50 protein-coding genes (2 of these 50 only partly in view) are annotated in these 57074 nt (G+C 60.8%); 14 read left to right on the top strand and 36 right to left on the bottom strand.

What is annotated here, in order from left to right; genetic code table 11:
• The 9 genes from ACJ8IM_RS18650 to ACJ8IM_RS18690 form a co-directional block, all read right to left on the bottom strand.
• Positions 1–786 carry the 5' portion of a sugar ABC transporter ATP-binding protein gene (locus tag ACJ8IM_RS18650; RefSeq protein ID WP_033654478.1) on the bottom strand. The gene continues 714 nt to the left of window position 1, outside the view, so 786 of the gene's 1500 nt are visible here — the first part of the coding sequence; the start codon lies at positions 784–786; the stop codon falls past the left edge of the window.
• Between the two features lie 104 nt (positions 787–890).
• Positions 891–1877: an autoinducer 2 ABC transporter substrate-binding protein gene (locus ACJ8IM_RS18655; RefSeq protein WP_033649381.1), complete on the bottom strand. Its 987-nt coding sequence runs from the start codon at positions 1875–1877 to the stop codon at positions 891–893.
• Between the two features lie 329 nt (positions 1878–2206).
• Complete coding sequence (gene gdhA / locus ACJ8IM_RS18660) at positions 2207–3550, bottom strand: NADP-specific glutamate dehydrogenase (RefSeq protein ID WP_033649380.1); 1344 nt, start codon at positions 3548–3550, stop codon at positions 2207–2209.
• A 200-nt stretch (positions 3551–3750) separates the two neighbouring features.
• Entirely contained in the window at positions 3751–4188 is a 438-nt protein-coding gene (gene uspA, locus ACJ8IM_RS18665) for a universal stress protein UspA (RefSeq protein ID WP_004930988.1), read from the bottom strand.
• Positions 4189–4454: 266 nt separating this feature from the next.
• Positions 4455–5363 (bottom strand): LysR family transcriptional regulator, encoded by a 909-nt coding sequence (locus ACJ8IM_RS18670; protein ID WP_033654477.1) that lies wholly within the window; start codon positions 5361–5363, stop codon positions 4455–4457.
• 51 nt (positions 5364–5414) lie between these two features.
• Positions 5415–5996: a DUF924 family protein gene (locus ACJ8IM_RS18675; protein ID WP_051917637.1), complete on the bottom strand. Its 582-nt coding sequence runs from the start codon at positions 5994–5996 to the stop codon at positions 5415–5417.
• A 5-nt stretch (positions 5997–6001) separates the two neighbouring features.
• Entirely contained in the window at positions 6002–7756 is a 1755-nt protein-coding gene (locus ACJ8IM_RS18680; RefSeq protein WP_033654476.1) for a monovalent cation:proton antiporter-2 (CPA2) family protein, read from the bottom strand.
• Complete coding sequence (locus ACJ8IM_RS18685; RefSeq protein WP_033636375.1) at positions 7749–8018, bottom strand: hypothetical protein; 270 nt, start codon at positions 8016–8018, stop codon at positions 7749–7751. The genes ACJ8IM_RS18680 and ACJ8IM_RS18685 overlap by 8 nt, the downstream gene beginning before the upstream one ends.
• 65 nt (positions 8019–8083) lie before the next feature.
• Entirely contained in the window at positions 8084–8857 is a 774-nt protein-coding gene (locus tag ACJ8IM_RS18690; RefSeq protein WP_033654475.1) for an SDR family oxidoreductase, read from the bottom strand.
• Positions 8858–9289: 432 nt separating this feature from the next.
• Between ACJ8IM_RS18690 and uspB the strand changes: the two genes are divergently transcribed.
• The gene (gene uspB / locus ACJ8IM_RS18695; protein WP_016930435.1) at positions 9290–9625 is read left to right on the top strand and encodes a universal stress protein UspB; all 336 of its coding nucleotides are present in this window, start codon (positions 9290–9292) and stop codon (positions 9623–9625) included.
• Positions 9626–9698: 73 nt separating this feature from the next.
• On the opposite strand, the gene pitA is transcribed toward uspB, so the two are convergent.
• Positions 9699–11201, bottom strand: coding sequence for an inorganic phosphate transporter PitA (pitA, locus tag ACJ8IM_RS18700; RefSeq protein WP_033636373.1), 1503 nt, complete (start codon positions 11199–11201; stop codon positions 9699–9701).
• A 300-nt stretch (positions 11202–11501) separates the two neighbouring features.
• Here pitA and ACJ8IM_RS18705 point away from each other — a divergent pair, with 300 nt between their 5' ends.
• Positions 11502–12701 (top strand): NAD(P)/FAD-dependent oxidoreductase, encoded by a 1200-nt coding sequence (locus ACJ8IM_RS18705; RefSeq protein ID WP_033654474.1) that lies wholly within the window; start codon positions 11502–11504, stop codon positions 12699–12701.
• A gap of 77 nt (positions 12702–12778) precedes the next feature.
• Here ACJ8IM_RS18705 and ACJ8IM_RS18710 read toward each other — a convergent pair whose 3' ends face one another.
• The 4 genes from ACJ8IM_RS18710 to ACJ8IM_RS18725 form a co-directional block, all read right to left on the bottom strand.
• Positions 12779–13192, bottom strand: coding sequence for a VOC family protein (locus tag ACJ8IM_RS18710; protein WP_033654473.1), 414 nt, complete (start codon positions 13190–13192; stop codon positions 12779–12781).
• Between the two features lie 94 nt (positions 13193–13286).
• On the bottom strand, positions 13287–15467 hold the full coding sequence (locus tag ACJ8IM_RS18715) for a virulence factor SrfC family protein (protein WP_033654472.1): 2181 nt from the start codon (positions 15465–15467) through the stop codon (positions 13287–13289).
• On the bottom strand, positions 15464–18409 hold the full coding sequence (locus tag ACJ8IM_RS18720) for a virulence factor SrfB (protein ID WP_033654509.1): 2946 nt from the start codon (positions 18407–18409) through the stop codon (positions 15464–15466). Before ACJ8IM_RS18720 ends, ACJ8IM_RS18715 begins: the two co-directional genes overlap by 4 nt.
• Positions 18409–19647, bottom strand: a complete 1239-nt coding sequence (locus ACJ8IM_RS18725) for an SrfA family protein (protein ID WP_033654471.1) — start codon at positions 19645–19647, stop codon at positions 18409–18411. The genes ACJ8IM_RS18720 and ACJ8IM_RS18725 overlap by 1 nt, the downstream gene beginning before the upstream one ends.
• 283 nt (positions 19648–19930) lie before the next feature.
• On the opposite strand from ACJ8IM_RS18725, the gene ACJ8IM_RS18730 reads away from it, so the two are divergent.
• Complete coding sequence (locus ACJ8IM_RS18730; RefSeq protein ID WP_033654470.1) at positions 19931–20848, top strand: DMT family transporter; 918 nt, start codon at positions 19931–19933, stop codon at positions 20846–20848.
• Here the strand turns inward: ACJ8IM_RS18730 and pdxR are convergent.
• From pdxR to ACJ8IM_RS18775, 9 genes are all read right to left on the bottom strand, one after another.
• Complete coding sequence (pdxR, locus tag ACJ8IM_RS18735) at positions 20845–22338, bottom strand: MocR-like pyridoxine biosynthesis transcription factor PdxR (protein ID WP_033654469.1); 1494 nt, start codon at positions 22336–22338, stop codon at positions 20845–20847. The genes ACJ8IM_RS18730 and pdxR overlap by 4 nt on opposite strands.
• A 79-nt stretch (positions 22339–22417) precedes the next feature.
• Complete coding sequence (locus ACJ8IM_RS18740; protein ID WP_033649366.1) at positions 22418–23041, bottom strand: helix-turn-helix transcriptional regulator; 624 nt, start codon at positions 23039–23041, stop codon at positions 22418–22420.
• A gap of 109 nt (positions 23042–23150) precedes the next feature.
• Positions 23151–23690: a fimbrial protein gene (locus ACJ8IM_RS18745; protein WP_086556970.1), complete on the bottom strand. Its 540-nt coding sequence runs from the start codon at positions 23688–23690 to the stop codon at positions 23151–23153.
• Positions 23690–24634 (bottom strand): fimbrial protein, encoded by a 945-nt coding sequence (locus tag ACJ8IM_RS18750; protein WP_033636360.1) that lies wholly within the window; start codon positions 24632–24634, stop codon positions 23690–23692. The genes ACJ8IM_RS18745 and ACJ8IM_RS18750 overlap by 1 nt, the downstream gene beginning before the upstream one ends.
• A complete protein-coding gene (locus tag ACJ8IM_RS18755) occupies positions 24612–25223 on the bottom strand; it encodes a fimbrial protein (RefSeq protein ID WP_033654468.1) in 612 nt (203 codons plus the stop codon). The genes ACJ8IM_RS18750 and ACJ8IM_RS18755 overlap by 23 nt, the downstream gene beginning before the upstream one ends.
• Before the next feature lie 11 nt (positions 25224–25234).
• Entirely contained in the window at positions 25235–25978 is a 744-nt protein-coding gene (locus ACJ8IM_RS18760; protein WP_033654467.1) for a fimbrial biogenesis chaperone, read from the bottom strand.
• A 30-nt stretch (positions 25979–26008) separates the two neighbouring features.
• On the bottom strand, positions 26009–28510 hold the full coding sequence (locus tag ACJ8IM_RS18765) for a fimbria/pilus outer membrane usher protein (protein ID WP_051917636.1): 2502 nt from the start codon (positions 28508–28510) through the stop codon (positions 26009–26011).
• 79 nt (positions 28511–28589) lie between these two features.
• Positions 28590–29141 carry a fimbrial protein gene (locus tag ACJ8IM_RS18770; RefSeq protein ID WP_033649363.1) on the bottom strand — a complete coding sequence of 184 codons (552 nt, stop codon included), beginning with the start codon at positions 29139–29141 and terminating at the stop codon, positions 28590–28592.
• Positions 29142–29229: 88 nt separating this feature from the next.
• Entirely contained in the window at positions 29230–29766 is a 537-nt protein-coding gene (locus tag ACJ8IM_RS18775; protein WP_033636355.1) for a fimbrial protein, read from the bottom strand.
• Between the two features lie 1105 nt (positions 29767–30871).
• Here ACJ8IM_RS18775 and ACJ8IM_RS18780 point away from each other — a divergent pair.
• The 3 genes from ACJ8IM_RS18780 to fetB all read left to right on the top strand — a co-directional run bounded on the left by ACJ8IM_RS18780 (position 30872) and on the right by fetB (position 32787).
• Entirely contained in the window at positions 30872–31159 is a 288-nt protein-coding gene (locus ACJ8IM_RS18780; RefSeq protein WP_033649362.1) for a FaeA/PapI family transcriptional regulator, read from the top strand.
• Positions 31160–31349: 190 nt separating this feature from the next.
• Positions 31350–32027 carry an iron efflux ABC transporter ATP-binding subunit FetA gene (gene fetA / locus ACJ8IM_RS18785; protein WP_033636353.1) on the top strand — a complete coding sequence of 226 codons (678 nt, stop codon included), beginning with the start codon at positions 31350–31352 and terminating at the stop codon, positions 32025–32027.
• Complete coding sequence (gene fetB, locus ACJ8IM_RS18790) at positions 32014–32787, top strand: iron efflux ABC transporter permease subunit FetB (protein WP_033636352.1); 774 nt, start codon at positions 32014–32016, stop codon at positions 32785–32787. The genes fetA and fetB overlap by 14 nt, the downstream gene beginning before the upstream one ends.
• A gap of 36 nt (positions 32788–32823) precedes the next feature.
• On the opposite strand, the gene ACJ8IM_RS18795 is transcribed toward fetB, so the two are convergent.
• Positions 32824–33660, bottom strand: coding sequence for a TIM barrel protein (locus tag ACJ8IM_RS18795; protein WP_033649361.1), 837 nt, complete (start codon positions 33658–33660; stop codon positions 32824–32826).
• Between the two features lie 32 nt (positions 33661–33692).
• On the bottom strand, positions 33693–35135 hold the full coding sequence (locus ACJ8IM_RS18800; RefSeq protein ID WP_033636350.1) for a sugar porter family MFS transporter: 1443 nt from the start codon (positions 35133–35135) through the stop codon (positions 33693–33695).
• A 556-nt stretch (positions 35136–35691) separates the two neighbouring features.
• Here ACJ8IM_RS18800 and ACJ8IM_RS18805 point away from each other — a divergent pair.
• Positions 35692–37197, top strand: a complete 1506-nt coding sequence (locus tag ACJ8IM_RS18805) for a CoA-acylating methylmalonate-semialdehyde dehydrogenase (RefSeq protein WP_015379335.1) — start codon at positions 35692–35694, stop codon at positions 37195–37197.
• A gap of 77 nt (positions 37198–37274) precedes the next feature.
• Positions 37275–38096 carry a 5-deoxy-glucuronate isomerase gene (gene iolB, locus ACJ8IM_RS18810; protein WP_033636349.1) on the top strand — a complete coding sequence of 274 codons (822 nt, stop codon included), beginning with the start codon at positions 37275–37277 and terminating at the stop codon, positions 38094–38096.
• Positions 38097–38134: 38 nt separating this feature from the next.
• Here iolB and ACJ8IM_RS18815 read toward each other — a convergent pair whose 3' ends face one another.
• Both ACJ8IM_RS18815 and ACJ8IM_RS18820 read right to left on the bottom strand, forming a co-directional pair.
• Complete coding sequence (locus ACJ8IM_RS18815; protein ID WP_004930856.1) at positions 38135–38971, bottom strand: MurR/RpiR family transcriptional regulator; 837 nt, start codon at positions 38969–38971, stop codon at positions 38135–38137.
• 203 nt (positions 38972–39174) lie between these two features.
• The gene (locus tag ACJ8IM_RS18820) at positions 39175–41106 is read right to left on the bottom strand and encodes a bifunctional 5-dehydro-2-deoxygluconokinase/5-dehydro-2-deoxyphosphogluconate aldolase (RefSeq protein WP_033654462.1); all 1932 of its coding nucleotides are present in this window, start codon (positions 41104–41106) and stop codon (positions 39175–39177) included.
• Between the two features lie 545 nt (positions 41107–41651).
• Between ACJ8IM_RS18820 and iolD the strand changes: the two genes are divergently transcribed.
• The 4 genes from iolD to iolE are packed head-to-tail and all read left to right on the top strand — an operon-like array spanning position 41652 to position 46522.
• Complete coding sequence (iolD, locus tag ACJ8IM_RS18825; RefSeq protein ID WP_033649355.1) at positions 41652–43592, top strand: 3D-(3,5/4)-trihydroxycyclohexane-1,2-dione acylhydrolase (decyclizing); 1941 nt, start codon at positions 41652–41654, stop codon at positions 43590–43592.
• A gap of 35 nt (positions 43593–43627) precedes the next feature.
• Positions 43628–44641 (top strand): Gfo/Idh/MocA family protein, encoded by a 1014-nt coding sequence (locus ACJ8IM_RS18830; RefSeq protein WP_033649354.1) that lies wholly within the window; start codon positions 43628–43630, stop codon positions 44639–44641.
• 40 nt (positions 44642–44681) lie between these two features.
• On the top strand, positions 44682–45566 hold the full coding sequence (locus ACJ8IM_RS18835; protein WP_004930845.1) for a sugar phosphate isomerase/epimerase family protein: 885 nt from the start codon (positions 44682–44684) through the stop codon (positions 45564–45566).
• Between the two features lie 59 nt (positions 45567–45625).
• Positions 45626–46522 (top strand): myo-inosose-2 dehydratase, encoded by an 897-nt coding sequence (iolE, locus tag ACJ8IM_RS18840; RefSeq protein ID WP_033654461.1) that lies wholly within the window; start codon positions 45626–45628, stop codon positions 46520–46522.
• Positions 46523–46580: 58 nt separating this feature from the next.
• Here iolE and ACJ8IM_RS18845 read toward each other — a convergent pair whose 3' ends face one another.
• Together ACJ8IM_RS18845 and ACJ8IM_RS18850 are read right to left on the bottom strand one after the other, a co-directional pair.
• The gene (locus tag ACJ8IM_RS18845) at positions 46581–47762 is read right to left on the bottom strand and encodes a P1 family peptidase (RefSeq protein WP_033654460.1); all 1182 of its coding nucleotides are present in this window, start codon (positions 47760–47762) and stop codon (positions 46581–46583) included.
• Positions 47755–48270, bottom strand: coding sequence for a GNAT family N-acetyltransferase (locus ACJ8IM_RS18850; protein ID WP_033654459.1), 516 nt, complete (start codon positions 48268–48270; stop codon positions 47755–47757). Before ACJ8IM_RS18850 ends, ACJ8IM_RS18845 begins: the two co-directional genes overlap by 8 nt.
• A 389-nt stretch (positions 48271–48659) precedes the next feature.
• On the opposite strand from ACJ8IM_RS18850, the gene ACJ8IM_RS18855 reads away from it, so the two are divergent.
• Both ACJ8IM_RS18855 and ACJ8IM_RS18860 read left to right on the top strand, forming a co-directional pair.
• Positions 48660–49355: a pirin family protein gene (locus ACJ8IM_RS18855; RefSeq protein ID WP_033654458.1), complete on the top strand. Its 696-nt coding sequence runs from the start codon at positions 48660–48662 to the stop codon at positions 49353–49355.
• 693 nt (positions 49356–50048) lie between these two features.
• A complete protein-coding gene (locus tag ACJ8IM_RS18860) occupies positions 50049–50933 on the top strand; it encodes a hypothetical protein (RefSeq protein WP_033654457.1) in 885 nt (294 codons plus the stop codon).
• 75 nt (positions 50934–51008) lie between these two features.
• Here ACJ8IM_RS18860 and ACJ8IM_RS18865 read toward each other — a convergent pair whose 3' ends face one another.
• The 7 genes from ACJ8IM_RS18865 to ACJ8IM_RS18895 all read right to left on the bottom strand — a co-directional run.
• Entirely contained in the window at positions 51009–51863 is an 855-nt protein-coding gene (locus ACJ8IM_RS18865) for an acid phosphatase (protein WP_079656906.1), read from the bottom strand.
• 54 nt (positions 51864–51917) lie between these two features.
• The gene (locus tag ACJ8IM_RS18870) at positions 51918–53228 is read right to left on the bottom strand and encodes a YhfT family protein (RefSeq protein WP_033654456.1); all 1311 of its coding nucleotides are present in this window, start codon (positions 53226–53228) and stop codon (positions 51918–51920) included.
• A 10-nt stretch (positions 53229–53238) separates the two neighbouring features.
• Positions 53239–53592, bottom strand: coding sequence for a DUF2620 domain-containing protein (locus ACJ8IM_RS18875; RefSeq protein WP_033654455.1), 354 nt, complete (start codon positions 53590–53592; stop codon positions 53239–53241).
• A 13-nt stretch (positions 53593–53605) separates the two neighbouring features.
• Entirely contained in the window at positions 53606–54499 is an 894-nt protein-coding gene (locus ACJ8IM_RS18880; protein WP_033654454.1) for a phosphotriesterase-related protein, read from the bottom strand.
• A complete protein-coding gene (locus ACJ8IM_RS18885) occupies positions 54492–55721 on the bottom strand; it encodes a phosphopentomutase (protein ID WP_033654453.1) in 1230 nt (409 codons plus the stop codon). Before ACJ8IM_RS18885 ends, ACJ8IM_RS18880 begins: the two co-directional genes overlap by 8 nt.
• Positions 55722–55769: 48 nt before the next feature.
• Entirely contained in the window at positions 55770–56933 is a 1164-nt protein-coding gene (locus ACJ8IM_RS18890; RefSeq protein WP_033654452.1) for a YhfX family PLP-dependent enzyme, read from the bottom strand.
• Between the two features lie 92 nt (positions 56934–57025).
• Positions 57026–57074, bottom strand: partial view of a hypothetical protein gene (locus ACJ8IM_RS18895; RefSeq protein ID WP_033654451.1) — the final stretch only. It continues 308 nt past the right edge of the window; 49 of the gene's 357 nt are visible here — the last part of the coding sequence; its start codon lies off the right edge, out of view; the stop codon is at positions 57026–57028.

The raw sequence follows: 57074 nt of genomic DNA on the forward strand, positions 1-57074 counted from the left end.
CAGCGGCGCCTGTTCGGCCGGCGGCAGCGGCGGCAGCGGGCTGTAGTGGAAGCGTTGGCCGGTCATCAGGAACGCCAGTTCATGGCTGTCCAGTTCGCTGGCCGGCCAGGTGCCCACCAGCTTGCCGTCGCGCATCACGCTGATGCGATCGGCGACTTCCATCACTTCATCCAATCTGTGGCTGACGAATACCACGCAGATGCCGGCCGCCTTCAGCTCGTTGACCACCCGCAGCAGGCCGTCGACCTCCTGGCGGGTCAGCGAGGCGGTCGGTTCGTCCATGATAACCAACCGCGCCTCGGCGGCGATGGCGCGGCAAATCGCCACCAGTTGCCGATCGGCGATCGACAGTTTTTCCACCTTTTTATCGGGATCGATGCGTACGCCGACCCGCGCCATGGCGTCGAGCGCCGTCTGGCGCATCACCCGCTTGCGCACCCAGAAATGGCCGCCGGGCAGGTAACGGTGGATGGCGATGTTCTCCGCCACCGTCAGGTTAGGGAACAGCGACAGGTCCTGGTAGATCACCTGTATGCCGTAATAACCGGACAGCTGCGGCGTCAGGGCGTGGAAGAGTTTGCCTTCCAGCGAAATGTTGGCGCCTTTTTCCGGCTGATAGACGCCGGAGATGATTTTAATGATGGTGCTTTTGCCGCAGCCGTTTTGCCCGGCCAGGCAGTGCACTTCGCCAATATTGAGCGTCAGGTTGATCTGGTCTAATGCCAGCACGCCTGGGAATCGCTTGCTGATATTCTCCAGGGTGATAAATGCGGGGGAGGCTGTCATAACGTTAACCTGTGCTTGCGTAGCGGCCGAAGCCCTGGGCGCAGCAAGCTGCGCCCCTACGAGGGTTTAACTACTTTCCCGGTGTGGCGAAATTACGCGAAAAATCAGAATCCAAGCGATTGGGCGTTGTCTTTGGTGACTTCCAAAATCTTATTAAACCGAATCACTTTGTGTTCCATGTCGACGTCGGCCTTGCCGAGGCCCTCGATCGCCAGATCCTTGTTCACTTCCTTGCCCTGCAGCAGCTGGTCGGCCACCGTCACCAGCGCATAGCCGGCGTCTTTCGGATCCCACAGCAGCGCTTTTTTGATGTCGCCGCGCATCAGGTAAGGGGCGGCCTGCGCCGGCATGGCGATGCCCACCACCGCGATTTTGTCCTTGGCGCGTTTCTTGGCCACCGCCTGGCCGGCGCCGATCGGGCCGAGCGAGCCGAAGCCGATGATGCCCTTCATCTGCGGATAGGTTTTCATCAGATCCAGCGTGGTGGCGTAGGATTTGTCGATGCTTTCCGCCACCGGCAGGCGCGAGGTGACTTCAAACATGTCCGGGTATTTTTCTTTCTGGTATTTGATGGCGGAATCGGCCCAGGCGTTGTGCAACGGCACGGTCAGCGAGCCGACGTAGATCGCGTAGCCGCCTTTGCCGCCCATGTCTTTCGCCAGCTCATCGACGTTGGCCTGCGCGTATTTCTCGCTGTCGATGGTCTCGATGTCCCACTGGCCGATCTGCTGGTCCGGGGATTCATGGGTCAGCACCACGATGCCTTTGTCGCGCGCTTTTTTCAGCACCGGCTCCAGCACCTTGGCGTCGTTCGGCACCACGATGATGGCGTTGACGTTCTTGGCGATCAGATCCTCAATCACCTTGACCTGCGCGGCCGGATCCGGGGTAGAAGGGCCGGTCTGGTAGGCGTTGACGTCGAGTTTTTTCGCCGCTTCGTTGACGCCCACTTCCATGCGGTTGAACCACGGAATGCCGGTTACTTTGGCGACCACGGCAATCTCATATTTATCAGCGGCGAACACAGGTGTTGTCGATAACATGCACGCAGAAACCACACATGCATTTAATAATGCGAGGTTAAATTTCATTAGCTGTACCTTTTTTTATCTGTAGGGGTGGCGGTTTTTCCACCGCTGCAGATTACAAAGGAATGGAAGAGGGGGCGTAGCTGAAGTTAACGAAATGTGATCTGCGCACAGTTAAGTAAAATAATGGCGTATTTAGTGTTAAATAAATGTTTAGTTATTTGGTGGTGGTAAATTTACTACCGATTAAGAAGCAATAAATAACCATGCATTAACTTTTATTTAACCAATTGGTATCATTTGGATGGCGAGAAAGCATAAAAAAATGCCGGCGCAGAGGCCGGCATTGAAGCATTTAATCGATGTGTGAACAAGATCACCTTTAAGGCGGATTACAGCACGCCCTGCGCCAGCATGGCGTCCGCGACCTTGACGAAACCGGCGATATTTGCGCCGTGCACGTAGTGGGTTTGCTTGCCTTCGCCGCCGTATTCCACGCAGGCGTGGTGAATATCGGCCATGATATGTTGTAAACGTACATCCACTTTCTCTGCCCGCCAGCCGATGCGCGCGGCGTTTTGCGCCATCTCCAGCCCCGAGGTGGCCACGCCGCCGGCGTTGGCCGCCTTGCCCGGCGCGAACAGCACGCCGGCGTCGAGGAAGGCGTCGGTGGCCTGGATGGTGGTCGGCATGTTGGCGCCTTCCGCTACCGCCTTCACCCCGTTGCGGATCAGCGTCTGCGCCGCCTCGAGATCCAGTTCGTTCTGCGTGGCGCACGGCAGGGCGATATCCACCGGCACGTTCCACGGCTGCTGGCCGGCCAGATAGGTCAGGCCGCGTTCGCGGGCATAGTCCGCCACCCGGCCGTAGCGTTGGTTTTTGATCTCCGCCAGGTGCGCCAGCTTCTCGGTGGTGAAGCCGTCCTCGTCCACCAGGGTGCCGCCGGAATCCGACACGGTGATCACGCGCGCGTCCAGCTCCAGCGCTTTCTCGATGGTGTACTGCGCCACGTTGCCGGAGCCGGACACCGCCACCCGCATGCCTTCAAAGCCCAGGCCGTGGCGCTGCAGCATGGCGTCGGTGAAGTACACGAGGCCGTAGCCGGTCGCCTCGGGGCGGATCAGGCTGCCGCCGAAGGAGAGACCCTTGCCGGTAAACACGCAGGCGGTGTTGTTGGACAGTTTCTTCATCATGCCGGCCATAAAGCCGACTTCACGGCCGCCGACGCCGATGTCGCCGGCCGGCACGTCGGTGTCCGGCCCCAGGTGGCGATACAGCTCGGTCATCAGCGCCTGGCAGAAGCGCATGATCTCGCCCTGGCTTTTGCCCTTGGGATCGAAATCGGAGCCGCCTTTGCCGCCGCCCATCGGCAGGGTGGTCAACGCGTTCTTGAAGGTCTGCTCAAAACCGAGGAACTTCAGGATCGACAGGTTTACCGACGGATGGAAGCGCATGCCACCTTTGTAGGGGCCGATGGCCGAGTTGAACTGCACGCGGAAGGCGCGGTTGACCTGCACCTGGCCGCGATCGTCCACCCAGCTGACGCGGAACTGAATGACGCGCTCGGGCTCCACCAGGCGCTCCAGCAGAGCCTGTTCGCGGTAGCGCGGGTTGCGTTCGATAAACGGCCACAGCGAGGTGAAGACTTCGCGCACCGCCTGCAGATATTCCGGCTGGTGGGGGTTATGGCGCTGTAACGAGGACAGGAAAGACTCTACCGATACGGCATATTCCATGGATAACTCCTTTTAGCATTAAGTTTTCCCCCGCTATTTCTTATAGATATGGGTATAGGCGATGCCCGGGGGAGGATGTTGTGTCTTTAGCGACTATATCATCGGAGGGCGGTTGATTATCAAGCGATTAATCGGCGTGGCGGCATGAAAAACGCCCGCAGGGCGCGGGCGTTGGGCAGTTAAGTTAGCAAGTGCTTACTTTATTCGTCTTCTTCATCGCGCAGCGGCACGATCAGCATATCGATGTGCACGGTATTGATCAGCTGGCGAGCGGAAGACATCAGCTTGCTCCAGAAATCCTGGTGGTGGCCGCACAGTACCAGATCCATGTCATATTTCTTGATGGCATCGACCAATACCTGCGCCAGATCGCCGCTGCCGCTCAGGGTCTCGGTGATCGGGTAGCCGGCGTTTTGCGACAGCTCGGTCAGCGCCTGATGGGTTTCCTCAGAGATGCGTTTTTGCATGTCGCCGAGATTGACGTCGATCAGGCCGGTATAGAGGTCGGAATAGTTGACATCGACGTGGATCAGAGAAACTTTAGCGTTGTACGGCCGCGCCATCGAGACGGCTTTTTCTACCAGGATCTTGCTTTCCGGGGATAGGTCCACCGCGATCAGTATGTGTTTGTAAGCCATAAGAATACTCCTTCCATAAACATGCCGATTAAAAGGGTTAGCAGGCGTTCCGTTTACCCGCCTTGCGCTTTTGGTTCCATAGTATCATTCGGATAACGCAATGATATGTTGGGGCGATCACACTGCGCCGCATCGAAAATCTCTCCGCCCGATACCTTTCGTTGTACACCCGCGCGGCGTAAAAGCCTATTGATTATGCGGATGCTGCCGGTCTGACCGCTTGAATTATAAGCGTTATTAAACAAAGTATAGCGCTAAATGCGCAATCAGCGCTCCAGATGCGGCTGCAGAAGGCTTTCAAACCACTCGTGAAACACCGCCAGGCGGCGTGAGCGCTGGCGACGATGGGGATAGATCAGGGCGATCGGCATGGAGGCGGCGCGGTAAGCGGGCAGGACTTCCACCAGTTCGCCGGCGTCGAGCAGGTGTTGCACGTCGTAGCGCGGGATTTGCATCAGCCCCAGCCCGGCGCGGCAGCAGGCGATATAGCTCTCGGCGTTGTTGACCACCACCCGGCTGGGCAGTTCGAGCCGCTGGGTATGGCCGTCGTCGGTCAGGTATTCCCAGGGGGATTCGCGGCCGGTTTTGGGCGAGGCGTAACCGATGCTCCTGTGCCCCTCGGCAAGATCGGCGGGCTGAAGCGGATGGCCGAATTCGCTCAGGTAGGCGGGGCTGGCGCAGTTGATCAGCGCGATATGGCCGAGTGGGCGCATCACCAGGCTGCTGTCGTGCAGATCGCCGACGCGCACCGCGCAGTCGACCCCTTCCTGCACCAGATCGATGGCGCGATCGGCGGAGCCGAGCACCAGCTGCAGGTGGGGGTGGCGCCGCAGCAGGCTGGGCAGCGCCGGCGCGATCAGCCGGCGGGCAATGCGGCTCGGCACGTCGACGCTGAGCCGGCCGGAGGCCTGGCGCTGGCTGGCCTGAAACGACTGATCGATATCCTCCACCTCGGCCAGCAGCGGGCGCAGCCGCTCGAGCAGCTGTTCGCCGTCGGCGGTCAGCCGCACCTGCCGCGTGGTGCGGTGCAGCAGGCGCACGCCCAGCTGCGTTTCCAGCTGTTGCACGGCGGCGGACACCGAGGCGCGCGGCACCTCCAGCACATGGGCTGCGCGGATAAAGCTGCCCATCTCCGCTACCTGCACGAATACGCGGTATTGATTGAATCTGTCCATCGATGCGCCCGTTATTGTCCTTATTATTGCCGCTTAAAGCATTCTGCGGCGTTATCCGGCAAACCCTCCTTGCTCCAGGAAGGCTTGCTCCTGCGTGGTAGTATCGCGCAACAGCAGCTGATTGCGATGTGGGAAACGACCGAAACGGCGGATGATATCGCGGTGTCCCTCGGCGTGCGCGCGTTCAGCCGGCCCCAGTTGAGCGTTTAGCGCCACGGAAAGATCCTGATCGGCGAGATTTTCCGAGTGGGCGAACGGCAGGCAAAAAAACAGGCGCAGCGAAGGCTCGACGGCCTGCATGTAGTTCGCCGCAATGGCGATGCGGGCGAAGCGGCGCGCCAGCGGATCGGTGGCGTACATGTGGGCGGTGTTGCGAAAAGCGTTGCGCGGAAACTGGTCGAGCAGGATCATCAGCGCCAGCGCGCTTTCCGGCGTCTTAAGCCAGTCGTCGCGTTCACGCCGGGCCGCCGCCAGATGCAGGCCCAAAAAGCGCGCGCGAAAGCGTTGGTCGAAGCGCGGATCCTGCCGGAACCATTGCTCTGCGCCGGCGTCTTGCCAAAACCGCACCACCTCATCGGCCGTTTGATTATCGGCCGCGAGCGCATCGCTGCGCCGGCGGAAAAGGGTCGGCATGCCCGTCATTCCTTCTTCGCCTTGGTCGGCGCATTGCCCAAAATCATCGATGTACCGGCGTAAATGCCGCCGGACACCTCCATCGCCAACCGTTCGGCATCCTTGCGCCGCAGCTCGGCCATCAAATCCGCCGCGGTTTCCGGATCGGAGCCCAACGCCAACATAGCTTCATGCCCGAAAGACATGGCGGACTCTAAGGTGACGCGAATTTGGTAATCCACATTGGCCTTGATCAGCGCGATGGCATGTTCGCGGTCATGAGCGCGAGCCAGCACGCGGGCCTGCGGGAAGTGGGTTTTGGCGTGTTCGACAATCTGCGTGGCGGCTTGCGGATCGTCAATGCAGACCAAGATGGCGCGGGCGTGGCCGGCGCCCGCCGCATGCAGCACATCCATGCGCGCACCGTCGCCATAGTAAACTTTGAAGCCGAAGTCTTGCGCGTCGCGGGCAACCTGGGGTTCGCGGTCGATAATGGTGATATCGGCGCCCATCGCCAAAACGTGCTGGCTGACGATCTGACCAAAACGGCCGAACCCGACGATCAGCACGCTGTTGGTCAAGCCGGCGGGCTGTTCCGTGCCGTCCAACGAGGCGTCGGACGAGGCGCGCAGGCGTTGGTGGATCAACACCGCCAGCGGTGTCAAAGCCATCGACAGCACCACGACGGCGGTCATGTTGGCGTTGGCTTCCGCAGGCAGCGCCTGATTGGCCAGCGCAGCGGCGAACAGCACAAACGCAAATTCTCCCCCTTGCGCCATGAGTACGGCGCGGTCGAGAGCATCACCGTGCGAGCTTTTCGTCAACCGGGCCACGCAGTAAATACACAGGCCTTTGATGAACATCATCGCCAGCACGCCACTGACGATCAGCGGCCAGTTGCGCGCCACCACGGCCAGATCGAGAGACATGCCGACGCCGAGGAAGAACAGCCCCAAAAGCAGACCGCGAAAGGGCTCGATGTCGGCTTCGAGCTGATGGCGGAACGTCGATTCCGACAGCAGCACGCCGGCCAAAAAGGCGCCCATGGCCATGGAAAGGCCACCCAGCTGCATCAGCAAAGCGGCGCCGAGCACTACCAGCAGCGCGGCTGCGGTCATCACTTCGCGCGCTTTGGCGTGCGCCAGAATGCGAAACAGCGGGTTCAGCAGCCAGATGCCGGCCGCCACCAGCGCGGCCAGCGCACCGGCGGCGATGGCGATGCCGCCCCAGGCGGAACCGGATACCGGCGTCGATGAACCGGCCGGCGCGATGAACGCCACCAGCGCCAGCAGCGGGACAATCATCAGATCTTCAAACAGCAATACGGCGACGATTTTCTGACCGCGCGGGCTGGCGATGTCGCCGCGTTCGCCCAACAGCTGCATGACGATCGCGGTAGACGTCAGCACGAATCCCATGCCGCAGATGAAGGAGATGGCCAATGAAAAGCCGAAGGCCATGCCGATGGCGGTGAGCAGCAGCCCGCAGCTCAATACCTGCAGGCTGCCCAGGCCGAAAATATCGCGCCGCATGTTCCACAGATGAGAAGGCCGCATCTCCAGGCCGATGATGAAGAGAAACATCACCACCCCAAGCTCGGCGGTGTGCAGGATGGTCTGCGCATCGTTGAACAAACCAAAGCCGAACGGCCCAATCGCCAAACCGGCGGCCAGATAACCCAGCACCGAGCCCAGCCCCAAGCGCTTGAACAGCGGCACGGCCACCACGGCGGCGCCCAGTAGCGTCACCACGTTGAGCAGGTCGCCGGCGCTTTCAGACATGGGCGAGGCGCCAGAATACGAACGCGGCGATGGCGGCGGGGATCGCGAACACCAGCAGCAGGATCGGCAACTCCGCCCGCAGGCTGTAGCCCGCGTGGGCGACGCCCACCCACATATTGACCGCCGCGATCAGCAACCAGGCCGGGACGAAAATTTTTGCCGCCAGCGCCATGCCCGCCGCACTGGCGCCCCAGAGCCAGCCGAACAGCACAAACAATCCCAGGAGAACCACGCCTCCGCCAATGACCATTAGCATGTGCATTGCAATATCCTCTACGCTGCGCCTCCTGGCGGGGGCGGACGCCAGACGCGCGCCCCCATGCGGCGTTACTTGGTAGTATAGCCGCCGTTGATCAGGATAGTTTGGCCGGTAACCCACCAGCCGTCGCTGACCAGATGGCGGATGAACGGCACCACGTCTTCGATATCGGTGAGGCCGGTTTTGCTGAACGGCGACAGCGCCGCCGCGCTTTGGTGATACGCCACCGCATCGGCGCCTTCGGCCGGATAGAAGAACGGGGTGTCCATCGGGCCGGGGCCGACCGCCGTCACGGAGATGCCGCGCTCACCGAACTCCTTGGCGGCGGCACGGGTGAAGTGCTCCACCGGCGCCTTGGTGCCGGCGTAAGCGGCATAGAACGGCGTGAAGGCGCCGAGCAGCGAGGTGACCAGCGTGCAGATTTTACCGTTGTCGTTGAGGTGTTTGCCCGCCTCTTTCAGGAAGAAGAATGCGGTTTTGGCGTTGACCGCGGTCATCTCGTCGTACTCGGCCTCGCTGATGTCGACCATCGGCTTTTTCAGCACTTTGCCGACGGTATTGATGGCGATATCCGGCTTGCCGACGGCGGCGACCGCATCGGCGAACAGCTTCTCGACCGCGCCCGCGGTGGTCAAATCGGCCTGCAGCGCGACGCCTTGCGCCCCGGCGGCCTGGATGGCGGCGACGGTCTTATCGGCTTCGGCTTTGGAGGCGGCGCTGTTGTAGTGGATCACTACCGCTTTGGCGCCTTGTTCAGCCAAATCGCGCGCGATAAGCCCGCCGAGATTTTTGGCGCCGCCGGCGATCAGGACGATTTTTCCCTTGATTGAATGGTTTGCCATAACAGTTTCCTTGGATGAGCGTAACGGAAACCTGAGTCTAGCCAGCGTGGGGGGAAAGATCAGCGGCGTGGGGCGGGATAGACTATCCAGGAAAAACGACTAATTGCAGACGAACGGTTATCACTTATAACGCCCCGGCGGGGGCGTTTCGGCGCGTGGCGGTAAATTTTATCCACTGATCAGGCCAGTTTGCGTTTCATTAACCTACAATGATGAATATGGGCCTCACCATTTCCCCTCTGAGTGGAATCACGCCGTGCAAATCTCTCTGTGCGGTGCGGTAACGTCTCTGGAGGCGGTGGGTTATGGGCATGGCCCGTGCAGGCAAAAAAGGGGATGAGAGCGGTAAGCTCCAGCAGAGTATCGGGTAATGAGGTAGGGCGGTTGGACCCGGCGGATGGCCGCGGATAACAACGCCTTGAGGGGGTAATCATGATCAGTACCGTCGCGCTGTTTTGGGCCTTATGTGTGGTGTGTGTGGTTAACATGGTGCGGTATTACTCTTCTCTGCGCGCATTGCTGGTGGTATTGCGCGGCTGTGACCCGTTGCTGTACCAATACGTCGACGGCGGCGGTTTCTTCACCGCCCACGGGCAACCCAGCAAGCAGCTGAGGCTGGTGCGCTATATCTTTGCGCAACGCTATGTCGAGCACCACGATCCGGAGTTTATTCGCCGCTGCGAGCGGGTGCGCGGGCAGTTCATGCTGACCTCGGCCCTGTGCGGCCTGGTGGTCATCAGCCTGATAGCGCTGATGATCTGGTATTAATGCCTTCCTGTTTCCCTTGATGCAGGCAAAAAAAAGGCGGCCCTGCGGCCGCCTTCCTCATGATGCTTATCGCTTAGATCAGCTTCAACGCAACCCAATACAGCGCACCGGAAAGCAGAATCGAGATTGGCAGGGTCAGTACCCAGGCCAACAGGATGTTCTTCACGGTTTTGCTCTGCACGCCGCCGCCGTCCACGATCATCGTCCCGGCAACCGCCGAAGAGAGGACGTGGGTGGTGGAGACCGGCATGCCGGTATAACTCGCCACGCCGATAGACAGCGCCGCGGTCATCTGGGCCGATACGCCCTGGGCGTAGGTCATGCCTTTCTTGCCGATCTTCTCGCCGATGGTGGTGGCCACGCGTTTCCAGCCCACCATGGTGCCGAGCGACAGCGCCAGCGCGACGGCGACGATGATCCACATCGGCGCGTACTCGACGGTCTGCAGCAGATCCTGACGCAGGTTCTTCAGGAAGCGCTGGTCGGCGGATGAGGTTTCCGGCAGCTTGGCGACTTTATCCGCCGTGTCGGTCACGCACATCAGCAGGCGGCGCAGGTGGCTGCGCTGCTCAACCGTCAGCTGATCGTAGCTTTGCAGGTTGGTCAGCATGCCCTGAGCCAGCTCGATCGCCGGCATGGCGCGCGAACTGTCGCAGTGGAACTCGGCCGGCTTGTTCGGCGCAGCTTCGTCATCCGGGCTTGGCACCAGCGGCGTCAACGACACCGCATGCGACAGCGCGTCGCCGTGCTGCTGGTAATATTGCTGCAGGTGGGTCACGGCGTCACGCGTACGGGTGATGTCATAACCGGTTGCATTCATATTGACCACGAAGCCGGCCGGCGCAACGCCGATCAGCACCAGCATGATCAGGCCGATGCCTTTCTGGCCGTCGTTGGCGCCGTGCGAGAAGCTGACGCCAATCGCCGACAGGATCAGCGCGATACGGGTCCAGAACGGCGGCTTGCGTTTGCCGTCGACCTTTTCACGTTCCGCAGGGGTCATGTGGATACGCTGGCGTTTCTTGGTGCCACTCCAATAGCGGCGCAAGGCGAACACCATCACTCCCGCCACCATCATGCCGACCAGCGGCGAGAACAGCAGAGAAAGGAAAATACCAATCATTTTCGGGACGTTAAGCGCATCCACCACCGAAGTGTGGGTCATCAGGGCGTTGGTTAAACCGACACCGATGATTGCGCCTATCAGCGTATGGGAACTGGAGGCCGGCAGACCGAAATACCAGGTGCCGAGGTTCCAGATGATTGCCGCCAACAGCATGGAGAAGACCATGGCTAATCCGTGTGCTGAACTGACGTTCAACAACAGATCGGTAGGCAGCAAGTGGACGATGGCGTAAGCAACACTCAAACCGCCGAGCATTACGCCAAGAAAGTTGAACAAACCTGCCATCACGACCGCAAGTTGCGAGCGCATGGCGCGGGTATAAATAACTGTAGCGACCGCATTGGCCGTATCATGAAAACCGTTGATGGCTTCATAAAACAACACGAACAACAATGCGAGAATTAACATCAGGCCGGTATGGAAATCCAGGCCAGCGAACAAATGCAGCATAAGCGTTACGCCAGTTTGTGGACATGAACGCCGCGCATTATCAGTGACAACCGGGGCCGGGGAAAAGGAAAATATGACGTTTTTTTGATTTGGACATGACGAAACGATGACGCGCCTATAACAAAAATATGGAATATCAATGCGTTATTCTCCTCTGACCTCTGTAATATTTTCTTACTATGGCGTTGGCGGCGCCGGGGCTTTACAATCTGCCGCCGTGAATTTGGCGGTGACCGGCGGCGAAACGGCGTAATATGGCGCCCTTTTGTCGCGATTGTGGTTTTGATAAGAGAGGCTCAGGTGGAACAGTTTGATGTCGTAGTGATTGGGGCGGGCGCCGCCGGCATGTTTTGCGCCGCGCAGGCGGGGCAACTCGGTTGCCGCGTGTTGCTGCTCGACAACGGCAAAAAACCGGGCCGCAAGATCCTGATGTCCGGCGGCGGGCGCTGCAACTTTACCAACATGTACGCCGAACCGGCGGCCTACCTGTCGAACAACCCGCACTTTTGCAAGTCGGCGCTGGCGCGCTACACCCAGTGGGACTTCATCGATCTGATCAACCGCTACGGCATCGCCTACCATGAAAAAACGCTGGGGCAGCTGTTCTGCGACGACTCGGCGCAGCAGGTGGTGGATCTGCTGGTCAAAGAGTGCGAGCTGGGCCAGGTGACGGTGCGCCTGCGCAGCGAAGTGCTGGGCGTGGAGAAAACCGAACATGGTTACGCGCTGGCGCTGAATGGTGAAAAAGTGAGTGCTCGCTCACTTGTGGTGGCCAGCGGCGGTTTGTCCATGCCGGGGCTGGGCGCTTCGCCGTTCGGTTACAAGCTGGCGGAGCAGTTCGGTCTCAGGGTGCTGCCGACGCGTGCCGGGCTGGTGCCTTTTACCCTGCATAAGCCGCTGCTGGAGCATGTGCAGACGCTGTCCGGCGTCTCGGTGCCGGCGGTGATCACCGCCGAGAACGGCGTCAGCTTCCGTGAAAGCATCCTGTTTACCCATCGCGGCCTGTCCGGCCCGGCGGTGCTGCAGCTGTCCAGCTACTGGCAACCGGGTGAGTATGTGAGCATTAACTTACTTCCTGAGCTGGATTTGGCGGCCTTCCTGGATGATCAACGCCGCCAGCACCCGAACCAAAGCCTGAAAAACACCCTGGCGCTGCAATTGCCGAAGCGGTTGGTGGAGTGCTTGCAAACCCTGGGACAACTGCCGGAGGCCACGCTGAAGCAGCTGAATGCGCCGCAGCAGGCGGCGCTGGTGGAGCTGTTGCAGAACTGGCGCGTGCAGCCGAACGGCACCGAAGGTTACCGCACGGCGGAAGTGACGCTCGGCGGCGTCGATACCAACGAACTTTCCTCCAAGACGATGGAAGCCCACAAGGCGCCGGGGCTCTATTTTATCGGCGAAGTGGTGGACGTGACCGGGTGGTTGGGCGGCTACAACTTCCAGTGGGCGTGGAGCTCGGCCTGGGCCTGCGCCCAGGCGTTGGCGGCGCAGGAGCGTTAACGTTCAGCAGCGTGAAGGGGCTAGGCCGATTTAGAAGGCTATTTTATGATTATCCGACATCCGGAACATACCGTGATTTAATCGGCCGCCGGCCCCTTAAGCTCTATGCGATTGCCGTCCGGATCGCTGAAGTAAACCGATGGCCCGTCGCCTTCCGCGCCGTAGCGCGATTCAGCAGGGTCGACGGCGATCCCCTGCGATCGCAGATAGGCCAGCAGTTCGTCTTCGTTGAAAGGATCGATGCGCAGGCAGAGGTGATCGACATTTTGCCGGTGAGGATCGGGCGCGTCGCCGCCTTTTTTTCCAAGCTGGCCGTTCACGTCGACCAGATCAATCATGGCCGTTCCGGCGCGCAGGTGCACCAGCCCCATATCGGGCCGCCGTTTGGCGATGTCGCAACCCAGCGTCTGGGTATAGAACCGCAGGCTTTTTTCCGCATCGCGCACGCGCAGAACCACATGATCGATAGTCTTCAGGCTGAAAGGGGGCATGATTTTCTCCCAGAATCGCTGCGTTACTCATCAGCATAATCGGCAACGCCCGATTTATCCTGTTTTCGCCCCCTATTGCTGCCAGAGCCGCCGCTTATCGCAGAGTCGCCACGATCTCTTCCAACGCCGCGCGCTGCGCCTCGCCGAGCGCGCTTTCCGTCGCCGCATTCTCCGCCAGCAGGGTTTGCAGGCCGATCAGCCAGTCATAGATATAAAACGCGGTGTTTTTGGTCGGCGTCGGCGCCAGCCGGGTTAACCGCTGCTGGCTGCTCCAGTCCACCGCCGGCTGCGGCGGCGGGGTAAAGATCGGCTGGCCGGGGTTGACGCGGCTCTCGGGGCGCGTTGCCGCATCGCGCCGCTGGAAGCCGAGCCAGGCGACGAAGTCGCCCAGTATCGCCAGCGCCTGGCTGATTTGCCGATCTTCACTCTGTTCCGGCAGGCCCCCGGCGCACAGCGCGCGTTCCAGCTCATCATCGAGCCGCAGGCGGCAGGCGGCGCCGATCAGCGCATCGACCAGCAGTTCCAGGTGCGGCTTTTCGACGCCGAGCAGCTCCAGCAACCGGCGGCTGTCCGGCAGGCTGCGCAGATGGTTGCTCCAATCCGCGAATACCCGCGCGGCAAAGGGCGACGCGGAGGGCTCGCCGGGTGCCGGGGTTTCCGGTGCGCCGAACAGATCGATGTCGAGCCCGAACGGCGCTGGCGTCGTCGTCGGGGCCGGCGCGGCGTGCTGCTGTTGCTGATAAAGCTGGCGCAACGTATCGCGCTGCGGCAACAGCCGTTCCAGCAGTTCGCCGTGGCAGCCGGCCTGCGCCTGCAGCGCGCGCAGCAGCTGTTGGCCGCGTTGCTGCGCCGCGTGCGGAGCGGCGGCGGTGAGCCAGTTGCCGAGCAGGCTTTCCGTCAGCTCACGCTGCAACTCTTCGCGCTGTTCGAGCAGGCGCGCTTGCTTCTGGGCCGGGCGCGCCTGGGTGGCCAGGTAACTTACCATGCGGCGGCAATCCTGTTCATCCAGCGCCAGCAGCGTGGCCCAGCTGTCGCCGGGCTCGCCGACCTGGCGCTGTACGGCGTCGTCGGGGCGCGCTTTGCCTTCCCCGCGTTGATCGAACGGCGTGATCGCCCAGATCAGGCCGGGTTTGCGGCGCTGGCGTAGCGCCGGGGTTTCTCCCTGAGTCTGATTGACCCAGTTGGCGAGCGCCTGGCCGACGCGGGCGGCGTCCTGCGGCGTGGCGGCGGCATCGGCCACCAGCAGCAGGTTGGCGTGCAGGCCGTCTGCGCAGCGGGTCAGCAAATGGGCGCGTTTCGCCTGTTGCAGCCGCTGCGTCGGTTCCGCCTGCGGGCAGGCGCGGCTGCCGGGCAGGTCGATCAGCGCCACGTCGGCGGGCAGGCCCGCCTGCGCCGTCTGCGGCAGAACGGTGGTGACTTCGGCGGTCAGCCAGGTCAGATCGCTCAACGCGATCTTCCGTTCACCGCCGTGTTCGGCCATCACGACGATCGCGGCGTTTTCTGCTGCGGCGCTCGCGGTCAGCAGCGGTAAGGCGCGGTGCGGAGCATGAACCTGTCGGCTGCTACCGAGGGCATGCAGCGTGTGCGCCAGCTGGCGATAATGCGCCGTCAGCGTCGTTTCCTCTCCCCACAGCGGCGCAAACAGGCGCGCGCGATCGTCGATGCTCAACTGCGGCGCCAGCGCCACGGCCTGCGGCCAGAAATGCCTGTCCAGCGTCTGTTGCCCCTTGTCGCCGTAGCGGCGTTGGCTATCCCACAGCGCCAGCACATCGCTGTCGCTGAGGCCGTCGAGGGCGACGGCTTGGCGGTGACGCGCCAACGCTTGCAGATGGCCGGCGATCGCGCGGGCGTCCCAGTCCAGCCGGAAGCCGCCCATCGCGGCGGCATCGAGCGTGATGGCCAGCCACTGCGCTTCATCGAGCAGCGCGAGGGCGAGAGGATACTCGGTGGACGGCGTCGGCGCGGTGGCGCAGTAACGCACCGCCAGCGCGGCGTCGCCGTGCAGCCTTTCTGCGCCGGGGGCCAGCGCCGCCAGCAGGTGGGCCTTGGCGGCGGCGTTGTGGCCGTACAGGCCGATAGCGACCTGCGCAGGTTGTGCCTTCGCCAATTGCAGTGCGCGGTTATGGCAACGGCGCAGGCGCAGCGTCAGGCGATCGGCTTCCCGTTCCAAACGGGTGGACTGCCGGCGCGCGGTGTCCACCCAGGCGATCGCCTGCAGAATGCCGGCACTGAGTGCGTGGTTCGGGGCCGATTGGGCGGTAGTGATAGCTTTCATCGTGGGTAAATGCTCCCGCTGTCTATCCAGTAGTGGGTCGCGCCGGAGGCGCTGGCAGCCAGGGTATTGAGTTTCAGTTGCAGATGGTGCGCCGGGACGGGGCTGCCGTCGGCCAGCAACGCCTGCGCGATCCTGACGCTTTCCGCGCCCTGTTCGGCGCTGGCGGTAATGGCCAGCCGCAGGGTGATCACCGCGTCGCCGGCCAGTTTGCGCGCCAGCTGGGCGTCATTGATGGTCAGCGTATAGAGCGGCGAGGCCGGCCAGCGTTCGTTGTCCAGTTGGCGGAAGCCCAGGCGCAGCGGGCCGCGCAGCTGGAAGCTGCCGGCGGGGTCGAGCGCGAAGTCGGCGCGATCCAGATCGATGTCGCGGTAATAGACGTTATCGTCCGCCAGCATGTTGTTGCCGTCCAGCATGCCCAGGTGGCGAATGGTGGAGTAAGGCTGGAAATCGCCGACGTTGAAGTAAAAACTCTCCAGCCGCAGGTCGATCGCCAGCAGGCACAGCATGGCGCCCACCGCGGCGGTGGATTTCGGGTTGTCGATGCGGCCGCGTTTGTTGAACGGGTACCAGCTGCGGGTGTGGTAGCCCTCGAGCGGCAGAATGCGGCTGGCGGGCAGCGGCTGCAGATGGCGCAGCAGCGCCTGCACGCCGGGGAAACGCGCCGGGCGGCCGGTCAACAGCAGCACGTCGCAGGTATACAGCGCCACCACCTCGGCCAGCAGGCGCAGGCAGCGGCCGATGCCGATGCGATCGGACAAGAAGGCGGCGTGCAGATCGGCCAGGCGGATCACCAGCGGGGTGTGCAGAATCTCGAAGGCGTCGCTGTCGGCTTCGCGCTGCACCTCGCCGTTGATAAACGCCAGCACCTGCGGCGTCGGCGGCTGCGGCAGCAAATCGCCCAGGCTGGCGGCGATTTCCGCCCGGCTGTCCAGCGGGTCGTATTCTTCATAGGCGCCGAGCAGCGCGCGCCCGGCGGGCATGAAAATCTGCAGCGCGGCCTGCTGGCGCAGGGTGGAAAGCCCGTCCATACGCCCTTCGTTGCCGAACAGCCTGTCCATCAACGCCGGGGCGGCGCTTACGCCGGCGGCTTCGAACGCCTGCTGCACGGCGGGCAGGATAAACTGCTGGATGGCGTCCAGCAGGATATCGTCGCCGGCGACTTTAAAGCCCTCGCGGAACAGCAGGCGCGGGTTGATTTTGATGTTGTTGCCCACGCCGTCGTCGAGCGAATAGTGCGTGATCGCCAGATCGGTGGTGCCGCCGCCGATGTCGATGGAGGCGATGCGCAGCGTTTTGCCCGCCTGCTCATCCGGCGCCAGCGGCCGGTCGGGCCGGGCCATGGCGGCGAAAAAGGCGTCGGTGCGGCCGGCGAAGTTCACCTGGGTTTCATTGTACAGATAGACCATCTGGCCGCAGGTGGCCTCGTCCCACTCCATCTGCACCTGCGGCGCCGGGAAGCGGGCGTGCGCGCCGTCGAACGGCGCATCCTGCGGGTGCCAGTCGAGGGCCTTCCACACCAGCCCGATCGCCTCCTGCATGCGGCGGCGGAAGATCTCGCGCTCCGGTTTCGGCATCGCCGAAGGCAGCGTCAGAATGATGGCGCGCAAACGGCGCGGCGCGGCGGCGTTCGGCATGCGGCTGCGCTGGGCGATGCTGTTGATCTGCATCAGCGCCTGCGCCAGCAGCTCGCTCAGCATCAGCGTCATCACCGCGCTGCGGCTGTAATGGGCGGCGAACACCGGCAGCCGTTGCGCCGTCGGCAGGGCGGACAGCGGCACGCCTTCGTCGTTGATCAGGGTGGTCAACGGCGCGGCGGCGGCCATCGGCTCGTGCTGCTCGTTGAAGCGCCAGCCGGGCGCATAGCGCTCCTCGTCCCACAGGTAGCGGCGCGGGCTGGAAATGCCGGTAGTGCCTTCATGGCCCGTTCGCCGCTGCGCCAGTTGCGCGGCTTCGCGTCCGACGCGGGTGATGGACGGCCACTGGAAGGCGTCGTCGCGCCCGCTCTGGAACGACAGATGCGGCTTGCCGAAGCCGGCCCGAGAAAACTCCACCCGGCTCTCGAACAGTTCGTTGTAGACGCGGTGCGGTTCGGACAGCGAACGCAGCTGCAGCTCGTAGGTTTGCTTCAGGCCGTTGCTCTCCTCCGGATGATCCTCGACCAGCACGCCGCAGGTGTGCGAGTTGCCGACGTCCAGCACCAGATCGACGTCGATCGCCGGTTGCTGCAGCGTCGCCGCCACCATCTTTATCTGCGGCACCGCCAGCTGATGGCCAAGCATGTGCAACAGATTGAGGTAGTGCGCCTGATACTCGAAGGTTTTCAGCCCGGCGTTGATCTCCACTTCGGCGCGCTGCTCCCGCTCGGCGGCGCGCTGGCTGAACGCCTCGCGCAGCCAGCCGTCCACCCAGGTCAGATCGAGGAACTCGCCCAGCTCGTGGTTGCGGTGCGCCAGCGCGAAACGGAGATCGGTGCCGAGATCGCTTTCGCCCGGCGCCAGCGCCTCCTGGCCGGGCGCCGCGGCGCGGGTGTCGAAGGCCAGCACCACGCGCAGCAGGTTGCCGTCCTGATCCGGTTCATCCAACTGCACCACCTGCAGGCGCGCCCAGTTGTCCGGGCCCGACAAGAACAGGCCCGCCGGGGTGTGGCGCAAGCAGGGCAGCGGCAACCAGAGCTTATCCAGCAGGTGCAGCGACTGCTGCAGCGGATAGCTGAACTCCGGCCGCACCACTTCGGCGGCCTGGTCGCCCACGGCCGGCAGCTGATATTTGCCGCTCTCGGCCTCCCATTGCAGGCGCAGCAGCGGGCCGCTGGCGGTCTTGCGCACGAATTTGCCGGGAAACTCGGCGTCCAGCAGCGGCGTCAGGGCAAAGTCCAGAAACTGAATGCCGCTGTCCTGAATCAGCGTAATGCCGTGTTTGTAGTCCGTAAGGGGTGCCAGCATCATTTACTCTCGCGCTTGAACGTCATGGGATAGGTGGTGTCCGCATCGTAGCGGCCGGTGCACTCCGCCGCGCCGGTGTCGCCCTGGCGGCAGACGATCTCCGGGATCTGGTAGCGGCTGCCGTCGCTGCAGCGCGCCTTGGTGCGGCTGTTGATCACCAGATTGCCGGACTGCATCAGCCCGGCTTCGACCGCCACCCGGCAGCTGACGCCGTCGCCGTAGGCGATAACGGCGATGCCTTTGCCGCCGTTCAGACGATATTGCAGGCTGGGGCGCTTGCCGGTAATCGGGTCTTTCAGCGCCACCGTGGCGCGCCATTTGCCATTAAGGAAACGGGTGGAGCCGGCCTTCACCGCCTCGGGCGGCAGCACCAGCGCATGTTTGTCCAGCGGCTGCGGGATGACCGGCGCCGGTGGCGGCGGCATCAGCGTCGCGTGCGCCAGCGGCAAGCGCAGTTTGGGCAACGGCGCGGCGGTTTTTTCCGGCGGCGCCGGATGCTGGACCTCCGCCGGCATCGCCGGTTGCGGCGGCGGCGAGCGGTGCAGCCAGGCGGCCAGCGCCGCACTGCCCAGCAACAGTACGGGTAACAGCCAGAGAGCGTAGCGCCGGCGCGGGCGAACGGCGGCAGAGGATTCGATAGGCGCTGCCGGGGCGGGCGCCGGTTCAGGCTCGGCGGCCGGGGCCGGTTTTACCGGTTCGACAACGGCCGTCTTGCGCGGTGCGGCGGCGATCGGCGCCGGTTTTTCCACTTCCGATTCGATCGGGCGCAGGCAGGCCAGCGGATCGTCCGGGCTCTGCGCCTGCGGCTTGATAAAGCCCCAGAAGGTCAGCACCGGCCGATCGTCCACCAGGTAAACGTGGTTGGGGTCGGGCATGTGCATCGCTTTGGCCAGCAGCGCGCCGAACAGGCGATGGCTGGGGTGATCGGTCGCCTGGGCCTGTTCCGTCAGGCTGCGGAAGGTCGTCAGGCAGTGTTCCAGGTGGCGCACCGCCTGCGCGCGCTGGGCGTCGCTCGCCGCCAGCCAGGAGGTGACCTTGCCGGGGAAGGGCGCATACCAGTCGATGCGGGTGCCGCTTTCGTTCGGCTGGGGGATCGCCAGACAGTCGGCGGCCTGCTGCTGCCGGCGAAGACGCAGGGTTTCCCGCAGCTGCTGCGCGCAGGCGTAGACCGGTTGCCCGTTTTCGCCTAAAGCCAGCACATCATCCAAACTGCCACTGCGTAAGAAGGGTTTCACCACGGCACCGCACCTTGTCCTGTTCTGCAAAAACGCATAAAAGTCCATGATACCCCGCAGGCAGAGCCGCCAAACGGCCAAGGACAGCCCGAAAAACGCCCTTCTTTGGCGTTAGCGGAACCGGCACAGTGAAAATCTCGCTATCCGGACCTGTCCGTGAACCGCTTTATCTGAAAAATAGAACCTGGCCCCGGCAAGTGACGCCGGGGAACGATGTTCTCTTTCACTATGATATCGCCTCGCGGGTTGCCGATTTCGGTATGCCTCAGGCGTGCGGAGCGTTCACATGACGGACAGTCAGTCTGAAAAAACTCTCGTTGTTCCCCCTGCGCATCCCGCCGCCGGGCATTCGCCCCAGGGCTGGATGAACGGCTTCCTCGGCATGATTATTTTCAGCGGCTCGCTGCCCGCCACGCGGGTGGCGGTGCTGGAGCTCGATCCGCTGTTTCTGACGGCGGTCAGGGCGGCGATCGCCGCCTTGCTGGCGCTGTGTGCGCTGCTGATCACCCGCCAGGCGCGGCCGACGCGGGCCGATTTGCCGCCGCTGCTGTTTGTGGCGCTCGGCGTGGTCATCGGTTTTCCGCTGCTGACGGCGCTGGCGCTGCAGCACACCACCTCGGCGCATTCGCTGGTGTATATCGGCCTGCTGCCGTTGGCGACCGCCGGTTTTGGCGTTTTGCGCGGCGGAGAGCGGCCCAAGCCCGCTTTTTGGGCTTTTTCAGGCGTCGGCGCCGTGCTGGTGGGCGCTTTCGCGCTAAGCCAGGGGAGCGGCGGAGCCTGGCAAGGGGATGCGCTGATGATCGGTGCGGTGCTGCTGTGCGGCCTGGGTTATGCCGAAGGGGCGGTGCTGTCGCGCCGGATCGGCGGCTGGCAGGTGATCTCCTGGGCGCTGGTGGCGGCGTTGCCGTTGACGCTGGCGGCCACTTGGCTGGCGGCGCCGGCCGGTTGGCCTGCCGTCAGCGGCGCCGCCTGGCTGTCGCTGGTTTACGTCTCGGTGTTCAGCATGTGGATTGGGTTTATTTTCTGGTATCGCGGCCTGGCGCAGGGCGGCATCGCCGCCGTCGGGCAGTTACAGCTGCTGCAGCCGTTCTTTGGCCTGGCGCTGGCGGGCTGGCTGCTGCAGGAAACCGTCCAGCCGATGATGATCGCCGTGATGGCCGGCGTGGTGGTTTGCGTGTTCGGCGCCAAGCGCTTTTCCCGCTAGGCGCCGTTGCCGGCGCAGGCTCGGATCACCTCGCCGAGCCGTTCCACCGCCTGTTGCACCTGGCGGTCGGCGTAACCGCCCAATCCCAGCACCAGACCCGGCTCACCGTGGCCGGGCGCATACATCGGCGACACCGCCCGCAGCGCCAATCCGGCTTCGTTGGCGCATTGGGCGACCCGCACGTCATCGAGATCTTTCCTCAGCCACAGCACCATGTGCATGCCCTGATCGCAGGGCTGCACTATCGCCAGCTCAGCGGGGATGTGCGTGTTGATCGCCTCGATCAGCACCCGGCGTTTCTCGGCGTAGACGCCGCGCATTTTGCGGATATGCCGGTCGAGATACCCTTCGGCGATAAAGGCGGCCAGCACGTGTTGATCCGCGCTGGGCGGATGGCGATCCATCAGGATCCTGGCGCCGAAAAAGGCGTCGACCAGCGGTGGCGGCACGATGGCGTAACCCAGCCGCAGCGAAGGGAACAGCACCTTGCTGAAGGTGCCGAGATAGAGCGTTCGCTCGGGCGCCAGCCCCTGCAGCGAAGGGAACGGGTGGCCGGCGTAGCGCATCTCGCTGTCGTAGTCGTCTTCCACGATCCAGGCCTGCCGCTCTTTGGCCCAGCCCAACAGGGCGCTTCTTTTCGCCATGCTCATCGGCATGCCCAGCGGATATTGATGGGACGGCGTGACAAAGGCGGCGCGGGCGTCGGCGGCCAGGCGGATACCGGCGGCGACGTCGATGCCGTCGGTGGCGACGGGCACCCTAATCATGCGCCGATCGCGAAACAGGCTGTCGAAAATAGCGGTGATGCCGGCGTAGGCGGGGTCTTCCACCCAGGCGCTGTCGCCGGCGTCCAGCAGGATCTGTGCGGCCAAATAGAGCCCTTGTTGCGTGCCGGAGGTGATGAGGATTTGCTGCGGCGTGCAGTTTACCGAGCGGGAACGGCGCACATAGTCGCAGATGGCTTCGCGCAGCGGCAACGCGCCCAGCGGATCGCCATAGCCCGACGGGGCGCCGGGGCCGCGCGCCCGGATGCGGTTGCCGAGCCGCCGCCAGATATCGTCGGGCGCGGTATCGCCGATCGGCACCGAGACGGTGAACGGCACCGGCGGCAACGCCCGCGCCTGGGCGGCAAAGCGCGCCAGATGCTGCGCCTGTGCGGAAAGTGGCACGGCTGTGGACGGAGCGGCCTGCACCGTGGCGTGCGGCGTGCGGCGCGGAGCCTGATAGTGGGCGACCCGGGTGCCGGAGCCGGGCTGCGGTTCGAGAAAACCTTCCGCTGTTAGCTGAGCGAACGCCTCCAATACCGTGCCGCGCGCCAGATTCAGCGCCGCCGACAGCCGGCGCGTCGAGGGCAGCAGGTCGCCCGCTTTCAGATCGCCCCGGTGGATGGCCTGGCGCAGGGCCTGCGCCAGCTGGTGGCTAAGTTGACCCGCCTGACGATCGAGCTCGCCGAGGGCGGGGACGTCAACGGCTTTGGCTGTTCTGGGCATGCATTCCGGCTCGCTTTGCAGTGCGAAAATGAGTATTCAGAGTAAACCACTCTGGCGTCACTCGCGAGCCTGTTGTCGCTCAGTTCAGCTCCCGCTGATTCAGCAGCACCCGATTCAACTCGCTGTTTTTGCGCACGTTCAGCTTGCGCATCGCCGAACGTTTGTGGGCGCTGATGGTTTTCTGGCTGCGCTGCAGCAGGCCGGCGATGCTACAGGCGGACATGCCGCTGCTCATCAGGCCCAGCACCTTTTTCTCACAGTGGCTCAGCGCGGCGAGGCGGCAGGCCTGGCATTTCCATATGTCGGCGGCGTGCAGCGCCATCCACGGCTGCTGAATGAATTTTTCCAGCGCCATCTGCAGCTTGAGGCGAATGGCGTAAACCGAGTCGCGCCGGTGGATGCTGAACAGCGGAGACAGGTTTTTCACCTGTTGCTGGGCCGTGTCGTCGAGGATCAGCAAGGTCAGCTGCCGCTGGCGCGGGATGCCGTAGGGGCTCCGGTAGCAGCAGGCGCAGCCCCAGCGCTCTTCCGGCGTGCGGAACACGATTTCGATGTTATCCAACGCCTGCAGCGCCAGCGGCGAGAACTGCGGGTACAGGCGTTGGCATTCGTTCAGGGAGTGCAGATAGTCCTGCAGCAGCAGACGCAGCCCCTGCTGGTAGAAGTTATCGCTGTCGAACAGCGTGAAGCGAATATCTGGCATGGGTGGCTCCTTAAAAGGCCGCGGCGCCGCGCCGGAGCGAACGGTGACGGCCAATCGCCGGCGTTCGCGCGCCGGTCGTTTTCCTGATTTCCCTGGGGCGGTGCGGGGCTTATTGGTACGCCAGCACAAAATTGGCGACGGAACTGAATTCGCCTTCGGTAAGGCTTTTATCTTTCATCGCGCTCGGCCGGGCCTGGACATAGGCGCTGAACCTCAGGGCGTTGGGGCCGTCTTGCAATGTCACCGCATCGGTCGGCGTGCCCAGATCAATCGCTTTGCCAGCACCGTCGAACAGCGCGATGGCGGCGCCGTTGGCGCCATTGTTGATCGCCAGCTTGCCCGGCAGTTCGGCATCTTCGGTGCCGGTAAAGGTGGCGGTGACCGATTTGAAAACGGCGGTTTTACAGTCGGTTAAGCGAATGGAAAATGACACGGGGTTGGTATGGCCGTAGCGGTACAAGGTTTTGATCAACACCGTATCCATCTCGACGGTCTGGTGAAGAGACTGCGGGTCGATATTGCAGGGTCTGCTTACCACGGAGCCGAAAAAGTCTATTTCCTTATTTTCCGCCGCGACTGCGGAGGAAAATAGAAAACCGATGCCGCACAGAGCGGTGATTGTCCGATAGCTCTTCATCATCACCACCATTAAATATAATTAATCAGCAAGATTACGGTCTTGCGGAAATTGCCTTCCTGTCCTTCCCCGCTGGCCTGCAATGAGGCGCTGTAGGATTTTTGCACCTGATCGCGGCCACTCATGTCGGCAAAGCTGTCGAACTGATTGTATTTAATCCATTTGGGGTTGGAATTATCGTGGATGCGCAAGGTTGAACCATTGTCCATATTCAAGCCGGTAGCGTCGGTCAGCGTGCCGTTTTTCACCATGAAATTGGCCTCCAGCGCGAAGCTGTCGCTGCAGCCGTTTTTGCGGATCAAGATGCTGAAATCCTTGCTCGCTACGGTGCCCGCATTGGGTTTCCAGGTCGGGATCTCACCGAAGTCAACGCCTTCCGGGGTTGAAAGCTCCACCGAAGCGGCGCACTGGATCACTTTGATTTTATCCAGCCCGGTTAGGGTGAAACGGTAATTTTTTCCCGGGTGGACGTTGATGCCGCCTACGCCATCGAGCTGAAAAACGGCGATCTGACTGGCGCCCCCTTCGGTGATTTCTCCGGTTTTTTGCAAATAAACCTGATAGTTGACATGACCGAGCTCCCGTTGCTTGGGGGTACGAAACATATCGGTTTGTACTCGGGAGTTGATCAAGCCGAGATCCCGGCCGTTATAAATCACCCCCATGGCGATGCCGGCGGCGAACTGCCGGTTGTCCGGATTGGGATAGAAGTAAACCCATTCCCCCTTGGGTTTGCTGGCGTGCGCCCAGCACATAACGTCGCGGCTCATCGGTTTAGAGGTCCAAAGCCGGCTGCCGACCGGTAAGGTGGCCGGTATGGTCAACCGGCCGATATCCTCGCTCTCTTCGGTTATGCCGTTCTCGGTATTCAGATGGCATTCCAGCGCCTGAGCGCCGAACGGCGTCGCCAGGCAACCCAGCAACGCCAGGCGTTTATAAATAGACCAGCTGGACATGCACCACTCCTTTGAATTGGTTTGCTTCGATGAACGGACGGGTTGATTCCAATTGAGCGCTGAACCACAACGTATTGCCGCCCGGCTGCAAGACATAGGGGGCGCCGGGTTGGTTGAGGGACAATGCACGGCCCCGTTGATCTTTTAGCCGCAGGCCAACGCCTTGTACGCCGCCGTGCAGCTTCAGCAACTGCGGATTGTCGGGATCGCTTTCACCGAGGAACACCAGCGTGGCGGCCTGCTCCCCCCGCAGGTAGAGCAGGCCGGCATCGCCATTGCGCATGCCGGCCGGATTGTCCGCCAGCGCCCGCGCGCCCAGCAGGCAATGGGTAAAGGCGAGACGAAAACGTACCGGCGCGCTTTGATCGCCGACACGCCGGAAGGCGAGCGTGCCGATCTCACCGAGATCGACCGACTGATCGCGGCTGTCCGGCGCCAGGCTGCAGGGAGAGCTCAGCAGAGCGCCCTGAAAACCGACGGTGCCGCTGGTGCCCTGAACCTCTCCCGGCGGAGAGGCCATCGCGGCGCCGTTGCCGAGCAGCAAGGCGCCGATCAGCAGAGGCCGCAGGCGGCCGGTGAAGTCAGCCATGGCGTATCTCCTTATTTTTTTCCGGGTGCGGCGGTGCAGAGGCTAGCGCTGCAGGTGAAGCGCAGCTCGGGGTGGCCGCCGAAATCATTGATATAGGTGACGACGAAGGCGTCGAACCCATGGTCGCGCAAACGCACTTTTTCGCTGGATTTGGGGGACAGCATCACCGGCTGAAAATCGCCGATCGCGCCACCGCCTTGTTTCTGCGTCTGACGGGCGATGCCGGTCAGCGTGATGTGGAACGGCGTCGGATTTTCGATGGTGAAACCGTCGGCGGTTTTGTGGAACACCAGCTGTTCCTGCCATATCTCACCCTGCGGCGCGACGATGGCCTTCGGGCGGAAGAACAGTTTGATCTGCGTTTGCAGCGCCAGCTGCATCACGTTGGCTTTGCTGCTTTTGGGCGGAATTTCACGCAAATTGAAATAAAACACCGATTCGCGATCTTGCGGCAATAGCTCGGCTTCCGGCGTTTTGGTAATGCGCACGACGCTGCGTTCTCCGGCTTCCACCCGTTGCAACGGCGGCAATACCACCAGCGGCGAAACGATCTTTTGATGTTGCGCATTCTCGATCCAGGCCTGAGCAAGGAAAGGCAACTCTTTGTTCTCATTGGTTATGTTAAGGCTGATCGATTTGGCGTCGCTCACATAGATGGCGCGCGTGCGATCCAACGCGATCGCCGCGTCGGCCGTCGAAGCCAGCGTCATCAACGCCAGGCTGCCCGCGGTTACTGCTATCGAATGTTTGTTCATGTTATGCGTCTACTCTCAATGTGTTGCGGATTACGGTTTGGCGCACGGCAACAGCAGCCGGTCCAGCGGTTTGGCGGCGCCTGGGATGGCGATGCGGCACTGACGGCGGCCTTCCCAGGCGACGTCCAACCGCTCTTCCGGTTGGACGCCGGTCAGATACACCGAGCCGCCGTCGTTCACCACCGCGATCTCCCGTCCGGTTGCACTCAGCACCGTGGCGCCGAACGGCGGTTCGCTGCCGTCCGCCAGTTTGATGGTGGCTAACAGCTTGCTGCCTTTCACCACCTCGAAGTGGCGATAACCGATGGCGCCTTCCGTCAGCGTGCCTTGCACCACCGCGCGCGTGGCTTCAACGTCGTCCGCCAACTTGTTGACGTCGATGCGCGTATCGGTGTTGTAGTAGCTGGTGATGTCCGAGATCACCGCCAATCCGAAGCGGTTGCTGTAAGCGCGGCCGTTGTTGATCGGCACGCCGGCGACGCCGTTGGTATCCAGCATCATGCGGCTGCCGCCGTTGCCGGCGTTCTGGTGCGCGGCGACGCCGTGCCGGGTAGCGGTCAGGCCGCCGCGGAAAGTTCCGCCTATCGAGGAGTAACTGCCCTGCTGATAAGACGCGTTGGCGTTGAGCGTGCCGAACGACGCGTTATGGGTGTAGTAACCGCTCGCCGTCGGTTTGCCGGACTGGGTGACGCCGCTGCCGACCTGCCAGGTATTATTGATGTCGCTGTTGTCGGTGTAGGTCGCCGTTTGGGTCACGTCGCGGTTATTGACCTGCAGCGCGTAGCCCAGACGGTTGTGCTCGCCGATAGGCACGGTGAAATTGAGCATCGCGCTATCGTCGGTGCGGCCCCGATAGTGAGTGCGATAGGCCGCCAACGAGGCGGTGATGTTGCTGATCCCGCCGAAGTCGAACAGCTTGCTGGTCGACATGCCGTAGCGGTTTTGCGCGCCTGCGTCCCAGTAAGTCTGGTGTGAGTAGGTCAGATAAGCGGTGATCGCCTGAGCGCTGTCCTCCGCCATAAAGGTTTTGCTGGCGGTGACGGTATACAACTCTTTTTGTCGGCCGCTGTAGCGATCGTCAATGTCGCCGTAGCGCGCCTGCAGGTACTGCGACATGGTCATAAATTTGCGCTGCGAAAAGCGGTAGCCGGCAAAGGTGATTTGGCCGTTGAGCTCGTCGAAACGTTTGGCGTAGTTGACCTTGAATGACATGCCTTTGGCGCTGGGTTCATCGGGCAGGCGCGCGATCGACTGCGTGGCGTCCACCGACAGGGCGCCGAACAGGTTCAGGTCGCGCCCCAGGCCGAGAGCCCAGGCGTTGTAATCGCCGCCGAGCAGCGCGCCGCCGTACAGCGACCAGGCGTTGCTCAAGCCCCAGGAGAAATCGCTGGCGGAGAACACCGGCCCTTGCGTGCGGTGATCGTAGGCAGACGGCTTGCCCAGCGCCACGTTATAGCGCACGTAGCCGGGGCGGGTCAGATAAGGAATGCTGGCGGTATCTACCTGAAAAGTGGAAACACTGCCGTCTTGTTCTTCCACTTTCACATCCAGTTTGCCGCGTACCGAGCTGCTGAGATCCTGAATGGCGAACGGCCCGGCGGGCACCGTGGTTTGATACAGCGTGCGGCCTTCCTGAGAGACGGTGATCCGCGCGTTGCTTTTGGCGATGCCGCGTACTTCAGGCGCGTAACCCTGCAGGTTGGGCGGCAGCATGCGCTCGTCGCTGGCGAGGTTGAGGCCGGTAAAACGGTAGGCGTCGAACACCGGCGAATTCAGGTAGGTTTCACCCAGCGTCAGCCTGGCGGCCTGCATCGGCAGCGCGCGGTATGCGTAGATCTGATTCCAGTCGAAATTGCTGTCGCGCCGGCCGTATTGTTGGTTGAAATCGGTCTGATAATCGGCGCGCAGGCGCCAGGCGCCCAGGTTGGCGCCCAACGTACCGTAGCTGCTGAGGCTTTCGGCGGTGCCGTTGTCGTGGTGCTGTTTACCGATTTGGCCGCTGAGATTGTAATCCAGCAGCATGCCGGGGATGCCATCGTCCCACTGCTCGGGCGGCGTCCAGTCGGGATCGGAGTATTTCATCCAGGCCTGCGGAATGGTGATCGCCAGCACGCCGCCGCTGATGCGATCGGAAACCGTTGCGCCTTTGATGCCGCGAATGTCGGCACACTGGTTGTCGCGCCACAGGGTGACTTTTTTGGCCGCTTCTTCTTTCAGCGCCATTTTTTCCACCAGGTCAGGCGGCAGGCACACCTGGCTGCCGCTCTTGTTATCCGGCGACGGGAAATACTGAATGCTGCGCTGGGGCAGCGTTTTCTGGTTGATTTTGATATCCAGCAGATAGGTGCCCGGCATGACGTAATCGGCGTCAGAAAAGCGGGATAAGTCCACTTTGCTGCGTTCGCCAATATCCAACACGTCGGTATTGAATTCCGTGGCGGAAAAGACCGGTTTTGCCCAGAGAACAGAGAGAATGACGATGATGGGCGTTTTTTTTATTGTCAGTAAAGACGTCATAGAATGATCACTCATGGCAAATCCGCGCCTAATAGCAGGTCATTCCGTAAGACCTGAATACGTAATGCTGTACAGCGTTCCTAACGAAAACCGGCTACAGATAAGACAGGGTGAATTTGGCCAATGAGCTGAAACCGCCCGCCCGTGCCCTGTCGGGGTGAATGCGCAGCTGGGCGCCAAAGCGCAGCGTGTTATCGCCGGCAACGATCAGATAATCCGCCGTCGTGCTGCCGAGCGGGATCGGGGTGCCGGCGTCGGTCAGCAACTCGATAGCCATGCCGCGCGCCTCGCCATGGACGGCGAGCCATTGCGGATCTTGGCTATCCGCGATGCCGCTGAAGGTGAGGTTGGCCGCGCGATAAATAAAATCGGGCTTTATCTGGCTGGCCAGTTCGCAGTTCACCAACCTGATGGCGAAGTGGCGGCGGCTGCCGATGAGGCTCGGCTGGGCATCTCGCCCGGCGTCGCTCATTGAAACCAGCCCGAAATCAACGGTTTGATCCAAACTGTCGCCGGCGATGTTGCACGGCGTTTCGACGATTTCGCCGCCCAGGCTGACTTTGCCGTGGCCCTGAGTTTTCGCCGTGGCGCTAGCGCTGCCGATGCTGAGCGCGATCAGCAATGCGCCTCGCCAATGGATGGTCATGCTGGCTTCTCCCTGTCGAGATCGGTTCCTTTGCCGGAGCCGGCGTCGTTAAGCATGGGGATGCCCGCGCCGGCATCCCCAACGAGGCTTACTGATAAGCCAGGGTAAAGTTCGCCACGCTGGTGAACTGGCCCGGCACGACGGCGCCGGAAGCGCTGTTACCTTGCAGGTATGCGGCGAATTTCAGGGCGTTGTTGCCTTCGTTCAGGCCCTGGCCGTCCGTTGCGGTGCCCAGCTCAACTTCCTTGGCGTGCAGCTGGTCGTAAATCACGATGCCCGCGCCGCTGGCGGAACCGCTCAGCGCCAGCAATTTGCTGTTGACGGCATCCGGCGTGCCGGTGAAGGTCACCTTGACGTTTTTCATGGTGTTGAGCGCGCAGTCTTTCAGCTCAATGCTGAAGGGTTCGGCGCTGGATTTGCCTTCTTTGGCCAGGATGCGGCTGCTGATCTGGCCCATCGGGACGGTTTGATCGACGGAGTCCGGCGTGATGCTGCAAGGCGCATCGATAATTTCACCGCTAAAGGTCACGGTGCCGCTGCCCTGGTTCGGGGTCGGCGCCGCATGTGCAACGGAGGCGGTAGAAAAAGCAATGGCGGTCGCCAGCATTAATTTATTCAGTTTCATTTCTCAGGTTCCTGTAGAGAGTATTTAAATAAAAAGAAAAGCACACCTAAATCCCCGCAGAGCAGCAACGCCCTGTTAGCCGCACTGCGATGGGAGCCAGATCCTTTTGCTTTGGGCAATACGCACACTTTTCGTTATTTGCTTTTAATAACGAAATGGTTATGTGATGTTTGGTCGGTTTTATTTGATTTTAAAACCCGAATATCGGTATGGCGTTTTGCTGGGAATATTCTTGCAAACAATAGCATTGCTTGGAAATAGATTTTGTTGAAATAACTCAAATTCAGAATATAAAACCAAAAGGAAAAAGTTAAATATAAGATCAAAAACCAATAGATCGTATGTAAATATTATCCAGAATAAATGACTGCACAAATAAGGTTATGCGAGATATTAGATCGACTGTAATAGCGGTTGCCCTACAATGCGCAATATCGCTTTGCTAATATTACGCTTTGACGAACATTGAAGAATTTTCTTTATGAAACAAAATGAAAAACATAAGCATTTGTTTTGTATGATTTTGTGTGGTTAGTTGTCCCTATGGCGTTCCACCGCCTATTCCTGGGTTGTCGAAGGGGTGTTAACAAAAAAATAACAACAAGGCAGAGGGAAGATTATTCTTATCAGATGCTATTTTTTGGACGCGCTTATGTTATTTAACCCATTGTGATTAACCAGAAAAGGGCAGGTGATGCCGTAGGCATTACATAATAATGACCTAAGTGATAATCAAAGGATGAACGATGGAATGATTACTGCGATTAATGCATTTAACAGATGTAAGGCGCATGCGTTGACAATGTTGGTAATTATGTATTCGCGGTTCGTTATGGGATTGTTTAAACATCTTCATATCATGATAACCATGAAAAAAATTGCACAGAAAAATCCTAGTGAAAAATCCGAGGAACAATGCATGACATTTTATCGGCAAAGGTTGGATTTATTAATAAATATTCATTCGCGCGGTGATAGGCAGCGCCAGGTCTATTTTATCGGAACAACGTCGTTTGCGCGGACGCCGCCGTGATTTATGCCCCTGCGCATCACTGACGTGCAGTCATGAACGGGGGCTCAGCAGTAACCACTCAGGAGGAATGCTATGGCCAAGGTGCCGAAAACGTTTGAAAGTAGAAAATCGCTGATGCTGGATGTGTTGCGGGGATTGTGCCGGGATCTTGTGGAAGGGGCCGGGGGCCTGCATCCCCCGCCGGAGCAGTGGCCGAAGACGCGCGAGCTGGCGGATAAATGCGGCGAAAACATTTATACCACCCGCACCCTGCTGCTGGCGCTGGAAAAGGAGGGCAAGGTCCGCTGCACCCACCGCAGCATCAACAATTCTCTACGCTGGTACAGCTGCGACGAACAGGCAGCGATAAAAAAAGAGTGATTCGACCCTGGCGGTCGCTTTTGACTATTCCTACAGCTAATCATTAGTAAAATTTATTATTTGACGGGGCGTTTTGCTCCGTCAATCCTCCTCTCCGCTCGCTGCCATCCGCACAGGCATTGCTAATATGTTTTTTGCAGCCATATACTTATCGCTCAGACGGGAACAGGTGTAGGGAGCCGGCATCGTAATGAAGGAAAAGAAAGACATACTGAGATTGGATGATATTCATTATCAAATAGACAACCAGGTGATCCTGGACTCCGTCTCTTTCACGCTGGGTGAAGGCGAGTTCAAACTGATCACCGGGCCTTCCGGCTGCGGGAAAAGCACCCTGCTGAAAATCATCTCTTCCTTAATGGATCCGACCAGCGGAAACCTCTATTTCGACGGACGAGCGATCGCCGAGATGTCGCCGGAGGCGTATCGCAAACAGGTTTCTTACTGCTTCCAGACGCCGGCGCTGTTCGGCAATACGGTTTACGACAATCTGGCGCTGCCCTACCAGATCCGTCAACAGTCGCCGGATGAACGAAAAATGCAGGCCGATCTGGCGCGTTTCGGGCTGCCGGAGGCGATGCTGACCAAAAGCATCAATGAGCTGTCCGGCGGGGAGAAGCAGCGCGTGTCCCTGATCCGCAACCTGCAGTTTATGCCCCGGGTGCTGTTGCTCGATGAGATCACCAGCGCGCTGGACGAGGAAAATAAGCGCAACGTCAATGAGATAGTGCATCAGCTGGTGGCGGAGCACCGGCTGGCGGTGCTGTGGGTGACGCACGATACCGAAGAGATAGCGCATGCGGACGAGGTGATCACCCTGCGCGCGCACGGCGCCGAGCAACAGGAGCAACAGCATGAATCAGCATAACATCACCAACGAATCCTTAGGCTTGTCGATGATCCTGGTGGTGGTCGCCATTCTGATCAGCCACCGGGAAAAGCTGGCGCTGGAAAAGGACATTATCTGGAGCATCTGCCGCGCGGTGGTGCAGCTGATCATCGTCGGCTACGTGCTGAAGTACATTTTCGATCTGGATAACGCGGTGCTCACCGTGTTGATGGTGCTGTTCATCTGCTTTAACGCGGCCTACAACGCCAAGAAACGCAGCAAGTACGTCGAACACGCGTTCGTGACGTCGTTTATCGCCATCACCACCGGCGCGGTGCTGACGCTGGCGGTGCTGGTCTTGACTGGCTCCATCGAATTTACGCCGATGCAGGTAATCCCCATCTCCGGGATGATCGCCGGTAACGCCATGGTGGCGGTGGGATTGTGCTACACCAACCTCGGCCAACGTTTCAAAAGCGAACAGCAGAAGATTCAGGAGATGCTCAGCCTGGGGGCGACGCCCAAGTTCGCTTCGGCGGCGCTGATCCGCGACAGCATCCGCGCTTCGCTGATCCCGACCGTGGATTCGGCGAAAACCGTTGGGCTGGTCAGCCTGCCGGGCATGATGTCCGGGCTGATCTTCGCCGGCATCGATCCGGTGAAAGCGATCAAATACCAGATTATGGTGACCTTCATGCTGCTTTCCACCGCCAGCCTGTCGACCATCATCGCCTGCTATCTGGCCTACCGTAAGTTTTACAACGCGCGCCACCAGCTGGTGGTCGGCAACCTGAAGTAACGCCATGAAAAACGGCCTCCGCGGAGGCCGTTTTTTTTACCCTTGCAGCAGGGCGATGCTCTGGCGGATTTCCCGTTCGATATCCGCCTCGCTCCAGCTGTCCAGCTGCGAAGAGAAGGGCTCGAAGGCATAGACGCCGGTGTAGCCCAGGCGTTCCAGGTTTTGCACCTGGCGGCGGCTCTCCAGCCGATCGCCCTCGCTCAGCATGATGCGCTCTTCGTCGCTCAGCGCGCCTTTATCCCGCCCATCCTCCACGCCGGACAGATGCACCAGGCCGATCTGCGCCACCTGGATCTGCGCGTCGAAGTCGGCCTGCGCCACACCGCTTAAATAGTGGTGGAAAGTATCGAGCACGATGCGGTACGGCGCGCCCGAATCGCGGATGAGCGCCTGGGTCAGCAGCGACGATCGCAGCGAGCTGATGCCGAAGCCCAGCGGCTCGACGTACCCCTGCACGCCATAGCGGGCAAACAGCGGCGCCAGCAGCCGCAGCGCGGCGAGGGTGTCGTCGCGTTTTTGCTGCTCGCTGCGCGTGTCATCGGCGCTGCAGTGCGGGCACAGCACCAGCGCCCGGCTGTGGATGGCCTGCGCCTGCGCCAGCAACGCTTCGGCGCGCTGCTGCAGCGCCGCCGGGTTGTCCATCAGATTGAACATGCCGAGGGCGTTGATCGTGACGATCTCGATGCCGTATTGCGCAGCGAGCGCATTGAGCTGCGCGTCGCTCAGATCGTCGGTCACCTTGCCGCTGGGCATATCGTTGCGCAGCTCAACCTTACTGAGCCCGCAGCGTTTCACCAGGCGGAAAAAACTGTCCAGATCGAGATTCGGCGCGATCTTGCGGTTAATGCAGAAGCGGTCCAGTGCAATGGTCATGAGGCATTACTCCAGCGGTCAGGGTTGAGAGATCAGGATTTGCCGTTTTCCAGCGGCAGCGGCTTGCCGTCGGGCAGGGGGTGGCGGTGGCGTTTGGCCAGCACCACCTGCTCCATTTTTTCCAGCGAGACGCCTTTGGTTTCCGGAATATAGCGGCCGATGAACCAGTAGCTGAACAGGCAGCAGGCGGCGAAGATCCACATCGGGAAGGCGCCGTGGAAATGCGAGAACAGGTAAGGGTGGTCGTTGATCATCGGGAACGACTGCGACACCGCGAAGTTAGCGACCCACATGCAGCCGACGGCGATGCTCATCCCCTGCGCGCGCATGCGGTTCGGGAAGATTTCCGATACCAGCACCCAGGCGCCGACGCCCCAGGACAGCGCATAAAACACCATGAAGAACAGCATGCCGAACAGCGCGAAATAGCCGGTGGCCTGGGTGTAGAGCGCGTACGAGGTGAGCAGCAGGCCGGCGATGGCGCCCAGCGTGCCGTAACGCATCAGCGGAATGCGGCCCATGCGATCCATCAGCATGGCGCCGATGACCGAACCGACCAGCTGCAGCACGCCGATCCAGATGGTCTGAAACAGTGCTTCCTGCGCGTTTTCGGTGACGGTTTTCAGCACCACCGGCGCGTAATACATCATTACGTTGACGCCGGTCACCTGCTGCAGCATGGCGATCATGCAGCCGACGAACAGGATGAAACGCACCCGCACATCGCCGTAGTTCAGCTTCCGATGCCGCTGTTGTTGATCCTGCTGCAGCGAGTCTTTGATTTCTTTCAGCAGATTCTGCGCATGGGCGGCGTTGGAAACCTTGGTCAACATCGCCAGCGCCTGATCGTCGCGGCCCATCATCACGTTCCAGCGCGGCGACTCAGGAATGACGAACACCAGGATGCAGAACAGAATGCAGGGGATGACGCCCGAGGCGAACATCCAGCGCCAGCCCATTTCCACCAGCCAGGCTTCGCTGGCGAGGCTGGCGATTTTGAAGTTGACGTAGAAAATCACGATCTGACCGAACACGATGGCGAACTGCTGCATGCTGAGCGCGCGCCCGCGCATGTCCTTTGGCGACACTTCCGACATGTACATCGGCGACACGGTGGCGGCGATGCCGACCGCCAGCCCGCCGATGATGCGGTAGATGACGAACCAGGTGAAGGTCGGGGCCAAGGCTGCGCCGACGGCGGAAACGGTGAACAGCAGCGCCGCCAGCATCAGCGCCTTTTTACGGCCCCAGCGCGCCGCCAGCGGCCCGGCGGCGAAGGCGCCGACCACGCAGCCGATCACCACGTTGGAGACCGCCCAACCGGTTTCGGCCGGGCTGAGATTGAAATAGGTTTTCAGCGCTTCGATCGCGCCGGAGATCACGGCGGTATCGTAGCCGAACAGAATGCCGCCCAAGGCGGCGATGCCGCAAATTCGCAATATGTAGCCGGTATTGTGCTTACGCTGATATGACATGTGTTGCTCCGATTTTTATCCTGGCTTCCGTCCGCACGGTTGGGTTATCGGGAAGAGGGCGAGCGGAAGGGTGTGAACCGTGCCTGTCATCAAGGCGATGTCGTCGATAAATGCTGGAACAAACAAGAACATTTATTTCATAATTAGTGAATAATGGAATATTGATTTTTAGATCCAGTTCAAAAAAAACCGTCACGCGCGATCCGGGCGCCTTGGGCGTTCGGGGGCGGGCGGTAACGGCGACAGGGCAGGCGCGGTGCGGGTTTTCTGTAGCAAAGTCAGTGTGTATTGCCCCTGGTTTCTCCTGCGACGTTGCACTTTCCCTGGCGCGGTAATGAAAGCGCCAACCCGATCGACACCGCAAAATTGCGACCTCACGCACTAAAAACAAATTTTTCAAAACAATTTATTTGAAACTTTTTTTTCAATGAAATAGAGTTTGCTGCATCCGGTCAGGATGTAGCCGGCTTGCCGACGGGGTTTGGCGAGCGGGACGATTAACGCCGCGCCGCCGGCGAGTGGCCAGGCGACAGCGGACTTGAAAAGAGGGCGTGACATGAAAACCGTGGGTAACTTTATTGACGGGCAGGTGTGCCTGAGCAGCAGCAATCAAACCGTCGACGTGCACAACCCGGCCAGCGGGCAGGTTGAGCGGCGCGTCACGCAGAGCACCGCCGCCGAAGTCAAGCAGGCCATCGACGTGGCCCATCGGGCGTTTGCCGATTGGTCGCGCACCACGCCGCTGCGCCGCGCGCGCATCATGTTCAATTTCAAGGCGCTGCTGGAACAGCACCGCGACGAGCTGGCCGAGCTTATCGTCAGCGAGCACGGCAAGGTGTACTCGGATGCGCTGGGCGAACTGACGCGCGGCATGGAAGTGGTCGAATTCGCCTGCGGCATCCCGCATCTGATCAAGGGCGAGTATTCGCCGGACGTCGGCAGCGGCGTCGACAGCTTCTCGCTGATGCAGCCGCTGGGCGTGGTGGCGGGCATTACCCCGTTCAACTTCCCGGCGATGGTGCCGATGTGGATGTTCCCTATCGCGCTGGCCTGCGGCAACACCTTCATCCTCAAGCCGCCGGCGCTGGTGCCTTCCGCCTCGGTGCGCCTGGCGGAACTGCTGAAAGAAGCCGGCCTGCCGGACGGCGTGTTCAACGTGGTGCACTGCGCCAATGAAGACGCGGCGCAGCTGTGCACCGATCCGCGCATTCAGGCGGTGAGCTTCGTCGGCTCCTCCACCGTGGCGGAACATATCTACACCACCGCCAGCGCGCACGGTAAGCGGGTGCAGGCCTTCGGCGCGGCGAAGAACCAGGCGATCGTCATGCCGGACGCCGATCTGGACGCCACGGTCAACGCGCTGATGGGCGGCGCTTTCGGCTCCGCCGGCGAGCGCTGCATGGCGCTGCCGATCGCCGTGGTGGTCGGTGACGACACCGCCGATAAACTGATCGCCAAACTGAAGCCGCTGATCGCGCAGCTGCGCGTCGGGCCGGGCTTGCAGCAGGGCGGCGAAGAGAATGAAATGGGGCCGCTGGTGTCGTCCGCCCACCAGAAAAAGGTGCTGGGTTACATCGATCTGGGCGTGGAAGAAGGCGCCACCCTGGTGGCCGACGGCCGCAATTATCAGGTGCCGGGCTATCCTGAAGGCTACTACGTCGGCGGCACGCTGTTCGACCATGTGAAGCCGAACATGCGCATCTACCGTGAAGAGATCTTCGGGCCGGTGCTGGGCATCGTGCGGGTGCCGGATTACCGCACCGCCATCGACACGGTGAACGGCCACGAGTTTGGCAACGGCAGCGCCATCTTTACCGGCAGCGGCCACTACGCGCGCCAGTTCGTGCAGGAAGTGCAGGCCGGGATGGTCGGCGTCAACGTGCCGGTGCCGGTGCCGATGGCGTTCCACAGCTTCGGCGGCTGGAAGCGCTCGGTGTTCGGCGCGCTTAACGTGCACGGCACCGACGGCGTGCGCTTCTACACGCGCATGAAGACCGCCACCGCGCGCTGGCCGGCCGGGCAGCAGACGGTGTCCGAATTCAGCATGCCGACGCTGGGTTAAGCCATCGCAAAGTATGAGCGGGCCGTTGCTCCTTCGGGGCAACGGCCTTTGCACGGGGAGTTAACAGGAGAATCGAGATGTCTTCACTGCTTGCCAAATGTCAGACGCCGAACGCCGAGGGGCGTATTCAGCACGTGACGCCGGAAAATGCCGGGTGGCGCTATGTCGGTTTCGACGTTTATCGCCTGGCCGCCGGGCAGTCGCTGCAGCTGGAGTGCGGTGACAAGGAGCTGTGCCTGGTGCTGGTGGCCGGTATCGCCTCCGTCGCCACGCTGCGCGCCGAATACCCGCATATCGGCAAACGCATGAGCCCGTTCGAGCGCACGCCGCCTTACGCGGTGTATGTGCCGCACCACGATCGCATCGACGTGCGGGCAGAAACCGATCTGGAGCTGGCGGTGTGCAGCGCGCCCGGCAGCGGCCACCTGCCTTCACGGCTGATTACGCCGGCGGATATCGGCGTGGAGCGGCGCGGCAAGGGGCGCAACCAGCGGTTGGTGCACAACATTCTACCGGACAGCGAGCCGGCCGACAGCCTGCTGGTGGTGGAGGTTTACACCGACGAGGGCAACACCAGTTCCTACCCGAGCCACAAGCACGATCGGGAAGACTCGCCGGACGAAACCTATCTGGAAGAGACGTATTATCACCGCATTCAGCCGGAGCAGGGGTTCTGCATGCAGCGCGTCTATACCGACGATCGCACGCTCGACGAATGCATGCCGGTCTACAATCGGGACGTAGTGAAAGTGCCACGCGGTTATCACCCGGTGGCGACCCTGGCGGGCTACGACAACTATTATCTCAACGTGATGGCCGGGCCGGTGCGGCAGTGGAAATTCACCTGGGAAAAAGACCACGCCTGGATTAACGGCGACGGCTATCCCGCCGCGCAATAAGCGCCTGAGGCCCGGCTTGCCGGGCTTTTTTGTCAGCCTTACTCGTCCCGGGCGTTATTCAGCGCCAGCGAAACCGCCAGCGTCTGCGCCAGGCACATCGAGGCCACCTGCGAACGGAACCCGTCCACCTGCGCTTCGCGCACCACGAAACAGACGTCGCTGAAGGCGGCCAGCGGGCTGACCTGGCTGTCGGTGATGGCGATCTGCTGCGCGCCGCGCTTGGCGCCCAATTCCACCAGTTCCACCGCCTCGCGGGCGTACGGCGAATAGCTGATGGCGATCACCACGTCCTTCGGTTTCACCATGCTCAGCTGTTCGGTGAACATGCCGCCCAGGCCGTCGATCAGAAACGCGCGGCGCTCCAGATGGCGCAGCGCATAGGTGAGATAGGAGGCGACGCTGAACGAACGGCGCAGGCCGATCACGTAGATGTTTTCGGCGTTGTTGAGCAGTTCGACGGCGCGATCCAGCTGCTCGGGGGCGATCTGCATCGCCAGCTGCTGCAGCGCCTGCGCGTTGACCATGGTGAATACGTTGAGAATTTCCGCCGGTTTCTCCGGCGCGACGTTGTCGTCGGTAGAGGTTTGGCGGAACAGGCGCGCGCGCTCGGTATAGTTCACCGTCTCTTCCATCAGATGCTGACGGAACACCTGCTTCATTTCGTTGAAGCCGCTGAAGCCGAAGGCGTTGGCGAAACGGATCAGGGTGGAAGGCGGCACGCTGGCCTGTGCGGCGATGGAGGCAACGGTATCGAAAGCGATGCTGTTACTGTTATCCAAAATATAGCGCGCCACCTGCTTCAAACGCTTGCTCAGCGTTTCATAACGGTGGCGGATCTCGTCCTGTAACAGCGAAAGTTGAGTTGGGTTGTTCATCCATTCGGCTCGCAGTGGGGTGAAGGCGCATTGGCCTGACGCCTGAAATATTGACAGGGTATTTTAACAGACGGAGCGGAAATTTCATTTCCTCAAAAAGCGATTTATTCGATCGCACATTGCGCGACTTCACAGAAAATAGGCAAAAAAATCCCCTTAAAGCGGCGAAATGGCCTTAAGGGGACGTGAACCTGCTCTCGCTGTCAGTGCGCGCCGCCCGCCTGCGGGCGGTACTGGCGCCAGAAACCGATCAGCGTCAGGTATTTTTGTTTCACCTGCTCGATCAGGGCGGCGTCGTCGATTTCCCCCTGCAGCCAGCGGCGCGAAGGTTGGCCGAAGATAGTGCGGCCGACGGCGAAACCCTTCACCCAGCGCGCATCCGCGGCGGCGGCAAAGCCCGCCTTCAGCACCGCTTCCGGGGAGTCGAGCCCTAGGATCAGCACGCCGCGGCAGTAGGGATCGTAGGTGTCGATCAGCGCGCCGACCTGCCGCCAGTTTTCCGCGCTCAGCGGCGGCAGTTTCCACCAGTCCGGCTGAATGCCCAACCGGTAGAAGTGTTCAATCATCTCCAGGTAATGGCGTTCGTCCTTGTCGGGGTTGTTGTCCGGCAGGATCACTTCCAGCAGCAGCTCGTGGCCGGATTTGCAGCAGCCGCGGTAGACGTCGGCGATCAGCTCATCCTGCTCGCGACGCAGTTCCGCCGCGTCGTGCGGGTGATAAAACACCAGGCACTTCACCACGTGCTCCTGCGGCCAGTCGATCAATTGCGAGCCGATATTGCCGTGCTCCAGGCGCAGCGGGCGCGAACTGGGCAGCTCTACCGGCCGGCCGATCCACCATCCCTGGCCGGTGATCTCGTTCAGCGCCGCCTGCCCGTAGGTGGTGTCGGCCAGAATGCCGCTGTTGCCGTTGAGGCCGGCCTGCGCGGCGGCCTGTTGCGCCGCGGTCAGCAGCAGGGTTTTCAGGCACGGAATGCGCTCCTCGCCGACGCCGGCTTCGCGTGCCATGTCCGCCAGCTGCTTGCGGTGATCGAAGGCGAAGACGCACAGTTCCGGCCACTGTTGCTTGCGGGTGGTGACCCGGTGCAGGTGGTTCAGGCGCGCATCGCGGTCCGGGCGCGTGACCTGCCGTTCACGCAGCAGGTAGTCGTCCAGCTCCCGTTTGGTCGGCATCGCCGGCGCGCAGCCGTGGCGCGAGACCACCAACGCGCCGCAGGCGTTGGCGTAGCGGCAGGCCTGATCCCAGCCCTCATCGTTCAGGTAGCCACGCAGCAGGCCGGACATAAAGGCGTCGCCGGCCCCCAGCACGTTCAGCACCTCAACCCGCACGCCGGCGTGCAGTTTCACCTGTTCCCAGCCATCGGCGATTTCGCCCTCGAACACCGAGCAACCCTGCGCGCCGCGCTTGCACACCAGCGTGGCCGCCGTGGCCCGGCGCACGTTTTTCAGCGCCGTCAGCGTGTCGGTGCTGCCGCCGGCGATATGAAACTCTTCTTCGGTGCCGACGATCAGATCGAAATGGTGCAGCACCTCCTGCAGCTCGCGGGTCACCTGGTCCGATTCCACAAAGCGGGTTTCGCCGTCGCCCAGCGACGTCAGCCCCCACAGCACCGGGCGGTAATCGATGTCCAGCGCGGTGCGCAGGCCGTGGCGGCGCGCGTATTCCAGCGCCTTCAGCACCGCGGCTCGGGTGTTCGGGTGCGACAGGTGCGTGCCGGTGATGGCCAGCGCGCGCGAGGAAGCGATGTAGGCCTCATCGATGTCGTCCGGCGTCAGCGCCATGTCCGCGCAGTTTTCGCGGTAGAAGATCAGCGGGAAGGTTTCCTGATCCTTGATGCCGAGGATCACCAGGCCGGTTAATCGCTGTTTGTCGGTGATCAGGCAGCGGGTATCGGCCCCGACGCGCTGCAGTTCTTCGCGCAGAAAGCGGCCCATGTGCTCGTCGCCGACGCGCGCCAGCATGCCGGATTTTAACCCCTGAATGGCGGTGCCGTAGGCCACGTTGCCGGAAGAACCGCCGAGGTACTTGGCGAATGTGCCGGCGTCTTCCAGCCGCGCGCCGATCTGCTGAGCATAGAAATCGACGGCGATGCGCCCGAGACAAATGACATCAAGCTGTTTTTCTTGTGTAGCCATACCCGTTTCCTTCTGTTTAAGCAAAACTCCGGCGGCGGCCCGAGCGTGGCGCCCTGCAGGAAGCATGTGGACAGTATGGGGAATGAAAATTTCAATTTCAATATAGAATGAAATTTACACCCCAAAAATGTGATGCATTTAAAACATCGACAGAGGCGTGGGAAAAGGCGGTGAAACGGCTACGGGAGGGGGGCCGGGGCGGGCATAAAAGAGGGGAAATGACAGGGTAAAAGGCGGTCAACCCATGAGCCAACGGCTTTTATTGGCCAGTGCGTGGCGCGAAGCCAGTGAAGGCTGAATCACGAGATGAAACGGGCTTTTCATGCATTATGCGATCTTTATCGCAAAATGAAATGTTTCTTCTGTAATGTGATTTTATGAAAAATATATTTGTTTATAATCGCTTCACGTTTCAGGTTGTCGACTTCGTGAGCAGCGGGCATCGCCTGCTCAAGATAATAGCTGCCGCCGCGTAACACAAACACGGAATTGTCGGCTCGGCGCGAGCCCTTTCCGGGGCGGCCCTCAATCTAAAGGGTGAGTAAATGGGCAAGATCAGGCTAACCATGGCGCAGGCGCTCGTCAGATTCCTCGATAACCAGTATCTGCTGGCCGACGGCGTGGAAACCAAATTCGTCGCGGGCATTTTTGCGATTTTCGGCCACGGCAACGTGCTGGGGCTGGGGCAAGCGCTGGAGCAGGATAGCGGCGATCTGCGGGTGCATCAGGGCCGCAACGAGCAGGGGATGGCCCATGCGGCGATCGGCTTCGCCAAACAGAAGCTGCGCCGGCAGATCTACGCCTGCACCTCATCGGTCGGCCCCGGCGCCGCCAATATGATCACCGCCGCGGCCACCGCCACCGCCAACCGCATTCCTTTATTACTGCTGCCGGGCGACGTTTACGCATCCCGCCAGCCGGATCCGGTGCTACAGCAAATCGAGCAGTCTTACGATCTCAGCATCAGCACCAACGACGCGTTCCGCGCGGTGAGCAAATACTGGGATCGCATCGTGCGGCCGGAACAGCTGATGAGCGCCTGCATCAACGCGATGCGCGTGCTGACCGATCCGGCGGAAACCGGCGCGGTGACGCTGTGTCTGCCGCAGGACGTGCAGGGTGAAGCCTACGACTATCCCGACTATTTCTTCCAAAAACGCGTGCATCGGCTCGATCGCCGCCCGGCGACCGACGGCATGTTGGCGGACGCGTTGGCGCTGCTGGCGGCCAAACGCAAACCGCTGCTGGTGTGCGGCGGCGGCGTGAAATACTCGCAGGCCGGGCGGGCGCTGCGCGAATTCGCCGAGCGCTTCGGCATTCCGTTCGCCGAAACCCAGGCCGGCAAAGGCACGGTGCCGAGCGACCATGAATTCAACCTCGGCGGCATTGGCGAAACCGGCTGCCTGGCGGCCAATACGCTGGCTCGTCAGGCCGATCTGGTGATCGGCGTCGGCACCCGTTACACCGATTTCACCACCTCGTCCAAATGGCTGTTCCAAAATCCGGACGTCAGCTTCCTCAATATCAACGTCAGCGCCTTTGACGCCGGCAAGCTCGACGGCGTGCAGGTGCTGGCGGACGCCCGCGAGGCCCTGAGCGAACTGGGCGCACTGCTGGCGCAGGCCGAGTACCGCGCCGGCTGGGGCGACGCCATCGCCGCGGCGCGCAGCGCCCAGCGTGAAGAGACCGAGCGCGTTTACGCGGTGGAATACGGCGGCGCAGGCTTTGTGCCGGAGATAGACGATCACCTCGATCGCGAGCGGGTGTTCGCCGAATTTATCGCCCAGACCGATTCCGCGCTGACCCAGAGCCGGGTGCTGGGGGTGCTGAACCGCGAGCTGCCGGCGGACAGCGTGATCGTCGCCGCCGCCGGCAGCCTGCCGGGCGATTTGCAGCGGGTGTGGCACAACCGCGGCGAGCACGGTTATCACGTGGAGTACGGTTACTCCTGCATGGGGTATGAGGTGAACGCCGCATTGGGGGTCAAGCTGGCCGAGCCGCAGCGCGAGGTGTACGCGATGGTGGGCGACGGCGCCTTCATGATGCTGCATTCCGAACTGGTCACTTCGATTCAGGAAGGCTGCAAGATCAACGTGATGCTGTTCGACAACATGACCAACGGCTGCATCAACAACCTGCAGATGGAACACGGCATGGACAGCTACACCACCGAATTCCGCTTCCGTAATCCACAGGGCGGCAAGCTCGACGGCAAACTGGTGCCGGTCGATTTCGCCATGCTGGCGGCGGCTTACGGTTGCAAAACCTATCGCGTCACCACCGAGCAGCAGCTGCTCGATGCGCTGGCCGACGCCCGCAGGCAGACCGTGTCCACGCTGCTGGACATCAAGGTGCTGCCGAAGACCATGGTGCACAAGTATCTCAGCTGGTGGCGCGTGGGCGGCGCTCAGGTGGCCGACAGCGAGAAAATCGTCGCAGTGGCGCGCAAGCTGCAGGAAAACATCGATAAGGCGCGCGATTACTGATTCGTTTTCATACATAAATCTCGAGGGTAGCGAAAATGACATTGAACATTGGGGTTATCGGCACCGGCGCCATCGGCCGCGATCATATCCGTCGCTGCAGCAAAGTGTTGCAGGGCGCCCGCGTAGTGGCGGTGAACGACATCAATCGCGACAACGCCGCCAAGGTGGTGAGCGATCTGCAGCTGGATGCGCGGGTGTATGACAACGGCCACGATCTGATCAAGGCCGCCGATGTGCAGGCGGTGCTGGTCACCTCCTGGGGGCCGAGCCACGAAGAGTTCGTGTTGGCGGCCATCGCCGCCGGCAAACCGGTGTTCTGCGAGAAGCCGCTGGCGGTGACCGCGCAGGGCTGCAAAAACATCGTCGATGCCGAAGCGAAGCACGGCAAACGGCTGGTGCAGGTCGGCTTTATGCGCCCCTATGACCAGGGCTATCGCGCGCTGAAACAGGTGCTGACCAGCGGCCAGATCGGCGAGCCGCTGATGCTGCACTGCGCGCACCGCAACCCGACGGTCGGCGAAGCCTACACCACCGATATGGCGATCACCGACACCCTGATCCACGAAATCGACGTGCTGCGCTGGCTGCTCGACGACGACTATGTGTCGGTGCAGGTGGTGTTCCCGCGCAAGAGCCCGAAGGCGTTCCCACACCTGAAAGATCCGCAGATTGTGCTGTTCGAAACCGCCAAAGGCACGCGCATTGACGTCGAAATCTTCGTCAACTGCCAGTACGGCTACGACATTCAGTGTGAAGTGGTAGGGGAAACCGGCATCGCCAAACTGCCGGAACCGTCTTCGGTGCAGATGCGCAGCGGCGCCCGCCTGTCGACCGAAATTCTGACCGACTGGAAGGATCGTTTTATCGACGCCTATGACGTTGAGCTGCAGGGCTTCATCAACGACGTGGCCGCAGGCAAGCTGACCGGGCCTTCCGCCTGGGACGGCTACGCCGCCGCGGTGACCGCCGACGCCTGCGTGGCGGCCCAGCTCAGCGGCGAAATCGTGCCGGTGACCCTGCCGGCGCGCCCGGCGTTTTACAACAAATAGCCGGCTTGCACCACCTACCCACGATTGCAGAGGAGTGACCATGAAGATCGCTTTTGATGTCGACGTTATCCGGGATTTGGGCGTCACCAAAATGGTTCAACAGGTGGCGGACTGGGGCTACAAATACATCGAGCAGTCGCCGCACCCGCAGATCAACCCGTTTTACAAGCATCCGAAGGCCAGCCGCGAAATCATGGCGGAGTATAAAAACGCCCTGAAAGCGACCGGCGTGGAGATCTCCTCGTTCATCGTGGTGTACCGCTGGTCCGGGCCGGGGGAGGATCGCCGCCAGGCGGCGGTCAAAAACTGGCGGCGGATGATCGAAATCGCGGTGGAAATGGGCGTGCAGGTGATCAACACCGAACTGGCGGGCAACCCCAACGAGCCGGAGATCTGCGAGGAGCTGTGGTATCGCTCGATGGAGGAGTTGCTGCCGATCGTCGAGCGCGAGGGTATCCGTATGGAGATCCAGTCGCATCCGTGGGACTTCTGCGAACTGAGCAACGAAACCGCCGATCTGGTGAAATCGCTGCGCAGCGATCACGTCAAATACCTCTACAGCGTGCCGCACACCTTCTACTACGACAAGGGGCAGGGCGACGTGGCCGGCATGCTGCAGTACGCCGGGGACGATCTTTCCCACGTGCTGATCGCCGACACCATGAACCACACCAAGCATTGCCGCTATATCGTCAACCCGCCGGGGGTAGACGCCGCGGTGCACCAGCACGTCGGCATCGGCGAAGGCGAGGTGAATTTCGACGCCCTGTTCCAGACGCTGCGCGACATGGAGTTTGCCAACCGCAGCTTCAAGGTCGGCGGCGAATCGATCATTTGCACTTCGCTGTTCGGCTACCCGGAAAAGATGCCGAGCCAGGCGGTGGCGACCAGAGAGCGCATCGAAAGAGAGCTGTTGGGCAAATAATCTTATTCGGCTCGCCGGCGGCGTTTGCGCCGGCGGCCCTCCAAGCACCGAGGCAGACCATGAATAAAGACAACGTGAAATTGGCCATTGCGCCGATCGGCTGGACCAACGACGACATGCCCGATCTGGGCAAGGAAAATACCTTCCAGCAGTGCGTCAGCGAAATGGCGCTGGCCGGCTTCACCGGCAGCGAAGTAGGCAGCAAATACCCGCGCGATCCGGCGGTGCTGAAACCGATGCTGGACATTCGCGGTATCCAGATCTGCAACGCCTGGTTCAGCACCTTTTTCGCCGACGGCCAGAAAGACAAAACCATCGATGAATTTATCAACCACATGAATTTCCTGCATGCCATGGGCGCCAGGGTGATCGGCTGCTCCGAGCAGAGCAAGAGCATTCAGGGCACCACCAAAGGCGTATTCGAAGAGAAGCCGTACTTCAGCGATGAAGAGTGGCAGCGGGTGGCCGAAGGTTACAACGAGCTGGCGAAGATCGCTGCCGGCAAAGGCATGCAGGTTTGTCTGCACCACCACATGGGCACCGGCATTCAAACCGCGGCCGAAATCGATCGCTACATGAGCATGGTCAACGATGACGTCTACCTGCTGTTCGATACCGGCCACGCCTACTATTCGGAAGGCAGCCAGCAGGCGATGATGGCGATCCTGGAGAAGTATCTGCCGCGCATCAACCACGTCCATCTGAAGGACGTGCGCGATGAGGTGGTGGCGGAAGTGAAGGCCAACAAGCTGAGCTTCCTCGACGGCGTGAAGAAGGGCACCTTCACCGTGCCGGGTGATGGTGTGATCGACTTCAGGCCGGTGTTCAAGCTGCTGGACGAGCGCGGTTACAAAGGGTGGATGGTGGTGGAGGCCGAGCAGGACCCGGCGCTGGCCAACCCGTTCGAGTATGCGGTAAAAGCGCGCCGTTATATTCGGGAAACCGCCGGCATTTAAGCGGCGAGGGTTAATCATGATTAAGGGGCGCCAGCGCCCCTTTTTTGGTGGCGGCGTGTTAGCCGCCGAGCGTTTGCCAGGTTGCGACCTGGCTGCCTGGCCACGGCGTGGCGGCATGCACGCCACGGGCGATCGCCCGGGCCAGGGTGTCCGCCGCCAGCGCGCCGATTTGCAGCACCGCCAGTTCGCGGCTGCCCTGAACCTCGCGCTGCCCGGTGGACAGGGCGAACACCACGTCGCCGTCAAACGGGCTGTGCAGCGGGCGAATAGCGCGCGCCATGCCGTCTTGCGCCATGATGGCCACCCGTTTCAACTCCACTCGCGTCAGCGCCAGATCGGTGGCGATGCAGGCCAGGGTGGTGTTCTTTCTGCCGCCCTGCGGCTCTTGTTCCATCCAATCTTCGCCTTGGGCGCGCAGTTGCGCCAGCGCCGCCGCGCCGCCGTTGCCGAATTCACCGTCAATTTCATAGGGCGTCGCCCAGAAGGCGCGGGTGCCGGGCGCTACCACCGCACCCAAACTGTTGACCGCCACCAGCGCGCCGACGGTAGCGCCATTGGCGGCAATGATAGATGCCGAGCCGAGGCCGCCTTTCAGCTTGCCCATGCCGGTCATGGCGCCATAGCCGGCGCCGACGGTGCCGAGCGGAAAATCCAGCCCGGCCTTGCCGACTGCATCGATGCCCAACTGGCGATACGGCGGCGTGAGCTGCCAGTTTTTGTCGCCGCCGTTGGCCAGATCGTACAGGCAGGCGGTGGGCACGATCGGGGAGACCGGCACGCCGGGCGCCGGGCGCAGCGCGTAGCCTTTACCCTGTTGCCCCAGCCAGGCTGCGACGCCGTCCGCCGCCGCCAGGCCGTAAACCGAGCCGCCGCTGAACGTCAGCGCATCGACGGTTTGCACCAAATTGTCTTCGCCCAGCGCGTCGGTTTCCCGGGTGGCGGGGCCGCCGCCGCGCACGTCCACGGCGGCGATCGCCGGGCTGTCCGGCAGGATAACCGTCGCGCCGGTGCGCACCCGGCTGTCCTGCGCCACGCCGACTTTCAGGCCCGGCACATCGGTAATCAGGTTGCGGGCGCCTGGGCGTCCGGCGGCGGAAGTTGGCATAGCGGCACCTAATGGGGTGAGAGGAGAGAATATGCCGACGGCGGCGGTCAGGCCGGCCAGCGCTTGTAAAAAGGTTCGGCGGTTGATGTTCAGGGGCCGGCGCAGCGGCCCCTGCGGGTGGGGAAGATTACGCATCGCCGCGCGGCTGCCCGGAGCGAAAACGCGCCATATGGTAGGCATCGACCAGTACGCCGTCGCGCATGGCATAGGCGCGGCTGGTGCCCTCTATCTCGAAGCCGAATTTGCGGTACAGCGCGATGGCCGCCGGGTTGTCGGTGAATACCGTCAGCTCGATGCGTTCGATGGCCGCCCAGTTGTCGCACAGGTCGATCATCGCCTGCATCAGGCGGCTGCCGACGCCTTTACCGTGGTAGTGCGGATCGACGCCGATGCCGAAGGTGGCCACGTGGCGGCGGCGCACGCGCTGATTCAGCATGACGGCCAGCTGGCCGACAAGCTGCCCATCGATGAAGGCCGCCAGGTTATGCGTGCCCGGTTCGGGATTGGCGAGGCGCTTCTGCCAGGACTCAACGGACGGTAGCGGTAGCTGCAGCGTATCGCGGTAGACGGGCGCCAGAGAATAAAGATGATGCAGGGCCTGCGCATCCGTTGTTTCCACGTGGCGTATCACGATCTCGCTCATCTCGCTGCTCCTGTTGCTTACCGGTTGAATAACCTCTGAATTTATCCGTTTACTGCCTTGAGTCAATATTATTTCAACGGGTCAAAAAAAACGCTTTACAGGTGCGAATGATAATGATTATTATTGCGATGCGTTCCGGGGAGGGCATCAACCCTTGATACTCTCGCTGCGAAGGCACGACATTGCTCACATTGCTTCCAGTGTTTACTTAGCCAGCTCGGGTGCTGGCTTTTTTTTTGCCCTTTTTCAACCGCTTCCGCCTTCAACAAATCCGTTGCCCATCCGCCGTTTCATTCCATCGAAATTTTTGAACAGAGGCATGAGTTTTTTACGCTTTCTTATTCTGCCCGCAGGACTAGACTGTAAAAAAACATTGAGGAGAGTTGAATATGATTTATGTACGCAAAGCGGAAGATCGCGGCCACGCCAATCATGGCTGGCTGGATAGCTGGCACACCTTCTCATTTGCCGACTACTACGATCCGAACTTTATGGGGTTCTCGGCGCTGCGTGTGATCAACGAAGATGTGATCGACGCCGGGCAGGGTTTCGGCACCCACCCGCATAAAGACATGGAAATCCTGACCTATGTGCTGAGCGGCACGGTGGAGCATCAGGACAGCATGGGCAACAAGGAGCAGATCCAGGCCGGCGAATTCCAGATCATGAGCGCGGGCACCGGGGTACGTCACTCCGAGTACAACGCCAATCAGGATCGTCCGCTGCACCTGTACCAGATTTGGATCATTCCGGATCAGGTCGGGCTGGAGCCGCGCTACGAACAGCGCATGTTCGACGCGCCGCAGGGCCGTCAGCTGGTGCTGTCGCCGGATGCGCGCGACGGTTCGCTGAAGGTGTTCCAGGATATGACGCTGTCGCGTTGGGCGCTGAATAAAGGCGAGCAGTGTGAGTATCCGATCGCCGCCGGCCGTCGCATTTGGATCCAGGTGGTGCGCGGCAAGGTCTCGGTCAACGGCCAAGCCGCCGGCATCAGCGACGCGTTTGCGGTGTGGGATGAATCGGGTCTGACGATTCAGGCCGACGAAGAGAGCGAAATCCTGCTGTTCGATCTGCCGCCGGTGTGATTAGGCGGTAAATATCAAGTTGTTGCCTTCCGCTGATGCGGCTGGCGGCGCAATATGACCAACCTGGTGCTTCAGGCTTAGCCTGGAGTGCGGGTTGGTTTTCTTGTTATGGCCCGGTTATTTCCTCGGTTTTCTGGCGTTTCCTTCGCGCCAGGCTGCAAAAAGTGTTTGCCTTCTTTTGAGCAAGAAAGTTAATTCTGGAGCCGCTGTGTGATTTTTATATGCCTGACATAAGAGCGGCAACGATTAAATTAAGCTGGCTTTACATTATTGATAATAATATTTACAGCCTGTCTGTTTATCGAGCGATTTAATAAAGGATTTAGAATTATTATATAAATAAATTATTTCCTGATAACGTATTAATTGCAAAGGCAATGCCATTGTTTGTGTTTGCATGATGTTAATTTCAGGTAGGGCGTCTGTGAACTGATGGTCAAATAATATTGACGGGCTGAAATACGTAAATAAAACGGTCCGGAAATGAGTGCCAGAGCGGTGGCTGATTTTTGACTTGGACGATAGCCGCTCAGTGGGTTGCGTGCTAAATATATTTTTAATTTCTTTCGTCAGTTTATTTTTTGGTTTTCCAATCGCGCCACAGAGGGGCGTCCGAGCTCACGCGTACGGGCTTTCGACACGCTGAATGCCATTGCAGAAAACAATCTCATACCTGGAGGTAGAGGAAAAACGATGAAAATTAAAAATGAACGTAACGGCACTTATGATGATTTCTTAAATGCGATACTCACTTTCGAAAGCACGATCGATCCGCAAAAAGCGCAATATTATGCGGAAAATTATGATAATCCAACCGCGACATCTTATCAGGATGTGGAGTATCCCGGCCGGGTTATTCGGGCCCAGGATGGCACGACAACCAAAAGCAATGTCTCGATAAGAGAATATTTCGAGCGTTTGGGTATCGGCAAATACTATACTCAAGGTTCAACGGATCCTCAGATGTTCAAGCAAATGCAGTATGCGACGATGAACTATCTCGGTTTTATCGGTTACCAGCTCAGCGAACAAGACTTCTGGGATCTGGGATATTACACGCATTATGATGAAAACCATCTCCCTAAATATTATTCCGACGTGCCGGTGTCAAATTGGGCCAACGGCGTGCGGGATAAGGTCATGAATCTGCCTGGCAAAGGCGAAGTGCATGTCACGGATGTGAATACCTGGCAAGGGACCTTTACCGGCAAACACGGGATTAATAGTTTTGACGATGTTCTCGATCCGGATAAACAGGACTATGTCGCCAAAGATCATTTTGTCGATAAGTACGAGGGCATGGTGCGTTTGCTGGCGGAGAGAGGCAAAACCCTGAATGATTATTTGGGCACCACTATTCGTTGGTCTGAATGCCATCCCGTGTTGACGCCGCCGCCGGGCGTGCCGGATGCGGTGGAAATCACGCTGTCGGGTTTACTCGGCGGCGCCCATCTGCGCGGTGCGGAGGGCATTACCGCCCTGCTGGTCGATCGTGAAAATCGGGCGGATGAAAACGGCACGGCGATTTTGCAGTATGTCTATCAGTTCGCAGGCTATGACACACCGTTTAACCCCTAATGCTCTTCCATAGTCGCCGCGGAATGGCATGATTCCCCCGCGCGCAAGCGCGGGGGAATCGACGCGGGCTAAGGGTCAGCGTTCTTCCGTTTGCTGCTGCAACAGCCGATCTATCTCTCGTTTTGCTTCCCGAAATTGCTGCTGATATTCCGCGCTGGCTTGCAATCGAGCAAAGGCACCGGCCGCCAACACGCGGCCGGCTTCGACATCGCTGGCCCAGTGTACGCCGCAAATCAGCCGGCTGCGGCCAAACTCATAACCCTTGCGCATGAGCTCCGTCGCACGTTGCGGCACCATGGCCGTCAGCGTCATCGCCCATACGAAACCGGTTACGGCATGCCCGGAGGGATAGGAACCGCCATCGTTGCTGAGCGCACTGTGCTCTTGCGGGGTACAGCTCTCCACCCGCAGCGCGGAGTAGGGGCGAATGCGGGCGTGGGCCTTTTTCGCGCCGTTGGAAGCATAGCCTGCGTCCGTGAGCAGGCGGCTCAGCAAAAGGTGGGTATGCGGCGTGCGCTGGCGCGATATCTCCGTACCCAACGCTGCGGAGAAAGCCCGACCGATGGCATTGAAGGACAGATTGGCATCCTCCACCGCCAACCTGCCCCGGGGCGTATCGCGCAGTTTGCGAAGCTGGTAAAAGGTTTCCACGTCGGCTTTCCAGGCCGCGCTGCCTTCAATCGGCGGGGCCGGCAGGATTGCCGCGCCGTCCGGATAGTCTGCAGGCGTAAGATAACCGTTGATCCAGCCTTCTATGTAGGGAGAAAAGCCTACATTCGGATAGCCGATATCCGAATAGTCTACCCGCCACCGCTCGCGGGTATCGCTGTTGGGCGCGATGGACTCGGCATGCACCGGCACGTTTTGCAGACAAATCAGGGCGAGCCCTGTAACGGCGCTTCGTTTTATGTTCAGAGCGAATATAGCCATCGTTATATATTCCCTTCCTGGCATGACGCTGTTTCAGTAATGGCGACGGTTTGATCACTGCGGCACAAACAGGCCGATCCAGCCGAAAATATTGAGCAGAATGCCGGTGATAATGACCGCCACCACCGGCGCGGCGATTTTCAGCACCGGGCGGCCGAGCGCTTCGTTAAGGAAATAGAGCGCCGCCGCCATGCTGAAGCCCGTGTACCCGGCCATTTTGATGGCCGCGAAAGTGGAGCCGATCAACAAGGCGAATTCCATCAGCATATTCATCGCGTTGCGGATATTGTCGGATGCATTGCGCACCGAAGGATATCGGCCCAGCCATTTGCCGATATAGCGCAGCAGCAGGATTTCCAGCGTGATGACGATGGCGCCCGCCGGTGCGGCAAGCCAGGGCGAGGGGGAAAGGTAACCGACGACAAAGACGAACGTGAAGCCCGCCACCGCATATACCCCGGTCGCCAGCGCGGTAGTGGCGATCAGCGGAATGAATCCAAGCCCGCGCATGAATTCGGCCAGCGCCGCCTGGTGCAGAAGGGCGTCTGATTCTTCGGGCGAGATGCCGGGCGCGTAGGCTTTCGCCAGCGTATAAACCGAGACTTCGGAGCCTCCGAAGATCTTCATGCTGGCGACGGCAGAAATCAGCGCGCCGGTTACGGCGATAAGCGGCAGGTTGTTGATAATGCGCTGTGTGCGCTCCTCAAACATCGACGGGGCCGAAGCCTCTTCACCCGTTGGGGAAGTCCGCCGATCTCTCAGATCGCGGAAAATCGCGATGCCCAACAGCAAAACCATACCGACGAAGATTTCGATCGACTCCGGGAACAGATGTGGGAAATAACGCACGACGATCAGGCGCGACAGCAACACCAGCAGGGCCGCGACCACGCTCTGTTTCCAGCCGAACTGGTAGAAAATGGCGACCAGGGGAAAGAGCGCGAAGGCCGACACGACCGGGTTACTCAGTTCCCCCAGCGCGCCAATGATGTCTACCGGCAGCGAGGTCAGGAGTTGGTTGATGGGCTGCAGGCTGGTGAAGACCAGAATGCCCCAGATGGCGCCGAGAATGAATGCCAGCCACACGTTGACGGCCAGCACGCCGATGATGTCGGTAGGCAGAAACAGCAGCCAGCTGTTCAGCAAGCCGGTGGACAAGGTAAATGAAATGCCGACGGAGGCCACGAACCCTATGCTGAGGCCAAAAGCGATGCTGCCCGCTTCCCGACGGTTCATATGGCCTTCCACCAGTTGCGGAAGGATAGGGCGAATGCCGTCATGAAAGACTGCCGCCGAACGGTGAGATAACAGCGCCGTCATGCCCGTCAACAGGGACACCAGAATGACGGAAAGGATAGGGTCCATTTTCGCCTCCTTATGACAGTTGCCGAATCAACAGCGGGATCGCATGTTCGACGTGCTCGACCGAAAGGCCAAACGCGACTTTTCCTTCCGCCACCCACTTCGTTATTTGCTCTTCTTTCGCACGAATGCCCGGCTTGGCGATCGTGCAGCATTTGTTGAAGCCGATGATGGCTATCGCGATGGACAGCGCAGCGCCGGCGCCGGTATTGCAGGCGCCGATGAAATAGTCCAGTTCGCCGTTTTTGACTCGGGCGGCGGCGTCCATGTCGCTTAAGATGCTGACGTCAAAAATGCCTGGGGCGGCGCTCTCGATGGCCTGTTTGATCTGTTCCCGCTGTAAACCTGCAATTCCGATTTTTTTCATGGCTATCACCTTATTATTTGAAGAACCGATTTGGGTTGTGTTGCAGCATTGCGGTCACGGCTTGCTGACCGATCCCCGCCTCCAGCAACAGCGGAACGAAACTGTCCATGAGGTAGCTGAAGCCGGGGCCGCCGTTGCCGCGCAGATGCGAACGGCGCGTGATGTCCATCGACAGCATCACCCGCTCGAGCAGGCCGCGTTGCGACAGCGCGGTCAGCATCGCCACGCGTTTTTCATCCGGGTAGTAGCTGTTTTTGCCAATGGTGTCGAACTGCACCCACGCTCCCCGATCGATCAGGTGCAAGACAGTTTCCAGATTGTCTTTCAGATCGCAGTGGCCAATCACGATGCGGTCGGCCGGAACGCCGTAAGATTGCAGCAGGGCGAGCTGCTCCGGCCCCATGGTGCTGAAGCTGGTATGCGTGGAGATTGGCCGCCCCGTGGCGTGGTGAGCGAGGGCGGCGGCGTGGAACATTTTTGATTCGTCGGGCGTGATTCGGCCCTCGCTGCTGCCGATTTCGGCAATCACGCCAGCGCACAGGCCGCTGCCGTCGATGCCGCATTCAATTTCGGCAATCATTTCGGCGGCCAGCGTTTGCGCGTCTCGGGTGGCGACGTGTTCGGGATAGAAATCCTGTTGGTAGTAGCCGGTGGAGAGCAGCACGTTGATACCGGTGTCGCGCATCAGGCGCGCGATGAAGTGGACATCCCGCCCCATATAGCGGTTCGTTACCTCGACGATGTTGCGGACTCCCCGCGCCATCAACGCCTCCATTTCATCGCGCAGCAGAGCATAGCTGTCGAGGCGACAGTCATCGTTATGCTTAAACGGTGAAAGATCGATGTGCAGATGTTCATGCGCATAGGTGTAGCCGTCGGCGTTGAGCCATTCAATCTGATCAGCCATGAGAATTCCCCTGCAATAATGAGAAAAAAGAGGTGCCGTTCTGCGGTGCGGGAGCGCCGAAGGCGTCGCAAACGGAGGCGCCCACGTCGGACAGCGTGGCCCGATCTCCCAGCCGGACGCCAGTAACGCCCGGGCGCCAGACCAGCAGGGGCACGCACTCGCGCGTGTGCTGTGAATGCCCGATCGTCGGGTCGTTGCCATGATCGGCCATGACCACTAACGCGTCGTCCTTATCCAGCAGCGACATGAGATGCGCCAGATATCCGTCCACCAGTTGCAGGCGCTCCGCATAACGCGCCACATCCTGCGCATGCCCGGCCAGATCGGTTTCCTGAATGTTGGTGCAGATAAACCGCCGGCCCGGTCGTTGCGCTTCGCTCAGGGTCAGCGCCATGATTTGCGCGGAATCGACAATCCCGCCGAAGTTATCGCCGTCGGGATTGGCGACGATATCCGCCACTTTCCCTATCAGGGATGTCGGGATGCCTTGACGTTGCAGACAGGCGGGAACCTGTACGGCCTCATCGACGCCGTAACCCAAATGAACGACCCGGAAGCCTTGCCGGTAGACGCCCGAACGCGGGGCATCGATGCCGGCGTACATGTCTTGCCGGCTTTGCGCCGCTGCGGCGATGGCTTCGTTGCTGGTGCTTTCTCCGCCGAAGACAATGACGCGGCTCACGGGCGCGCATCGCCTAACGATGGCGCCGATTTTTCTGACCGTGTCGTAATCGATCAGGTTCAGATTGGCGGTCACGTTGTAGACCAGGCCGGGGTCGGTTTCAAGGTTATCGCCGACGGCCACGGCGTCGTTGACCCAAAGGTATGCCGTATTCGCCGTCACCGGGAGCCGCTGCACCCGGTAGCCCGCTTTCCGCAGGGCGCCAGCCGTTTTATCCATGATTTCGCCGAACGGCATTCTGAAGGGCTGTTTGGGCTGAGTTCCCATAATTTCCTGATGCCCCATGAACGAGTCGGCGCCTTCATGTTGCAGAGCCGCTTTGCCGACGTTTGCCTGCGGATTGGGCCTCATCACGTTGGCCCGGTATCCCAGCGCGTTGATCAGGCCCAATCTTTCCATTGCGGGCAGGCGCAGGTCGGGACATTGCTGCAAGATATGGCCGCAGGTATTGGCGCCTGCGTCGTTCGGCCTGACTTGCGGCACATCCTCCATGGCGCCGACGCCAAAGCTGTCGATCACCAGGACTACAAATTTGTTCATGCTGTGTTCCCCCCTGATATTGGCGGCTAAGACGCCGGCGGCGTTTGGCTATTGCCGCGAGACGATGGGATTGCCCAGGCTGTCGTAGAGCCCGGCCAGCGTTGGCCGGCCTGCGCTGATGCCCTGGATAAGCGCTACGTCGCTGCGGGTGACGAAGATCTGCGTGCGGAAACACATGATTACCGGGCTGCCAACCGCGAAATTGCCCTCCAGCCCCAGGTAGTAATCGATATTGTCCGATTGGAACGGCAGTGTCCGCGTCTCGCTGGGGGTATCCCCGGCGAAAACCAGCGCGTTTCGTAGGCGGCCGCGGCGGTAATAGCCGCCGCCGAAGCACAGGCTGTTCGATCCTGCGTTATGAGACACTTCCGACAGATACAGCATGGCGATGCGTTCCGGTTGATCGCCGTATTCATTGGCCGGAATGGTGCCGGTAAACGCGTGGCCAGGTTCAATATGCGTCGCGCCGCCGCGGGCAAGCGCAGGGATGGTGTTGCAGCTATTGGCCGACGGGGCGTTAACCTGCTCGATAGGAAAGCCCGCCGCGCGCAGCGTTTTCGCCGCGTTGACCAGCGTGGTAAAGTTCGGCGTGGTGAGGCTTTCGCCCGCCGTTGCCGACGCCAGGGCGCAAGGAAAATTCGTGACGCCGACGATCTCCACGCCGCCAAGCGCGGCGATGCGCGCCGCGACATCGACCAGCTCGTCAGGCAGGAAGCCGCCTTCCTGACCGGGGTAGACGATATCGCCGGTCTGGCATACTTTCAGCAGCAGGCGTTGCCGCATGCCGAGACGCCGGGCGCATTCGGCGATCCTGCGCGCTTTCTCAAATGAGAAAACCGTGATGACTTCCGGCCGGCATCGCAGCGCGCTTTCGATTTCCCCGTCCGGAATTTGCACTAAATGCCCCAGATGGCGAAGCGGCACGCCGTTATTGGCCAGGCATCGCGCCTCGCGGAAATCCACCGCTACCGCTCCGCTGAACCCCTGGTCGATAATTTGTTGGGTTAGCCAGGGATTACGGCCGAACTGCTTGCTCATCACATACGGCGTCACACGATATTCTTCCGCCGTTTGCAGAATGCGGCGCGCATTCTGTTTCACCATATCCACATCGATCACCCAGGTGTCCGGCGTGAGTTTGTGCTGGCGCAGCAGCCCGATCGACGCGTCAATCAGCGGCTGATTTTGTTTGCGTAGCGCATCTAAAAACATAGGGTTGGCAACTCCTTAAGACAGCGGTTTCCGGAACATCAGATTGGCCGTTGTTTAAATATTCATTTTTTTGAACATTTGTTGCGAAAAAATCAATGCCGCTGTTGGGGAGACAAGCCGAACAGGTTGGCCAAGAGATAA

This window comes from Serratia sp. CY33525, assembly GCF_052169115.1.
Lineage (GTDB): Bacteria > Pseudomonadota > Gammaproteobacteria > Enterobacterales > Enterobacteriaceae > Serratia > Serratia sarumanii.

Excerpts from the sequence above, each read along its gene's own strand:
- ACJ8IM_RS18870 (WP_033654456.1), bottom strand. The coding sequence starts at position 53,228 with ATGGACCCTATCCTTTCCGTCATTCTGGTGTCCCTGTTGACGGGCATG.
- ACJ8IM_RS18685 (WP_033636375.1), bottom strand. The coding sequence starts at position 8,018 with ATGCACATGCTAATGGTCATTGGCGGAGGCGTGGTTCTCCTGGGATTG.
- ACJ8IM_RS18780 (WP_033649362.1), top strand. The coding sequence starts at position 30,872 with ATGGCCAAGGTGCCGAAAACGTTTGAAAGTAGAAAATCGCTGATGCTG.
- pitA (WP_033636373.1), bottom strand. The coding sequence starts at position 11,201 with ATGCTGCATTTGTTCGCTGGCCTGGATTTCCATACCGGCCTGATGTTA.
- ACJ8IM_RS18855 (WP_033654458.1), top strand. The coding sequence starts at position 48,660 with ATGATTTATGTACGCAAAGCGGAAGATCGCGGCCACGCCAATCATGGC.
- iolB (WP_033636349.1), top strand. The coding sequence starts at position 37,275 with ATGTCTTCACTGCTTGCCAAATGTCAGACGCCGAACGCCGAGGGGCGT.
- ACJ8IM_RS18760 (WP_033654467.1), bottom strand. The coding sequence starts at position 25,978 with ATGAACAAACATTCGATAGCAGTAACCGCGGGCAGCCTGGCGTTGATG.
- ACJ8IM_RS18820 (WP_033654462.1), bottom strand. The coding sequence starts at position 41,106 with ATGGCTACACAAGAAAAACAGCTTGATGTCATTTGTCTCGGGCGCATC.
- ACJ8IM_RS18675 (WP_051917637.1), bottom strand. The coding sequence starts at position 5,996 with ATGCCGACCCTTTTCCGCCGGCGCAGCGATGCGCTCGCGGCCGATAAT.
- ACJ8IM_RS18745 (WP_086556970.1), bottom strand. The coding sequence starts at position 23,690 with ATGGTGGTGATGATGAAGAGCTATCGGACAATCACCGCTCTGTGCGGC.
- ACJ8IM_RS18730 (WP_033654470.1), top strand. The coding sequence starts at position 19,931 with ATGACGGACAGTCAGTCTGAAAAAACTCTCGTTGTTCCCCCTGCGCAT.
- ACJ8IM_RS18880 (WP_033654454.1), bottom strand. The coding sequence starts at position 54,499 with ATGGCTGATCAGATTGAATGGCTCAACGCCGACGGCTACACCTATGCG.
- ACJ8IM_RS18830 (WP_033649354.1), top strand. The coding sequence starts at position 43,628 with ATGACATTGAACATTGGGGTTATCGGCACCGGCGCCATCGGCCGCGAT.
- ACJ8IM_RS18750 (WP_033636360.1), bottom strand. The coding sequence starts at position 24,634 with ATGTCCAGCTGGTCTATTTATAAACGCCTGGCGTTGCTGGGTTGCCTG.
- ACJ8IM_RS18765 (WP_051917636.1), bottom strand. The coding sequence starts at position 28,510 with ATGAGTGATCATTCTATGACGTCTTTACTGACAATAAAAAAAACGCCC.
- ACJ8IM_RS18865 (WP_079656906.1), bottom strand. The coding sequence starts at position 51,863 with ATGGCTATATTCGCTCTGAACATAAAACGAAGCGCCGTTACAGGGCTC.
- ACJ8IM_RS18715 (WP_033654472.1), bottom strand. The coding sequence starts at position 15,467 with ATGAAAGCTATCACTACCGCCCAATCGGCCCCGAACCACGCACTCAGT.
- ACJ8IM_RS18815 (WP_004930856.1), bottom strand. The coding sequence starts at position 38,971 with ATGAACAACCCAACTCAACTTTCGCTGTTACAGGACGAGATCCGCCAC.
- uspB (WP_016930435.1), top strand. The coding sequence starts at position 9,290 with ATGATCAGTACCGTCGCGCTGTTTTGGGCCTTATGTGTGGTGTGTGTG.
- fetB (WP_033636352.1), top strand. The coding sequence starts at position 32,014 with ATGAATCAGCATAACATCACCAACGAATCCTTAGGCTTGTCGATGATC.
- ACJ8IM_RS18805 (WP_015379335.1), top strand. The coding sequence starts at position 35,692 with ATGAAAACCGTGGGTAACTTTATTGACGGGCAGGTGTGCCTGAGCAGC.
- ACJ8IM_RS18860 (WP_033654457.1), top strand. The coding sequence starts at position 50,049 with ATGAAAATTAAAAATGAACGTAACGGCACTTATGATGATTTCTTAAAT.
- ACJ8IM_RS18770 (WP_033649363.1), bottom strand. The coding sequence starts at position 29,141 with ATGACCATCCATTGGCGAGGCGCATTGCTGATCGCGCTCAGCATCGGC.
- ACJ8IM_RS18795 (WP_033649361.1), bottom strand. The coding sequence starts at position 33,660 with ATGACCATTGCACTGGACCGCTTCTGCATTAACCGCAAGATCGCGCCG.
- ACJ8IM_RS18670 (WP_033654477.1), bottom strand. The coding sequence starts at position 5,363 with ATGGACAGATTCAATCAATACCGCGTATTCGTGCAGGTAGCGGAGATG.
- ACJ8IM_RS18680 (WP_033654476.1), bottom strand. The coding sequence starts at position 7,756 with ATGTCTGAAAGCGCCGGCGACCTGCTCAACGTGGTGACGCTACTGGGC.
- ACJ8IM_RS18775 (WP_033636355.1), bottom strand. The coding sequence starts at position 29,766 with ATGAAACTGAATAAATTAATGCTGGCGACCGCCATTGCTTTTTCTACC.
- ACJ8IM_RS18845 (WP_033654460.1), bottom strand. The coding sequence starts at position 47,762 with ATGCGTAATCTTCCCCACCCGCAGGGGCCGCTGCGCCGGCCCCTGAAC.
- ACJ8IM_RS18720 (WP_033654509.1), bottom strand. The coding sequence starts at position 18,409 with ATGCTGGCACCCCTTACGGACTACAAACACGGCATTACGCTGATTCAG.
- gdhA (WP_033649380.1), bottom strand. The coding sequence starts at position 3,550 with ATGGAATATGCCGTATCGGTAGAGTCTTTCCTGTCCTCGTTACAGCGC.
- ACJ8IM_RS18710 (WP_033654473.1), bottom strand. The coding sequence starts at position 13,192 with ATGCCCCCTTTCAGCCTGAAGACTATCGATCATGTGGTTCTGCGCGTG.
- ACJ8IM_RS18850 (WP_033654459.1), bottom strand. The coding sequence starts at position 48,270 with ATGAGCGAGATCGTGATACGCCACGTGGAAACAACGGATGCGCAGGCC.
- ACJ8IM_RS18755 (WP_033654468.1), bottom strand. The coding sequence starts at position 25,223 with ATGGCTGACTTCACCGGCCGCCTGCGGCCTCTGCTGATCGGCGCCTTG.
- ACJ8IM_RS18800 (WP_033636350.1), bottom strand. The coding sequence starts at position 35,135 with ATGTCATATCAGCGTAAGCACAATACCGGCTACATATTGCGAATTTGC.
- ACJ8IM_RS18835 (WP_004930845.1), top strand. The coding sequence starts at position 44,682 with ATGAAGATCGCTTTTGATGTCGACGTTATCCGGGATTTGGGCGTCACC.
- ACJ8IM_RS18740 (WP_033649366.1), bottom strand. The coding sequence starts at position 23,041 with ATGCCAGATATTCGCTTCACGCTGTTCGACAGCGATAACTTCTACCAG.
- ACJ8IM_RS18885 (WP_033654453.1), bottom strand. The coding sequence starts at position 55,721 with ATGAACAAATTTGTAGTCCTGGTGATCGACAGCTTTGGCGTCGGCGCC.
- uspA (WP_004930988.1), bottom strand. The coding sequence starts at position 4,188 with ATGGCTTACAAACACATACTGATCGCGGTGGACCTATCCCCGGAAAGC.
- ACJ8IM_RS18655 (WP_033649381.1), bottom strand. The coding sequence starts at position 1,877 with ATGAAATTTAACCTCGCATTATTAAATGCATGTGTGGTTTCTGCGTGC.
- ACJ8IM_RS18890 (WP_033654452.1), bottom strand. The coding sequence starts at position 56,933 with ATGTTTTTAGATGCGCTACGCAAACAAAATCAGCCGCTGATTGACGCG.
- pdxR (WP_033654469.1), bottom strand. The coding sequence starts at position 22,338 with ATGCCCAGAACAGCCAAAGCCGTTGACGTCCCCGCCCTCGGCGAGCTC.
- fetA (WP_033636353.1), top strand. The coding sequence starts at position 31,350 with ATGAAGGAAAAGAAAGACATACTGAGATTGGATGATATTCATTATCAA.
- ACJ8IM_RS18690 (WP_033654475.1), bottom strand. The coding sequence starts at position 8,857 with ATGGCAAACCATTCAATCAAGGGAAAAATCGTCCTGATCGCCGGCGGC.
- iolD (WP_033649355.1), top strand. The coding sequence starts at position 41,652 with ATGGGCAAGATCAGGCTAACCATGGCGCAGGCGCTCGTCAGATTCCTC.
- ACJ8IM_RS18875 (WP_033654455.1), bottom strand. The coding sequence starts at position 53,592 with ATGAAAAAAATCGGAATTGCAGGTTTACAGCGGGAACAGATCAAACAG.
- iolE (WP_033654461.1), top strand. The coding sequence starts at position 45,626 with ATGAATAAAGACAACGTGAAATTGGCCATTGCGCCGATCGGCTGGACC.